Raw genomic sequence first — 57671 nt, forward strand, 5'->3', positions numbered from 1 at the left:
CGCCGCCCCCGTTGCCCCCACCTTCCCGGCCGGCGGCGTCTACGACACCCAGCCGGACGCCACCAGCGCCACGGCCACCACGCCTGCCCCGGAGATCGGCTGGCGGGACTTCTTTACCGATGCGCGCCTGCAGCGCCTGCTGGAACTCGCACTCAAGAACAACCGCGACCTGCGTGTGTCGGTACTGAACATGGAGGCAGCGCGCGCGCAGTACCAGATCAGCCGGGCCGGCCTGTTCCCGGCCGTCAACGCGGTGGCCTCGCAGAGCCGCTCGCGTACGCCGGAGAACCTGTCCTTCGCTGGCAAGACCATCTCCGGCGAGTATTCAGTTGGGCTCAGCGCGTCGTGGGAAATCGACTTCTTCGGCCGCATCCGCAGCCTGAACGACCAGGCCCTCGCGCAGTTCCTGTCGCTGGCGGAAAGCCGCAGGGCGGCGGAACTGGCCTTGCTGTCGTCGGTGGCGAACCAGTACCTCACCATGCTCGGCTTCGACGACGCGCAGGCCGTCACGCGCGCAACGCTGGTGACGGCCGAGGAGTCCTTGCGCATCACCAGCCTGCAGTTTGAAGTCGGCACGGGCTCGGAGCTGGCCCTGCGCCAGGCCGAAGGCGTGGTCGAGCAGGCGCGCGCCAACCTGGAAACGGAAAGCCGGTTGCGCGCGCAGTCCGAAAATGCGCTGGTGCTGCTGGTGGGCGAGCCGCTGCCGGATAACCTGCCGCCTGGCCTGCCGCTCAACAGCCAGGCCTTGCTGGCCGACATCCCGGCGGGCCTGCCGTCCGACCTGCTGACCCGGCGCCCGGACATCGCCGCCGCGGAGCAATCGCTGCGGGCAGCCAATGCCAACATCGGCGCGGCGCGCGCGGCGTTTTTCCCGCGGGTGACGCTCACCGGCAGCGCGGGCACGCTGTCGCCCACGCTGGGCGGCTTGTTCAAGCCGGGCTCCGCCGCCTGGTCGTTCGCGCCGCAGATCACCTTGCCGATCTTCCAGGGCGGCCAGAATATCGCCGCGCTGGACCTGGCGCAGGTACAGAAGCGCATCGAGATCGCCACCTACGAGAAGGCCATCCAGACCGCCTTTCGGGAGGTGTCCGATGGCCTGGCGGCGCGCGGCACCTTCGACAACCAGATCAGGGCGCTTGAGCGCTTCACCGGCTCGCAAGAACGGCGGCTGGTGCTGTCGGACCTGCGCTTTCGCAACGGGGTGGACAGCTACCTGAGCGTGCTGACCGCGCAGAACGACCTCTACAGCGCGCAACTGCTGCTGATCAACGCCCGGCTGCAACGGCTGACCAACCTGGTCGATCTCTACCAGTTCCTCGGCGGCGGCTGGATCGAGCGCGCGGGCGACACGCCCCGGCCCTCGGACGCGCCGCTCGACTACAGCGCGAACGCGCCGGGCCCGGCGGCCGCGCCGTAGCGTGCCCGCCGTGTGCCCGCCGTGTGCCCGCTGCGGGTCCGTCAGGCCAGCCGCTGGCAGCTATACGCCTCGGTCCGGTAGGGAAACGCCACGCTGGCCTTGCCGGCCAGCGCCGGGCTGCCGTCGATCACGGCCAGCAGCCGGGCGCGCACCGCGTCCTGCTCCGCGGCCGGCAGCGAGGCAATGAAGCTGACCGACATCACGCGGTCCACGATCACCTGCTGCGCGGGACCAACGTGCTCGTAAGGCAGGCTGGCCAGCCCCAGCTCGCCGAAGCCGCTGGCCGGGAACACCTTCTTCCAGTCACCCTTGTAGAAGCGCGGCGCGTCGCCCTCGAGCGGGGTCATGATGGCGGTCAGCTGCGCCACCCAGTCGACCGACTCATCGCGCACGTTCCACACCAGGCCGAGCTTGCCGCCCGGGCGCAGCACACGGCCGATCTCGGCCATGGCCGCGGCGTTGGCAAACCAGTGGAACGCCTGCGCGCAGACCACCGCGTCGACGCTGGCGTCGGGCAGCGGGATGGCCTCGGCCGTGCCCGCCAGCGCCTGCACTGCGGGCAAGGCGGCGCTTAGCTGGGCGCGCATCGCCGCCACGGGTTCCACCGCGATCACGCTGGCGCCGGTGGCCAGCAGCAGGCGGCTGAACTTGCCGGTGCCGGCGCCCAGGTCCAGCACCGTCTTGCCGGGCTGCAGGCCGAGCTCCGTCGTCAGCCAGGCGCCAAGCGCGCTCGGATAGTCAGGGCGCCCGCGGGCGTAGGTATCGGCCTGGCTGGAAAAGCCCTGGGCAGCGGCGTGGTGGATGTCGGTCATGGGTGCGTCTCTCTCTCGTGCGTTGGGCAGGCACTCCGGAGCCGGCCCCTTGCCGCAGCGGCCCTGGAAGTGGAGGAAGTGGAACTAGAACGAAGGCACCGGGTTCTCGCCCTGGCTTACCTGGTACTTGCCGTCCTGGAAGCGATAGCGCACCACTGCATCCAGCGATTTGCGCCGCGGCTTGGCCGCGCCTCCCGGTACTTTGACCTCCTGGCCCCGGAACGTCACGGTCAGGTCACCCGGCGTGTCCGCGCCAAGGGCAAATGCCGGTTTGCCCTCTACCGCATAGCAGACCTGCTCGCCGGCGTCCTGACTATCCGTGCCGCGTTGCGCGAGCACATCGGACTTGCCTGACAGCGCCTCCTCACATGGCTCAAGCGCGCCGGAATTCTCCGCGCCCATGGCCTCGCCGCTCAGCAGGGTGGAGATCTGCCCCGGCGCCAGGCGATAGAACGACGCCCAGCTGCCGCAATAGCCTTGCCAGCAACCGCCCCAGGTCAGGGTGAGCGCAAAGTCCGTGGCCGATATCTTCGCGATCGACGACTCGCCAAGCGAGCCTGGCCCGCCTGAGAAGTCGTAGCCGTCGACACGCCGGCTGAGCTGCCAGCCGCCAGGGCTTTCGCCACTGGCCGTGGCATCGCGCGTAAAGAAGTACGCGCCCAGCCAGGCACCCGCCGCGCGGCTATTGTTGCGCGTGCCCCCTTCCTCCACCACCATGCCCTCGGTCAGCATCACCGCATGGGTGTCGTCCAGCCGGATCACCTGGATTGGCTTGACATCGATGGTGCCCTCCACCAGCGGCGGCTCGCCCGTGCCCTTGTAGTCCGGGTCCGGCAACGCGGCGCGCACCACGCGGCCTTTGTCGTCGTCGCGCCAGGCGGGAAAGGCCAGCAGGATCAACGCCTCGCGCTTGAGGGTGTCAGCCTGCGCCACCGCGGCGGAGGCCGGCGCGGCCGGCGCGGACGAAGCGCCAGCCGCTGCAGGCGGGGCCTCATGCCGCGAGCAGGCGGACAAGCCGAGGCAAAGCGCCAGGGCCGGCGCCAGCATCCGCCTGGCTGTACGTCGGAAATCCGCAGAGGTGGCACGAAGCGAGCAAAAAATCATGTTGACGGCAGGCGCAAGGGCCGCGGCTGCGCGGCCAGGGATAGGGATAGGGATAGGGATAGGGAGGCAAGCGAGATTCACGCACCGCGGGAACCGCGGGAACCGCAGGAACCGTGGAAAACGGCCACGCGGATGCCGCGCACCGCACTATCCGCGAGCCGGTCCGTGCCGTCAAGGCGGGCCGGCTGCCATCCTGGCCCTCAAGCCGGAGCGTTGGGTGTGGAGGCGGAGCCCATGGCGGCCTCCAGCGCGGGCAGGTTGCCCTCGCCGAAGCCATGGTAGTTGTCGCGCTGGACGATTTCGAAGAAGAACTCGCCGGCCTCGCGGCGGGCAAAGGCTTGCAGGAAGGCCTCGCGCGTGCCGTCGGCGCGCAGCGCGCCGTCGACCAGGATGCCGTAGCGCCGCAAGGCCGCCAGATCCAGTCCGTGGCCCGGCACGCGTGCGTCGACAGTGTCGTAGTAGGCCGCGGGCGGCTCGACAAAGCGCACGCCGTTGCGCGCCAGGGCGCCGGCGCTGGCCACCAGGTCGTCGGTCGCCAGCGCAATGTGCTGGATGCCCTCGCCGTGATGCCCCGACAGGTAGTGCTCCATCTGGTCGTGGCGCTGCGTGCCTTTCTCGTAGATCGGGATGCGGATCAGGCCGCAGGGCGAGAGCAGCACGCGGGAATCGCTCGCGACATGCCAGCCGGCATTGACCTCATGGATCTCGCGAAAGCCCAGCACCTTGCGATAGAAATCGAGCCACTCCTCCAGATGCCCGGGGTCGACCGCCTGCGTCACGTGATCCACGCGGACCAGGCCGGCGCCAGCGGTAGTGGCGGCAGTATCCGTGGCGGCATGCGCCAGCGCGCGGAAATCCACGTCGTAGATGGAGATGTCGCCCACGTCGCCGGGCCGCCCCTCCTTGCCGCGCCAGCGGTCGATAAAGTAGATGATGGAGCGGCCAATGCCCTGGATGGCCGGGATATTCAGCTCCATCGGGCCAACCGTGCCGGCCTCGAACGGCCATGCACCCGCATCGACCGCGCGCGCGAATGCCGTGGCGGCATCGTTCACGCGGATGCCGACCGCGCAGATCGAGAGGCCATATTCGGAGGCATAGCGGGTGGCGAAGGAATCCGGCTCCGCGTCGACGATGAAATTCATCTCGCCCTGGCGGAACAGCTTCACGTTCTTGTGCCGGTGCTGGGCAATGGCATGAAAGCCGAAACGCTCGAAGGTACGCCCAAGCGCCGCGGGATCGGGGGACGCAAATTCGACGAACTCATAGCCCATGATACCCAGCGGGTTCTCCCAAGGCTGGAAATCGTCGGCGCGCGGCGAAAAAACGTCTGCCGGTCGGCTCATGTCTGCTCCTTTTTATGTGGTCCGTGGTGGCTGCGGGTGTTAGCCATCATAGCAAGGGCCGTGGCTTCGCTCTAGCCCGGGCGCCGTGCCCCCTTGGCGCCGTGCCGGGGGACGGCCGGCGGCAGCCGAAGCGTAGCCGGCGCCCCGCGCGCCAACAATGGGAGCGCCCCGGGCTGTCGCGCTATTCGTGCGCCAGCGCGCGATGAACGCACAAATCAAGGGTAAACCCCTATTTTGAATACCATCCCCGTAAAATGGTCTCATCCACCGGGGCAAACCCGAATTTCGCCCCATAAGCGCGCACATACGTCCGTCTATCGCGCATAGTGCGCATTAAATCTCTTGGTTCGCCTCATTTCACCCCTTAAGCTTGCGCTATCCACCTCGCTTCCCCCTTGCGGAACAGACGGCAATTGGCAACAGGCAACTGGCAACACGGACACCACCATGATCGACGGCAAGACCATCCTCATCGCGCACATCGGCTACCCCACCGAGTCCTTCAAGGCGCCGATGATCTACAACCCCTGGTTCGCGCAGCGCGGCATCAATGCCGTCGTGGTACCCATGGGCCTGAAAGCCGAGCACTTCGCCGACGGCTTGCGCACGCTGTTCCGGCTGACCAACCTGCGCGGCGCGCTCATCACCATGCCGCACAAGGTTTCCACCATGGCGCTGGTGGACGCGCTCACCCCGACGGCCCGCATCGCCGGCGCCTGCAACGCGGTACTGCTGCGCGACGATGGCACCTTGCTCGGCGATCAGTTCGATGGCGCGGGCTTCGTGCGCGGCATCCAGCGCAAAGGCTGCCAGTTGCAAGGCGCCAGCGTGCTGGTGTCCGGCTGCGGCGGCGTGGGTTCGGCCATTGCCGCGTCGCTGGCCGGCGCCGGGGTGGCGCGGCTAAGCCTGTTCGATGCGCGCGACGCCTCGGCGCAGGCACTGGCCGCGCGGCTGCAGGCGCACTACCCGCAATTGCAGGTCGACACGGGCTCGAACGATCCTGCCGGCTACCAGCTGGTGGTCAACGCCACGCCGCTGGGCATGAACGAGGCCGACCCCCTGCCCTTCGACGTCAGCCGCATCGACCCGCAAGCCTGGGTGGGCGAGGTCGTGATGAAGACGGAGTACACGCCTTTGCTGCGCGCGGCGCTGGAGCGCGGCTGCCAGGTCCAGGTGGGCACCGACATGTTGTTCGAGATGATTCCCGCCTATCTTGAATTCTTTGGCTTTGGCACGGCGACAGCCGAGGAACTGCGTGCCGTTGCCAGGATCGCCTATTGAGTGTTTGCCATCCGCGCGGTTTTCACTGCGAGTTCAACGGCTTAACTGGGCGGCCTCAAATCTGAAGTGCAACACCTTGCTTCGGGTAAGGTGTTCAGATGCAAAGCAGAACTTCGTACCAACAACTTCAGCCAGAGGAGCGCATGACGATTGCGAGCATGAGCCGAGCGCCGTCAGCCGTGAACTGAGGCGAAACAGTTGTGCGCTGCGTGGCTACGCGAGCCTGTCGGCGCAGGCCATGAGGCAGGCGCGGCGGGTTCAGGCGCGCCCGGTAGCGAAGCTCGATCCGCAACACGCTCGGTGGGGCGCGGTGCTGACTTTGCTGGATTGGAAGTGGTCGCCGCAACAGATCGCCGGTATCCTGAAGCGAGTGTGGCCCGAGGACCCCAGCATGCATGTATCTCACGAGACGATCTACACGGCCATTTACGCGCAGCCCAGGGGCGAGTTGCGCCGCCAGCTCATCGCCTGACTGCGCCATGGCCACAGCACACGCATGCCACGCAAGCGCGGGGTTGATCGACGCGGGCAGATTCCTGAGATGGTCAGCATCCATGTGCGCCCGCCCGAGGTCGAGGACCGCGTCATGCCGGGCCACTGGGAGGGTGACTTCATCAAGGGCGCGGGCAACAAGTCTTCGGTGGGCGTGCTGGTCGAACGCAGCAGTCGTCTGGTGCTGTTGGCCAAGATGGATGACGCTACTGCGGCCTCGGCGCTGGCCGGCTTTTCTGCCAAGCTCAATTCGATTGCTGAGCCGCTGCGCCAGAGCCTGACGTACGACCAGGCAAAGGAGATGACGCGCCACAGTGAGCTTAGCGCCCGTTTGAAAATTCGCCGCGGATGTGTTCTAACGTTCGGATGTGGAAAAAAGAACATCGAGAGCGGCAGGCAAGCATGGCGGCCAAGACAAAGCGATATCCGAGCGATCTGACGGACATGGAGTGGGCAGCGATGGAGGGACTGCTGCCGAAGCCCGCACAGCGGGGGCGGCGCAGGAAGGCTGATCTGCGGGAGGTCATCAACGCCTTGCGATACCTGGTGCGCTCGGGGTGTGGCTAGCGCATGCTACCCAAGGACTTTCCGGCCTGGCAAACGGTGTACTGGTGGTTTCGCCGACTGATGCGTCGGTTCCTGTTCCAGACGCTTCATGACGTAGTGCTAATGCTCGATAGGGAGTTGGAAGGCACGCAGCCTTGCCCAAGCGCGGGCGTGGTGGATAGCCAGTCGGTAAAGGCGCCAGCGGCCAAGGAACGCGGCTACGACGCGGGAAAGAAGATCGTCGGGCGCAAGCGGCATATTGCCGTGGATACAAACGGCTGGTTGCTGATGGTGAACTTGACGCCAGCGGACATCGCCGACAGTACCGGGGCGTTGGCGGTTCTGGAGGCCCTAAAGAAGCGTTGGCCGGGACTGAAGCATCTGTTTGCAGATGGCGCATACGATCGTCGCACGTTGATGGATAAAGCCGCGACGCTCGACTTCGTCGTGCAGGTGGTGCGCCGTCACGAGGATCAGGTTGGCTTCGCGGTGCTACCCCGGCGTCGGGTGGTGGAACGTACCTTCGGTTGGATGATTCGCTGGCGTCGCCTTGTCAGGGACTACGAGCGGCGTCCTGACGTGTCCGAGGCCATGGTCTATATCGCAATGGGCGGGCTGCTGCTACGCAGAATCGCCCATCCTTGAATTATCAAACGGGCTCTTAGCGCCAACACTGGCGTCAAGGTCTACTTCTGCGATCCGCACAGCCCCTGGCAGCGTGGCACTTGTGAGAACACCAACGGGCCGCCGCGCCAGTACCTGCCCAAGGGCACCGACTTGTCCGTGCACACACATGAAGAACTCGACGCAATTGCCGACAGCTTGAACAAACGACCTCGTGCTACGCACTGATACGACTCTTGGCAATGACGACATGGATGATATAGAGAGATACATGGAGCACCTTGAATATTGGAAACCTTAATGTTAGCCTTTTCGATAGATATAAAGAACAACAGCTAATTAATGACATAAATTTCGTGAATCTCGCGAGTCGTAATTGTAGAAAAAAATCTACAAAAAATCAAATTAATGGAAATATTTATCCAATAGACTTTAATACGTAATTACATTTACTGCTATCAGTAATTGATACAAAAAAATATACTCTTCTAACGAAGAAAAACTCTGGTTCGGTAAAGTAAGAAAACATAAAAAATTGGAGAATTTACTACACATTAACTTCCCAGAGAATTTTTCAACGTTTCTATAAGTTTGCGTCGGCGGTGGCGTAGTCTGGTCAGAAAATATGTGAAATTGAAAAAACAAGGCAATCCTATCCAGGAGAGGCATCGTCAATTACAGCACTAACTACTGTAGAACTGATCATGACCTACCCATGGATTTAGCTATCACATTTCTAAAAGACAATGAAGCCCATACAGGCTTCGACAAAAATAACAATCCTATCGTTAGAATGGAGCAACCTGGCGCAGGAAGAGGATACAAGCCTGGTAAACGTGACCCTCAAAATCCAATACTCAATGAAAACATGAACAAAGCAGAGGTGAAATTTTACAAAGTGAATACAGACCGCCTATTCACTGCATTCCAGACAGACTAAAAATATCAGCTCACTCTTAAATAAATCCAATTAAAATCCTGGAGTCATCAATATGTTAAAAGCCCCCTTCACTGAACTGCCTTACACTCCAACTGTTGCATCTATCTTGGCTGGACTTGATGTGGAATATAAAGATGAAGCATTCAAGACCGAACTTATAAAACTAGATCCAAGCAAAAAAGAGGACAGACAAAAAATAATAAACGATTACATAATAGCAGATCAGAGCTACTTACCTTATCGACATAGATTTGTTTTAATAAAAACACTCGAAGAGGCTTTGTCTGATAACAATTACGACTTCGACTCTTTATTTGAATACGACTACGACAGCAACAATCCCACATCCTCCCCGTGGGAGACCAGTAAAATAAAAACACCACGCAGTTTCTTTGAGGACATATTTCGAACCGCCAATGAAATCTGGAAAGATGATCTCCTGAAGGCCGCTTCTGAAGACCAATCCACATGGTGAAGTTAGACCGTATGCGACCAACCGCTACATCTTGATCAGAAAGTTAAATTTCCGCACTCAGAAGATCTTAAATTTTTGCCTACAACAACTGGAAATTTTTAAGACTCCTAAATCATTCATTTTTATTAAGTTACAGAGAGGCGTTGTTGCACAAATCTGCCCGGCGCACGGCGAGTTGACGTTTACGCGCAACGGTCTGAGAAGATAGCGCTGTAAACAATCGGGCCGGGTGCGTAGATTCTCGTCTTTTGCCGGGAAGATGCGCAGGGACATACAGAAGCAAGCCGAGCCCAAGGGCACCTATCGCGTCAAGAACTGGGCGCAATACAACGCCGGTCTGATTGCAAGGGGAGACGTCACGATGTGGATAGACCAAAGCGTGTTGGCGTCGCCCGGCGTGGGTGTATCCAAGCGCGGCCGCCCGTGCGTCTATTCGGATGCTGTCATTCAGATGCTGCTTGGCCTCAAGCAAGTGTTCCGCCCGCCGTTGCGCGCGCTGCAAGGCTTTGCCATTTGTGGGTAATCCCAAGCACTTGTGGGAGAGGGGCCGGGGGAGAGGGAGATACAGCCGTCGTCATGGCGTATGGCTTTGGCCTGTTCGACGCCTTCGGCTTGTGCATTGGATTTGTCAGGCCGGCGTGCCCGCCAGTTTCGCGGCGATGAACTGCAACGCCAGCCCGTACCCCTGGGTGCCAAACCCCGCCATCACCGCCTCTGCGATATCCGACAGGTAGGAGTGATGGCGGAACGCCTCGCGCTTGTGGACATTCGAGATATGTACCTCGACGAAAGGAATGGCGACCCCGGCAAACGCGTCGCGGATCGCCACGCTGGTGTGGGTGAAGGCGCCCGGATTGATCAGGATAAAGTTGACCCCTTCGGTGCGCGCTGCGTGGATGCGATCGACGATGGCACCCTCATGGTTGCTCTGGAAGCAGGCCAGGGACAAACCCAGCTGGCCGGCCTGCTGGCGCAGGCTGGCCTCGACATCGGCGAGCGTGGCGGCGCCATAGATCTGCGGCTCGCGCGTGCCCAGCAGGTTCAGGTTGGGCCCGTTCAGGACGAGTACGGATTTCATGGTGGTTCCTCTGGTTTTCTCGGATGGGTCTGGTTGATTGCCGCCGGCATGAAAGCCGCCTGGCTCAAGCGTCCACCGTCTGTACGATGCGCCCGCTGCGCGCGGCTTCGGCGATGGCTTCGGTCACGCGCAGATTCTGCAGCCCGTCATGCACGGTGACAAGCGGCGCGGCAGCGCCGCGGATCACGTCGCAGAAATGCGCGAGCTGGCGTGCGAGCGGGTCCTCGCGCGTGAGCTCGACCACGCTGGCCTGGAAGGGCTTGAACCACGAGCGGTCCTGGTCTTGCGCATAGGTCTTGAGCCGCATGGTCGGCACCGCGAGCGAGCCGCGCGTGCCGGCGATCACATAGCAATCCTCGTCCGGATAGCTGGCATAGTCCGCGTTCTCCCGCGAAGTCTGCTCCCAGCTGCGCGCCGAAGCCGCGCTATCGGACAGCATGAACGTGCCGAGCGCGCCGTTGGCAAAGCGCAGGCTGATCGCCACCGTGTCCTCGACCGGAAACTGCCGCGCGGCGTTCGACGCCATCGCCTGCACCGCCACGATCTCGCCGCACAAGGCCCGCAGGTTGCCGATCTCGTGAATCATGTTGATCAGGATCGGGCCACCGCCGCTCTGGCGGCGCCACGGCGCCGCAGCGAAGTAGTCATCGGGCTTACAGAACATCGCCGAGCCAACCACAGCCACGGGCGTGCCCAGCACGCCCTCGCGCACGATCTCGCGCGCGCGGGCCAGCAGCGGGCTGTGCGCGCGGTGATGTCCTACCAGCAGCTTTGCATTGGCCGCCTCGGCTGCCTGGCGCAGGCGCATGCCCTCCTCCAGGGTGTGCGCCACGGGCTTTTCAATCAGCGCCGGAACGCCCGCGCGCAAGCAGGCCAGCGCGTCTGCCACGTGCAGATTGTTTGGCGTGGCGAGGATCACGCCATCGAGCCGTTGCGCTGCAAGGAGTGCATCTAGCGAAGCGTACAAGGGCACGCCCGTCGCGCGCGCCACCTCGGCCGCGGCCGATGCGGGGTCGGCAATGGCGGCCAGCTCGCAGGCCGGGCTGGCCTGCACCAGTTCCATATGGCGGCGGCCAATCAGGCCGGCGCCGGCAATGCCGATTCTGAGCTTTGTCATTTGCCGTGCTGGTAAGGGATGAGCGTGGGGCGAGCCCCCGGGTGAGCCCCCGGGTGAGCCCCATATCCGGCCGCCTGGACAGGGGCCATCAGCACAGCGTACTGTTATACGTCGACACGATAATCAGGTGCCATGGAAACTCACAATGTCCCATCAGCGAACAATGATCCCTTCCTCCGGGATCTACGCCTGTTCTGCACCGTGGCCCGGCGCGCCAGCTTTATCGCCGGCGCCAACGAGATGGGCCTGTCCGCCGCGCATGTGAGCAAGCGCATCGCCTCCCTCGAGGCCATGCTCGGCGTCAAATTGTTCCACCGCACCACGCGCCGTGTCAGCGTGAGCGCCGACGGTGAAGCGGCCTTCCTGTGGGCGCAGAAGATCCTGGATGACGTCGAGAGCATGCTGGAAGCGGTTGGCGGCGCAAGCGCGGAGCCACGGGGCCTGCTGCGCATCAGCACCAGCTTGCGGCTCGGGCGCGACCACCTCTGCCCGGCGCTGTCCCTGCTGCGCCAGCGCCATCCCGCGCTCGAAGTCTGGCTGGAACTGCTAGACCGCCGCGTCGACCTGATCGCCGAGAACTTCGACCTCGACATCCGCGTGGGCGAGGTCCTGGAACCTCATCTGATTGCCCACAAGATCGCCCCGGGCAGCCGCATCCTGTGCGCCGCGCCTTCCTACCTGGCCCGGCACGGCCCGCCGCGGACCCTGGCGGAACTGGCGCAGCACGACTGCCTGCCCTTTCGGGACCGCGACCAACGCTTCGGGGTGTGGCGCATGGCCGGGCCCAACGGCATGGAGACGGTCAAGATCACCGGGCCCATGGCCTCCAACCACAGCGATATCGTGCGCCAATGGGCGCACGAAGGCTACGGCATCATCATGGCCTCGATATGGGACGTGGCCAGCAGCATCCGCAGCGGCGCACTGGTGCGCGTGCTGCCCGCGTACCACCAGCCGGCCGACGTATGGGCGGTGACCACCGCGCGCGCATCAAGCTCGGCCAAGATGCGGGCCTGCATCGATTTCCTCAAAGCGCAGCTGACGCAAGGACCACACGCGCTGGCAACCACCCTGGAAGCCGATGCAGAGTAGCGTGCCGCGCGTCGGAAAAGGGAGCGAACTGAAATCAACTGGTGCCATAGGACTCAAAAATCACTTTTCTAGTAGAAAGGACAACCTCGGTGAGGCTGCCACGCCCTTGGGACGGACGTGGGATCCGACCTTTCTCCGCAACGGATTGGGGTGCTATCCCGCTGGTAGAAACCCGACTTTTGCGCGCATATCGCGCCGTCTGCGCGAATAGCGCGCAAATTGCGAGAATTCGCCTTGTCGACGATCAAGGGATCGCTTAATTTCCAGCCAACAATGATTGGAGACGAAATTGGCTACTACCCTCAATGACCGTGACCTGCACGGCAAGCGCCAAACCAAGAAGGCGACCGCAAGCGGCTGGATCGGCTCGGCACTCGAGTACTACGATTTCTTCATCTACGCGACGGCGGCGTCGCTGATCTTCCCCCAGATCTTCTTCCCCTCGGGCAACCCCAAGGTCGCCATCGTTGCTTCGCTGGCAACCTACGGTGTCGGCTATATCGCCCGGCCCATCGGCGCCCTCTTCCTGGGCCACTGGGGCGACACCCACGGGCGCAAGAACGTGCTGGTGCTGTGCATGTTCCTGATGGGCTTCTCGACCGTGGCAGTCGGCCTGCTGCCGACCTACAGCCAGGTTGGCATGCTCGCCCCGGTGCTCCTGGTTATCCTTCGCCTGATCCAGGGCTTCGCGGTCGCCGGTGAAATCTCCGGCGCCAGCTCGATGATCCTGGAGCACGCGCCGTTCGGGCGCCGCGGCTACTACGCCAGCTTCACGCTCCAGGGGGTGCAGGCCGGCCAGATCCTGGCCGCCGCAGTCTTCCTGCCCCTTGCCTACTACATGCCGTCGGACGCGTTCAATGCCTGGGGCTGGCGCATTCCCTTCCTGCTGAGCGCCGGCGTGCTGGTGGCCGGCTTCATCATCCGCCGTGAAGTCTCCGAGACGCCGGCGTTTGCCAAGGAAGCCAAGGCTGGCGAAGTGGTGCGTTCGCCCATCATCGAAGCCTTCAAGTTCAGCTGGCGCGACATGATCCGCGTGGTGTGCATGTCCCTGATGAACGTGATCCCGGTGGTAGCCACGATCTTCGGCGCGGCTTATGCGGTGCAGCCGGCATACGGCATCGGCTTCGACAAGAGCCTTTACCTGTGGATTCCGGTGGCAGGCAATATTCTCGCGGTGCTGGTCATTCCGATTGTCGGCAACCTGTCCGACAAGATCGGCCGCAAGCCGCCGATCGTCATTGGCGCGCTTAGCTCCGGGTTGCTTTCCTTCCTCTATCTCTACGCCATCAGCATCCATAACGTGCCGCTTGCCATCGTGGCATCGCTGTTGATGTGGGGCATCGTCTATCAGGGCTACAACGCGATTTTCCCGAGCTTCTTCCCCGAGTTGTTCCCGACACGCTCGCGCGTGTCGGCCATGGCCATCGCGCAGAATATCGGCACCGCCGTCACCGCCTTGCTTCCCGCGCTGTTCGCCACCGTGGCGCCTCCGGGATCGGCCAATATCCCGCTGACGATCGGCGCGATTACCTTCGCCGTGACGATCGTTGCGGCCCTGGCAGCCCTGAGTGCCCGGGAAACCCACCGCATCCGCATGAGCGAGCTCGGCGAGCCCAGCGCCGCTCCCATGGACAAGCAGGACTACGACCGGCTGCGCGCCGAGGCCATGGGCGAGACAAAGGTGGCCCGGGCAGCCGCCTGATCGCACCACAGGCTAGGGAGCACAGAGCAGCCGGTCCGCCGCGGACCAGCGCTCTCTGAAGCCAGGTTCTGCCTCCGTCGCCCTCTACCGATATGCACTAGTTGGCGATATCGGCGATATCGCCGATATCACGGCCCTGTCACGCTCCTTTCACCTGATGTCGGTGCGATCGCACGCACCGAAAGGGGGCCCGTTTCTCCGAAAGCGCTGATACACAAAAGCGCAATCGAATGAAATTGAATTGAATCGAATCAAATCGAATTACCAATCCCACGTTTTTAAAAAAATCAATATCAATATTGATATCCATATGAAAAGTATCTGGAGGAGTATCGACATGAACAAGAAAGCCGCCGCCCTGCTCGTTCTGGGGAGCGCCGCCCTGCCCGCATTCGCCCAGCAATCCAGCGTCACCCTGTATGGCCTCGTCGACACCACCATCCGCTACTCCACCCACGCGAACGCCGCCGGCAACAGCAAGTGGGAAATGACCGATGGCGAACTCACCGGCAGCCGCTGGGGCCTGCGCGGCACCGAAGATCTCGGCAACAACCTGAAGGCCTTTTACATCCTCGAATCGGGTTTCAGCCCGGATACCGGCAGCAGCCAGCAAGGCGGCCGCCTGTTCGGGCGCACCGCGGTGATCGGCCTGGACGGCGATTTCGGCAAGCTTGCGCTGGGCCGGCAATACACGCTCGCCCACGAAATCCTGTCCTCCTACGAGGCCATGGCCTTCGCCAACAACTCCATCGTCGGCTACCAGGGCGGCAACTACACCGGCCTGCGCTACGACAACACCATCAAGTACATCAAATCGTTCGGCGGACTGCAGGCGGCGGCGGCCTATACCTTTGGCGAGGTCGCGGGCAGCATCAAGGCCAGCAACGCCAGTGCCGGCTCGCTGGTCTACAGCACCGGGCCAATCGAGGTTGGTGCCGTCTACCAGGTCACGCACGATGTCTCCTCGGCCTTCTTCGGCGCCGTGCCGGCCGCGCAGGCCAGCAAGCAAACCGTGTGGGGCCTGGGGGGAACCTGGAAGACGTCGCGCGCGCAGTATTACCTGGGCTATACCAACAACCGCCTGGATGTGGCCGACTACCGCAACAACGTGGGCTATATCGGCACGCGCGTGAATATCACCGAAGCCCTCAGCTTGATCGGCACCTTCCAGTACGACTGGCTCAAGCATGCCGGCGAGAGCGGCAAGCGCATGACCACCGCGGGCATGCTGGACTACAACTTCAGCAAGCGCACGGACGTCTATGTGGCAGTGGATTACACCCACCTGAGCGGCGCCTGGATCCCGCTGAACAGCTCGCCAAACTTCAACAACAGCGGCAATATGTTCGGCAACACGACCCGGCTGGGCTTCATGGCCGGCCTTCGCCATAAATTCTGAGGCGCGTAGCCGGACCTGGACAGGCAAGCAGACAGGCCGACAAATACCGACAAGAATACCGACAAGACTCGCATGCTCAATATCCTGGCGATCATCGCGCCGATCTACATCCTCATCCTGATCGGATTCGCGACGACCCGCGCCGGGCTGTTTGCCAAGGCCGACATGCGCGTGTTCGGGAAGTTCGTGATCAACCTGGCATTGCCGGCGCTGCTATTGCGCGCGCTGTCGCAACGCCAGGTTGGCGAGATTCTCAACGTCAGCTACCTGCTTGCCTATTGCATCGGATCGTGGGCGGTGATCGGCCTGGGCTATGCCTGGTGCCGGCGCGTCAGCCGGCTGAATCCTGCCACCAGCGCGTTCTATGCGATGGGCATGTCGTGTTCGAACAGCGGGTTCATCGGCTATCCCATCCTCCTGTTGACGCTGGCGCCGGTAGCCGGCGTTTCGCTCGCGCTCAACATGGTGGTGGAAAACCTGCTGGTGATTCCTTTCCTGCTCTTCATGGCGGAGCGCAAACCGGGCAGCGCGGGCCGGTGGCAAACGTTAGGCAAAGCGCTGGCCCGGCTGATCTGCAACCCGCTGATCCTTGGCTTGCTCGCGGGGCTGGCGGTGTCGGTGCTTGGCTTGACATTGCCTGCGCCGGTCACGCGCACCGTCGATACGCTGGCAACCGCCTGCAGTGCGCTCTCCCTGTTTGTCATCGGCGGCACGCTGGTCGGACTGCCCACCGGCGGGCTCGGCTCGCGGATTGTGCCCATTGTGGTGGGCAAGCTGGTGCTGCATCCGTTGTGCGTATTGCTGGCGATCACGATGCTGCCGATGCTCGGGCTGCCCGAGATCGACCGCTCGCTTAGCGCAGCGGCCGTGTTGATGGCGGCCATGCCCATGATGGGCATCTACGCCACCCTGGGCCAGGCCTACGGGCAGGAAGATTTCAGCGCTGTGACCTTGCTGATCACAACCATCGCTTCCTTCTTCACGCTGAGCGCGTTGCTCTTTTTGCTCGGCGCATTTCACGCGCTCCCCTGACAGGCTTGCCGGGCGCGGCGAGTCTCACAACACCCGCATGATCGAAATCGCCGTATCCTGCAGCACCCGCAGCACCCGCTCAAGCGCCTGCTCCGCGCTCTCGTCCCCGATCTGCATATTCACGCTGAGCGCGGCGATCACCTTCCCATGGCGATCCCGCAGCGGCACCGCCACCCCCCGCACGCCGATCTGCAACTGCTGCTCGACCAAGGCATAACCTTGAGCGCCGGCACGGCGGATTTCCGCCATCAGGCGATCCTGCTGCATGATCGTGTACGGCGTGTAAGGCGTCAGCACGCAGCCTTCCAGCCAGGCCTTGACCTTCTCCTCCGGCTCGGACGCCAGCATCATCACGCCGGACGACGCCAGCGGCGCCGGCACGCGCGCGCCTAGCACGAAGCCTGTGTTCATCACCCGGCTGGTGCCGGTGCGGCAGATAAACACCAGTTCCCAGTCGTCCAGCACGCTCAGGTAAGCCGGCTCGCCAACGGCGGCGGTGATCTGCTGCAGGAACGGCTGCACGGTGCGTGGCAGGCGCGCGGAGTCGAAGTACGACCAGCCGACCTTGAGCACGCGCGGGGTGAGGCTGAACAAGGTGCCATCGCTGGTGGTGTAGCCCAGATGCTCCAGCGTGAGCAGGTAGCGCCGCGCCGCGGTGCGCGTGAGGCCGGTGAGCTGGGCCGCCTGCGTGGGTGTCAGGCGCGGGTGGTCGTTATCGAATGCCTCCAGGATGGCCAGGCCTTTCTCCAGCCCGGCAATCCAGTCCCGACGGCTCAACGGTTCTTTATCCATAGCGGAAACCCTAATCTCGAGCGCCAGTCGCTCGCATACGCGCGATTGTCGCACGCCTGCGCGCGAATTGCGCTTGTTGCCACCTACGATCAGTCCTAATCTTGCCCTACACGAAGCACGCAGGATCTGACATGGACACCACAATCTGGCGCCACCCGAAATCGATCGCCACCGTATCGCTCTCCGGAACGCTCCCTGAAAAACTCGAGGCCGCCGCCGCGGCCGGCTTCGATGGGGTCGAGATCTTCGAGAACGACCTGCTGAACTTCGACGGCTCGCCGGCCGACGTGCGCCGCATCGCGGCCGACCTCGGCCTGGCCATCATGCTGTACCAGCCCTTCCGCGATTTCGAGGCCATGCCGGATGCGATCCGCGAGCGCAACATGGCACGGGCCGAGCGCAAGTTCGACGTGATGGAAGAGCTCGGCGCGCGCATGGTGCTGGTCTGCAGCAATGTGCAGGAGATCGCCATCGACGATCCCGCGCGCGCGGCGGCCGACCTGCGCGCCATGGCCGAGGCCGCGGCCAAACGCGGGATGTCGGTCGCCTACGAGGCGCTGGCCTGGGGCCGCCACACCCGGCGCTGGCGCCAGGCGTGGGAGATCGTGCGGCAGGCCGACCACCCCGCGCTGGGCCTGGTGCTGGATAGCTTTCACACGCTCGCGCTTGGCGACACGCTCGAAGGCATCGGCGAGGTGCCAGCGCAAAAGCTCTTCTTCATGCAACTGGCCGACGCGCCGCGGATGAGCATGGACGTGCTGTCGTGGAGCCGGCATTACCGCAATTTCCCCGGGCAGGGCGATCTGGCCGTCACCGAGTTTGCGCGCGCGGCAATGGACGCGGGCTATCGCGGGCCGCTCTCGCTGGAGATCTTCAACGACGAATTCCGCGCGGCGCCCGCGCGCCTGACCGCGCTCGATGGGCTGCGCTCGCTGATCTGGCTCGAGTCCGAGGCGGGCGGCCCGCCCCTGCCGGCGCCGCCGCGTTTCGCCGGCGTGGACTTCCTGGAATTCGCGGTGGACTACGTGACCGGGCGCGAGCTGGGCGCGCGCCTGCGTTCGCTGGGTTTTGGCCATGCGGGCCGCCACCGCTCCAAGGCGGTGGAGCTGTACCGGCAGGGCGGCGTCAACATCATCCTCAATGCCGAGCAGGACAGCGCCGCGGCCGAGCACTTCCAGCTGCACGGCCCCTCCGTGTGCGCGCTGGGCCTGAAGGTGGACGATGCGCAACGCGCCGTCACGCGTGCCCGGGCCCTGCTGTGCAAGGAGTGGCGCGAGCGCGTCGGCCCGCACGAGCGCCGCATTCCGGCATTGCGCGCCCCCGACGGCATGCTGTTCTACCTGATCGACGAACAGGGCTTGGACCGCAGCATCTACGAAAGCGACTTCGTGCTGGAACCTGGCGGCGCCGACAGCGCGGGCGCGGGGCTGATGGCCATCGACCATATCGCCCAGGCGCTGCCGCCGCACAGGCTCGACAGCTTCGTACTGTTCTACAAGACGGTGTTCGGCCTGCAGGCGCAGGCGCTGCACGAAATCGCCGATCCCTATGGACTGGTCAAGAGCCGCGCCATGGTCAGCGCGGAGCAGAGCCTGCGGATTCCGCTCAATGTCTCGGAGAGCAGCCGCACCGCGACCGGCAGGTTCATCACCGCCTACGCGGGCTCGGGCATCCACCACATCGCATTCCGTACGGCGGATCTGTGCGCGACGCTGGCGCAGGTCGTGCCCGCCGAGGCCGCCATGCTCCACGTGCCGGACAACTACTACGACGATGTCGGCGCCCGGCTCGGGCTGGACGATGCGGCACTGGAACGCCTGAGGCAACACCAGTTGCTATACGACAGGGATGCCGGCGGTGAATTCCTGCACGCGTACACCGAGCCCTTCCACGACCGCTTCTTCTTCGAGCTGGTGCAGCGCGATGGCTACCTCGGCTTCGGCGCGGCCAACGCCTCGCTGCGCATGGCCGCGCAAGCCCTGGCCAGCCGCAGCCGCCAGGCCCGTCCGGCCTGAAAAGCCGGCAGCGCCATCCCTTATTGGAGCGTCACATTGGAGCCTCGCATGCAAGACCCCTGCATCATCTCAGTCGCCATCACGGGCTCGGTGCCCCGCAAGAAAGACAATCCCGCCATTCCGATCTCGGTGGCCGAGCAGATCGAGAGCACGCAGCAGAGCTTCGAGGCAGGCGCCACGCTGGTGCATCTGCACGTGCGCGACGATGCCGGGAATTCCAGCTCGGACCCGACGCGCTTCGCCGAGCTGCAGGAAGGCATCCGCAAGCATTGCCCGGGCATGATCGTGCAGTTCTCCACCGGCGGGCGCGGGCGCGCCATGGAGCAGCGCGGCGCCATGCTCGACCTGCGCCCGGACATGGCCTCGCTGGCCACGGGCTCGGTCAACTTCCCTACCACCGTCTACGAGAACCCGCCCGACTTCGTGCGGGCGCTGGCCAAGGCCATGCGCGATTACCACATCAAGCCCGAGATCGAGATCTTTGACCTGGCGATGCTCTACAACACGGCGGACCTGGTCAAGGAGGGCTTGCTGCCGGCGCCGGTGCACGTGCAATTTGTATTCGGCATCAAGAATGCCCTGCCGGCACGCAAGGACATCCTCGAATTCCAGGTGGCGCAACTGGGCAAGGTACTGCCCGGCGCGACCTGGACCGCGGCGGGCATCGGCCGGCACCAGCTGGAGGTCAATCACTGGACGCTCCAGCTCGGCGGCCACTGCCGCACCGGCCTGGAAGACAATGTGCGCTGGGACAAGGACACGCTGGCCGCCAGCAACGCGCAGCTGGTGAGCCGGGTGGCGGGGCTGTGCGCGCAGTACGGCCGCGTCGTGGCCACGCCGCAAGAGGCCCGCCAGCTGCTCGGCCTGGCATGAGCTTCTTGCCCATACGTTTTGCTCGCCACGCATCTCGTGCTACCGTAGAGAAGACCGGATCCGGAGCCGAAAACGGCTCAACGCAAACTTGGATTTCGATAACCTCTTCTTCGTGGGCTTCATGGGCGCCGGCAAGAGCACCATCGGCAGGACGGTGGCGCGCCGGCTCGGGCTGCCTTTTTTCGATTCCGACCACGAAATCGAGGCGCGTTGCGGCGTGCGGATACCCACGATCTTCGAGCTGGAAGGCGAGGAAGGCTTTCGCGAGCGCGAAAGCCGGGTGCTGGATGAGCTCAGCCAGCGCAACGGCATCGTGATGGCCACCGGCGGCGGCGCCGTGCTGCGCCCGGAAAACCGCGAGATGCTGCGTTCGCGCGGCTGCGTGATCTACCTGTGCGCCTCGCCCGCCGAGCTGTGGCACCGCACGCGGCGCAACCGCAACCGCCCGTTGCTGCAGGTCGCCAACCCGCGCGCCACGCTCGAAGCGCTGTTCCAGGTACGCGACCCGCTGTATCGCGAGACCGCGCACCTGATCATGCCCCCGCATGGCGACAGCGTGGCGAATGCCGCCGGCCGCGTGCTGGAGCGCCTGGGCTTGAGCGAGCGCGTTCTGCCGCCTCCGGTCGATCCCTGAAGCCGCCCCCGGCGCCGCGTGCCGGCTACAGCACTATTCCCGTCGCCACCAGGCTCAGTGCTGCATGCCCCAGCGGCGCACGGTCACGCGCTCCAGCGTCCTGAACACCAGGTTCTCCACCAGCAGCCCGATCAGGATCACCATGGCCAGGCCGGCGAAGACGCGATCGGTGTACAGCTCATTGCGGTTCTGGAAGATGTACCAGCCCAGCCCGCCCTTGCCCGACGAGGCGCCAAACACCAGCTCCGCCGCGATCAGCGTGCGCCAGGCAAAGGCCCAGCCGATCTTCAGGCCCGAGAGAATGGCCGGCAGCGCGGCGGGCACCAGGATCAGCAGCACATAGCGCAGCCCGCGCAGGCCATAGTTGCGCCCGGCCATGCGCAAGGTGGCCGGCACCCCGCGAAAGCCCGCATAGGTATTGAGCGCCAGCGGCCACAGCACCGAATGGATCAGCACGAACACCAGGCTCTTGCTGCCCAGGCCAAACCACAGCAGTGCCAGCGGCAGCAGCGCGATGGCCGGCAGCGGGTTGAACATGGAGGTGAGCGTGTCCAGCACGTCGCGCCCCAGCTCGGTCGAGACCGCCAGCGTGGTCAGCACGAAGGCCAGCACGATGCCGCCGGCATAGCCTTGCAGCAGCACCGACATGGAGATGCCGGCCTTGGTCAGCAGCTCGCCATTGCCGATGCCTTCGGCAAAAGCGCCTGCGGTGGCGAGAAAGCTCGGCAACAGCAGGTCGTTGTCCTGCACGCGCGCGATGATTTCCCACAGGCAGGCCAGCACCACCAGGATCAGCGCCTTGCGCAGCCAGCCCTGCTGCCACAGGCGTTGCGGCCAGGGCAAGGCGCGCGCCACCGGCAGCGCGGTGAAGGGTTCCAGTACGCGCTCGTACTCCGCGCGGACCACCGTGGTGGCGGCAAGAGAGGGGGTGCTCGTGTATGTACTCGTCATGGTCAATCCTGGCGGGCGTTCAGCGCGCCTGCGCGGTGCGCGCCGGCGACGGCGCCGGGTGCGGCGTCTCGTCGAACAGCAGATGGTGGATGCGTTGCGCGGTAGCCTGGAACTCCGCCCCGCCCTGGCTGGCCAGGTCGAACTGGTGGCTGTTGAGCTCGGCGCGCACGCGCCCTGGGTGCGGCGACAGCAGCAGGATGCGGCTGCCCACCACCAGCGCCTCTTCGATCGAATGCGTGACAAACAGCAGCGTAAAGGCGGCGTCGTGCCACAGCGCCAGCAACTCCTCCTGCATGCGCCGGCGCGTGAGCGCATCCAGCGCGGCAAAGGGCTCGTCCATCAGCAGCACCTTGGGGCGCATCGCCAGCGCGCGGGCAATCGCCACGCGCTGCTTCATGCCGCCCGACAGGGTATGCGGATAGGCATCGGCAAAGTTGGCCAGCCCCACCTTGTCGAGGAAATGCAGCGCGCATTCGGACGCCTCGCGGCGCGACATGGCGCGCGACTGCATGAGCGGGAACATCACGTTCTGCCGCACCGTCTTCCAGGGCGGCAACTGGTCGAACTCCTGGAACACCACGATGCGGTCGGGGCCGGGCGCGCTGACGGGCGCACCCTCGATCCGGATCTCGCCCTCGCACGGCGCAACGAAGCCCGCCACGGCCTTGAGCAAGGTCGACTTGCCGCAGCCCGACGGGCCGAGCAGCACAAAGCGATCGGCCGCATGGACATCGAAGCTGACCTGATGGGTGGCGCGCACCACGCGCTCGGGGGTGCGGTATTCCAGCGAGACGCCGTCGACCTGCAACAGCGGCGCGGGGGCAGCGCGCGCGGAAACCACGCGTAGCGGGGAAGGTTGCGCGGTCATGTCAGCTGCCCTGCGCGGTGACCGGATCCTGGAAGAAATAATCCTGCCAGGATTTCGGCTGGTTGCGGATGGCGCCCACCCGGTGCATGAACTCCGCCAGCGCAAAGGTGTTCTGCGGCGCGACCTTGAACTGCACCTGCGGGTTCTTCAGGATCTTGACCAGCAGCGCGCGATCGATCTTGGCCTTGTTGACGCGGATATACAGGTCGGCGGCGGCTTCCGGGTTGGCGGTGGCAAACCTGGCCGCCTCGGCCAGCGCATCGACAAAGGCGCGGTAGGTCTTGGGGTTGTCGTTGCGGAATTTCTCGGTGGCATAAAGCACCGTGGCCGAGCTGGGGCCGCCCAGCACGTCATACGAGTTCAGCACGATGCGCGCATTGGGATTGCCGGCCAGTTCCTGCTCCTGGAACGGCGGGTTGCCGAAATGGCCGCTGATCTCGGTACCACCGGCGATGATGGCTGCGGCTGCATCGGGATGCGGCACCGCCACCGTCCACTTGTCCAGCCGGTTGAATTCCTTGTCGCCCCATTGCTTGGCCGCAGCCAGTTGCAGCACGCGCGACTGCACCGATACCGATACCGCGGGCAACGCGATGCGGTCCTTGTCGGTGAAGTCGGCGATGGTCTTGACCTTGGGATTGTTGCTGACCAGGTAGTAAGGGAAATTGCCCAGCGATGCCACGCCCTTCACGTTCTGCTTGCCGTGCGTGCGGTCCCATACTGTCAGCAAGGGGCCCACGCCCGCGCCGGCGATATCGATGGCGCCGGACAGCAGCGCATCGTTGACGGCGGCGCCGCCGGAGAGCTGGGTCCACTCCACCTTGACGTCCACGCCCTGCTGCTTGCCTTGCTTCTCGATCAGTTGCTGGTCGCGCGCCACGTTGAGCAGCAGGTAGACCACGCCGAACTGCTCGGCGATGCGGATCTTCCCCTCCGCGTGGGCCGCGCCCGTGGCCGCCATGCCGGCGGCGAGCGTCAGCGCGACGACGCCACGCGGCCAGCGGGCGGAGAAAAGACGGGAACGTAGCAAGGACATGCGGGACTCCGGTGGGTATTGCGGATACTGTGGATACGATGGATACGATGGAAGCTGTGTATTCGGCAGCGCGCAGTAGACGGGCCAGGCCCGCCCTGCCGCGTGCGATGCGTGCCGCTCAGACGGGCAGATCGCCTTCGATGGTGGTGCGGTACATCACGCGGCGCATGGCCTGCGGGCAGCCTGCTGCCAGATGCAGCAGCGAGCGGTTGTCCCAGAACACCAGGTCATGCTCCTGCCAGACGTGGCGGTAGATATGCTCGGGCTTGACGCTATGCGCGAACAGCTGCGCCAGCAGGTCGCGGCTTTCGTCTTCGGGCAGCCCCTTGATGCGCGTGGTGAAATGCTCGCTGACGAACAGTGCGCGCCGTCCGGTCTCCGGATGCGTGCGCACCACCGGCTGCAGCACGGGGGCCACTTGCGCGATCTGCTCGGGCGTCAGGTCGGGACGCCACGGGCTACGCTGTTGCAGCTCGGCGTATTTGGCCAGGTAGGTGTGCTCGGCTTTGAGCCCGTCCACCTTCGCCTTGAGAGGCGCGGGCAGCGTTTCCCAGGCCAGGTGCATGTTGGCGAACAAGGTGTCGCCGCCTTCGGCCGGCAATTCCTGGGCGTGCAGCAGCGAGCCCAGGCTGGGCTTTTCCTTGTACGAGAGATCGGAATGCCAGAAATGCCCGGCATCGCCCAGCCCGATCGGCTTGCCGTCCTTGAGCACGTTGGAGACGATCAGGATCTCGGGGTGGTTGGCAAGCTGGAACTGATGCAGCACATGGATCTGCAGCCGGCCAAAGCGGCGGCTGAACGCGATCTGCTGCGCGGGCGTAATGCGCTGATCACGGAAGACCACCACGTGGTAATCGAGATGCGCGCGATGGATGCGGGCGAAATCTTCCGCGGACAGCGGCTCGGCGAGGTCCAGGCCAACGATCTCGGCGCCCAGCGGCGCATCGAAGGGGCGGATCTCGAACCGGGCGCTGCCGGCGAAGGCGGCGGGCGCGATAGCACGGGAAGTTGAGGCCGGGTGGGTTCCAATCGTCATGACAAGCTCTTAAGCGGGGGACCGAAAGTGCGTAGCGGAACGCGCGCGGCACCGCGCCTGGCTGCTCAAGGCAACAGGCAGGCCTGCACCGCTTGTTCTTAAGCTTTGCACTGTAGTGATCCCGGACTGAAGCGGTCAACGAATGTAATCGCTACCGCTTATTCGCTTATCGCATATGGGCGCCTCACGTGATTTCAGCGTAGTCTCAACGTGCCGGTGCGCCACAGCCGCGGCGGCAAGGCACATTCGCCGTATCGGGCCGCGCGTCCGCGACGAAGCCATCGCGATTCGGCATGCGCACCTGCGGCAACGTGCGTGCATCCAGCACGGCATCCGCCGGCACGATGCCGTTCAAGTGCAGCAGATACGCGGTGACGGCATAGACCTCATCCGCCTTGAGGCTCTGCGGCGCGTTGTATGGCATGGCCCGGTTGATGAAGTCGAACACTGTCGTCGCATACGGCCAGAAGCTGCCGATGGTTTTCAACGGCGGCTTGCCATTCACACCGGCGCCTTTCAGGCTGCCGTGCCCGCCGACCAGCGCATCGGCCGGCTTGCCTTCTCCTTTCAAGCCGTGGCACGCGGCGCACTGGTTGTCGTAGACCTGCTTGCCAAGCGTCACGCTGCCGCTGCCTGGCGGCAGCCCGGCGCCATCTGGCGTGACATCGATGTTCCAGGCAGCGAGATCGCGCTCGCTGGCCTGCAAGCCAATGCCGTAGGTTTGCGCCTGTGCCTGCGCGCAAACCGCGGCCATCGCCAGTACGGCGGCGGCAAGGTGGGTACGGTGGGATTCAAGCGCGCGCATTGGCAATGCTCCCGTCGGCGCTGACGCGCCAGGCTTGTATGGCGTTGTAGTGGTAGGTGGACTCATAGCCGCGCGCGGCCACCAGCTGGTCCGGCAAGGGCTGCACATTGCCCGCCTCGTCGATGGCACGGCTTTGCAGCACGGCCGGGCCGCCCTCCCAGCGCCATGGCAGGCGAAAGCGCGTGAGCGCGCGGTCCAGCACGGGATCCTGCAACTGCGCCTCACGCCAGTTGCGCCCGCCGTCCACCGACACGTCCACGCGCCGGATGCGGCCGTAGCCGGACCAGGCGAGGCCGGAGATTTCGTAAAAGCCCTTGTCGCGCAGCCGGTGGTCCGGCGCGGGAAAGGTGATCACGGACTTCACGTCCATCATGAAGGTGAACTGGCGCGCGCTGCCGTCCGGCAATGAGTCCGTGTACTTGGACGTCTCTTCGCGCGTCATGAAGGGCGCGCGGCCGAGCTTGAGCCGGCGCAGCCATTTGATGCTCATATTGCCCTCGAAGCCCGGCAGGAACAGCCGCAGCGGATAGCCGTGCTCGGGCCGCAGCATCTCGCCGTTCTGCGCGTAGACCAGCAGCGCGTCTTCCATCGCCTTGGCCATCGGCACGCTGCGCGTCATGGTGGCGGAGTCAGCGCCCTCGGCCAGCAGCCAGGCGGCTTCGGGGTACACGCCCACCTCCTCCAGCACGACGGAGAGCGGCACGCCCGTCCATTCGCAGCACGACAGCAAGCCGTGGCTGATCTGCACGGAAGTGGCGCTGGGCGCGCGCCATTCGCGCCCGGTATTGCCGGAGCACTCCAGGAAGTGGATGCGCGAGACCGATGGCAGGCGCACCAGGTCGTCCATGGTAAAGATGCGCGGGCGCTCCACCAGGCCATGCACAGCGAGGCGGTGCTGCGCCGGATCGATCTGCGGGATGCCCGCGTGGTGGCGCTCGAACACCAGGCCCGTGGGCGTGATGATGCCGCGCAGGTCCTGCAGCGGCGTCATGGAGGAGTTCGCGCCCGGCATCGGCGCGGGGCCGCGGTTGCGCCGGATCACGTTCTTCTCGAACGCGGAGGGCTGGCCGTAGGCGTGCCACAGCACCGGCTCGCCGGGCGTGCGGGTCCAGGGCGGCACCGTCAGTACTTCGGCCCGCACGGGGGCGGGCGCACCGGCGGCGAGCGCCACGCCACCCAGGCCCGCGCCCTGGCGCAGGAAGCGGCGCCGGCCGGGCTGCGGCCGCCCGTTCTTGTTGTTGCTGGTCATTGGCTCAGCCCTTGTGCGTTCGGCACATAGCGAAAATGGCGCACTCTATGCCACCGCGCCGCCCCACGGAACGAAGGAAAGCGCATGCCCATATGCGTTGCCGCGTCACCATCGCCATCCGTGGTGCATATGCGCGCAGGCCATATCCAAAAGCAGAAACATTCGTTCTGCCGTGCCGATGGCGCCGCGTATCTTGAGAGCCGTTGGTGGAATTCTTCCCCACGAGCACAAGACACAGGACCACATCCAAGATGGCAATCACGCGACGAACCCTCCTCAAACGCCTTGCCGTATCCGGCCTGGGTGCCGCCGCATCCACCAGCCCGCTGAGCGCGTTCAGCGCCAGCGGCGGCGCCAGGCCCGACGTGATCCGCATTGGCGTGGCGCAGCCGGCCACCGGCACGCCGCCCACTTTCGCGGGCAGCTCCATGGCCATCGCCCATGCGCGCGGCTGGCTGGAAGAGGCGTTCAAGCCGTCAGGCACGCGCATCGAATGGCTGTTCTTCAAGGGCGCGGGGCCGGCCGTGAACGAAGCCATCAGCACCAACCAGCTCGATTTTGCGATGCAGGGCGACCTGCCCGCCATCGTGGCGCGCGCCGCCGGCCTCAAGACGCGGCTGGTGCTGGCCACGGGCGTGCGCACCAACATCTATATCGGCGTGCCGCCCGACTCCCCACTCAAGACGGTGGCGGACCTGCGCGGCAAGCGCGTGTCGCTGTTCAAGGGCACCAATATGCATCTGCCCGCATTGCGCCTGCTTGAGGCCAACGGCCTGGCCGAGAAGGACCTGCGCTTGCTGAACCTGGACACCGCTGGTTACCTGGCCGCGCTCACCACACGGGATATCGACGGCGCCATCGGCGCCATGGATATCCTGCGCCTGCGCGACAAGGGCGCGGTGCGCATCCTGTACTCCAGCAAGAACCAGTCGCCGATCTACACGCGCCAGAGCCATGTGCTGGTGACCGACGCGTTCGCCAGCAAGTACCCCGAGGCCACCCAGCAACTGGTCAAGACCGCGGTGCAGGCCGCGCGCTGGGCCTCCGACGAAAAGAACCGCGAAGACGTGCTGCGCACCTGGGCGCGCGCCGGCACGCCCTATGAGCATTGGAAAGAAGACTACGAAGGCGAACCGCTGCGCGTGCGGCTGAACCCGAACTTCGACCCCTTCCTGGTGAGCCGCTACAAGGACGCCACCGAGCAGGCGTACCGCCTGCGGCTCTCACGCGCGAAGTTCGACGTGGACCAGTGGATCGACCCGAGCTTCCTGAAGGCCGCGCTGAACGACCTGAGCCTGCAGAGCTACTGGCCGGTCTACCAGCCCAACGGCAAGATCCTCGGAGCCTGACGCGATGGCAGCCAACGATACCCTGGCGCTGCCGGCCGCGGCAGGCAGCGCCCCCGCGCAACGCGGCAAGCGGCTGCACGCCTGGCGGCCCACCCGGCAGCATGCCGCGTGGCTGCTGGCCTGGCCGGTGCCGCTGACGCTGCTGCTGGTCTGGTACGTGGCGGCGCGTTTGGCGTGGATTCCGCCGCAGGTGCTGCCCGCCCCCGACACCGTCTGGCACACGCTCACGGAGCTGTACCAGAGCGGCGAGCTGCAGGCCAACCTGGCCGTCAGCGCATTGCGCGTGGCGGGCGGCTTTGCGCTGGGCCTGGCCGGCGGGCTGGCGCTGGGCGTGGCGATGGGCCTGTCGCCCAGCTTCCGCGATTACGTCTATCCCACCTTCAAGGCCTTCAGCCAGGTGCCCGTGCTGGGCTGGCTGCCGCTGCTGATGCTGCTGGTCGGCATTGACGAAGCGCTCAAGATCATCCTGATTGCCAAGGCCTCGCTGGTACCGATCGCGCTCAATACCTACAAGGGCATCCAGAACGTGCCCACGCGCTATATCGAGGTGGCGCGGGTGCTGCGCTTTACCCGCTGGCAACTGCTGTCGCGGGTGGTGTTTCCCGCCGCCGCCGCGCCGATCTGGAGCGGCATCCGCTACGGCTTGACGCACGCGTGGCTGGCGCTGGTGGTGGTGGAGCTGCTGGCCTCCTCCGAGGGGCTGGGCTACATGATCGTGTACGGCCGGCAGCTGTTCCAGCTCGACATGGTGATTGCCGCGGTGATCGTGGTAGGCGCGGTGGGCTTCGCGCTGGACAAGGTGCTGGCGCTGGCCGAGCGCGCGGTATTGCGCTGGCGCAAGCCGGGGCTCTGAGTTGCGGCGCAAACCAACAGCAAAGGAAAACAACATGGCCGATGCCTCCACGACGCTGGCAACGAAATCCGGCAGCCCGCACTCACTGCGCATCCCGCGCGCGTTGCGCGGCTGGGTCCTTCCTATTGGCCTGATCATCCTGTGGTGGGCCGCGGTACGTTTTGGCTGGAGCACGTCGCCGCTGCTGGTGCCGGTGTCCAAGGTCTGGGCCACGGCGGTGGAGCAGGTGCGCAGCGGCGCGCTGTTTGTCGCGCTGTCGGCCAGCCTGTGGCGCGACGTTGCCGGCTTCGCGCTGGGTGCCAGCGCGGGCCTGTTGTTTGGCACCGCGCTGGGGCTGTCGCGGCTGTTCGAGCAACTGGTGGGGCCAACGTTCCACACCATCAAGCAGATCTCGCTGTTCGCCTGGATCCCGCTGATCTCGGTCTGGTTCGGGCTGGGCGACACCGCCAAGGTGGTGTTCCTGTCGCTCGCGGCCTTCTTCCCCGTGGTGCTCAACACCTTCGAGGGGATCCGCGCCGTGCCCGCCGATCTGCTGGAAGTGGCCAACGTACTGAAGTACTCGCGCCGGCAGGTGCTGCTGCGCGTGGTGCTGCCGTCGGCCTCGCCATCGATCTTCGCCGGCATCCACCTGGCGCTGATCTACGCCTGGCTAGCCACGCTGGGCGCCGAGTACATGCTGGTGTCCGGCAAAGGCATCGGCAACACCCTGACCGATGGCCGCGAGAATTTCTGGATGGACCTGGTGATCTTCGGCGTGATCGTGGTCGGGCTGGTCGGCTTTACGCTGAACTGGATCGCCAGCCGCATCGAGAGCCGCCTGCTGGCGTGGCGCGGGCGCTCGGTCGCCGCCTTCTGATCCTGAACCCATTGCTTCTGAACCCATCCCGGAGACCTGTCATGGCCCGAGCCGGCACGCTCGATATCGCGCACCTGCGCAAGCAATACGAAGTCAAGGGCGAGCCCCTGCCCGTCCTCGAAGACATCACGCTGTCCATCGCGCCCGGCGAGTTCGTCAGCATCGTCGGCGCCAGCGGCTGCGGCAAATCGACCTTGCTGCGGCTGGTGGTGGGGCTGGAGGAGGACTACAAGGGCGAGATCCTGCTCGACGGCAAGCGCGTGGTGGGCACCAGCCTGGACCGCGGCATCGTGTTCCAGGAGCACCGGCTGTTCCCGTGGCTGACGGTGGAGCAGAACATCCGCACGGCGCTGCTCAACGCCAACCTGACCGAGACCGAGAAGCGCCGCACGGTGCGCGAGCATATCGCGCTGGTGGGGCTGGCCGGCTTCGAGACCGCGTTCCCCCACCAGCTATCGGGCGGCATGTCCCAGCGCGTGGCCATTGCCCGCGCGCTGGTCACGCGCCCGGAGATCCTGCTGCTCGACGAGCCCTTCGGCGCGCTCGACGCCCTGACCCGCACTTACCTGCAGCAGGAGCTGCACCGCATCTGGCAGGCCGAGGGCATCACCATGATCCTGGTCACGCACGATGTCGAAGAAGCCATCTACCTGGGCGATCGCGTGGTGGTGATGGAGCCGCGCCCCGGGCGCATCCGGCGCATCCTGCCGGTGCCGCTGGCCCATCCGCGCGACCGCGCCGCGCTGGGCTTTGCGCGCGTCAAGGACGATGTGCTGCAGGAATTCACCGGGCGCCCGGCCGATCTGGCGGAGGCACCCATCAAGCGCGAACCCGATCCGGAAACCACCGACCGGCTGCCACCCAATATCCAGTTCGCGATCTGAATCGCGCCCCTCGCCCACAGGAGAATCCCAGATGACCCAGCAGCAAGCCACAACACAAGTCACGCTAGACATCCATCCGGTCGCCGGGCGCATCGGCGCCGAGATCCGCGGACTAAAGCTGGCGCCGGACCTCGATGCCGCCACCTTCGGCGCCGTGCGCGCCGCGCTGCTGCGCCACAAGGTGCTGTTCTTGCGCGACCAGGACCACCTGGACGACAAAGCCCAGGAGGGCTTTGCCAGCCTGTTCGGCACGCCCGTGCCCCACCCCACCGTGCCCTCGCGCGACGGCACGCGATTCCTGCTCGAACTCGATTCCGAGCACGGCGGCCGCGCCAACTCCTGGCATACCGATGTGACCTTCGACCTGGCCTACCCGCAGGTGTCCGTGCTGCGCGGCGTGGTCATTCCCGCCGCCGGCGGCGACACCGTATGGGCCAATACGGCGGCGGCCTACCAGGATCTGCCCGAGGCGCTGCGCGAACTGGCCGACCGCCTGTGGGCGCTGCACACCAACGACTACGATTACGCCGCCACCCGCAACACGGTCAGCACCGAAGCCATCAAGCGCTACCGCGAGGTCTTCACCGCCGCTATCTACGAGACCGAGCATCCGGTGGTGCGCGTGCACCCGGAAACCGGCGAGCGCACGCTGGTGCTGGGGCATTTCGTGAAAAAGCTGCTTGGCTACTCGTCCTCCGACTCGCAGCATCTGGTCTCCGTACTGCAAGACCACGTCCATCGCCTTGAGAACACGGTGCGCTGGCGCTGGCGCGCCAACGACGTGGCGATCTGGGACAACCGCGCCACCCAGCACTACGCCATCAACGACTACGGCGACGCGAAACGCGTGGTACGCCGGGTGACCATCGCGGGCGATGTGCCGGTCAGCGTGGACGGACGCCGCAGCGTATCGGTGAAGTCTGCGGCGCCCAAGCAAGCCGAGCCGGCCAACCACGCGGCGCCGGCGCGCGCCGCCGCGTAAGGGAGCCACGGATGAGCCAACCCGCACATCAGCGCCAGCTCAAGCTCGGCGCCTTCCTGCAAGCCACCGGCCACCATGTGGCGGGCTGGCGCCACCCCGGCGCGCAGGCCGACGCCGGGCAGAATCTTGCGCACTATGTGCGGCTGGCGCAAAGCGCCGAGGCCGCGCAGTTCGATACGATCTTTCTCGCCGACGGCGTCGCAATCCGCGCGCTTGACGATGCCACCCTGCCCCGCACGGCGCGCGCCGCCAGCTTCGAGCCGTTGACGCTGCTCTCGGCGCTGGCCGCGGTAACCGAGCGCATCGGCCTGGTGGCCACCGTCTCCACCACCTACAACGAGCCCTTTCACGTCGCGCGCAAGTTCGCCTCGCTCGATCACCTGAGCGGCGGGCGCGCCGGCTGGAATGTGGTCACATCGTGGTCCGACGCCGAGGCGCGCAACTTCAACCTGGACAAGCACCCCGAGCACGCCGACCGCTACGCGCGCGCCGAGGAATTCGTGGATGTAGTGACAGGGCTTTGGGACACCTGGGAAGACGACGCCCTCCTCTACGACAAGGCAAGCGGCCTGCATTTCGCGGCTGACAAGCTGCACGCACTGGATCACCACGGCAAGCATTTCCAGGTACGCGGACCGCTCAACGTGTCGCGCCCGCCGCAGGGCCATCCGGTCATCGTGCAGGCGGGCTCGTCCAAGGCCGGACAGGAGCTGGCGGCGCGCACGGCGGAGGTCATCTTTACCGCGCAGCAGTCGCTGGAGGACGCCCGGGCCTTTTACCAGGGCCTGAAGGGCCGGCTGGCGCGCTATGGCCGCACGCCCGACCAGCTCAAGATCATGCCGGGCGTGTTCCCTGTGATCGGGCGCAGCGAAGCCGAAGCGAAGGAGAAATTCGAAGCACTGCAAAGCCTGATCCATCCGGCCGTGGGGCTGGCCCTGCTGTCGCAGAACCTCGGCGGCGTGGACCTCTCCGGCTACCCGCTCGACGGGCCGCTGCCCGACGACCTGCCCGAGCCCAACGGCGCCAAGAGCCGTTTCCAGCTGGTGACCGGGCTAGCCCGGCGCGAGGGACTGACCATTCGCCAGCTCTACCTGCGCGTGGCTACCGCGCGCGGGCACTGGTCCATTCATGGCACCGCCGAGAGCATCGCCGATCAGCTGCAGGCGTGGTTCGAAGGCGGCGCCGCCGACGGCTTCAACATCATGCCGCCGTGGCTGCCGGGCGGGCTCGACGACTTCATCGAACTGGTGCTGCCGGAGCTGCGCCGGCGCGGGCTGTTTCGCGAGCGCTACGAGGGCAACACCTTGCGCGAGCACCTGGGCCTGGCGCGGCCGGCGCATCCGCGCGCGTTCGGCGACGCGCGGCAGGTGGCGTGACGGGCCTGGCATTGCCTTGCGAAGAAGCAAGGCTTGCCAGTTGGCCCGCCCGAGGCGACAGGGCTGCGCAAGCCCGGCCATGCTTGCACGGTCAGAACACGTGTTTCATCCCGACCATGGCACCAAGCTGGCTACCGCCGGGTGCGGGATTGGTGCCCGTTCCCGCATTGCTGACGGACAGCGCCAGGTTGCCGCCGTTGTTGATGAAGCCGGCCGTGCCATAGACGGAGGTGCGCTTGGTGAAGGCATAGACGCCGCGCGCCGCGAACAGCCATGCCTTGTCGGCGCTGTTGTGATAGCGCAGGTTGAACACCTCGCCGTCGACGCTGAAGGCCGGCGTCACCTGATACGTCACGCCGCCGTAGAACATGTCGCTCACCGGAGCCGGGCTGGCCCGGTTATCCCGGCGCAGCCAGCCCAGGCCGATCTTGGTGTCCCGGTTGACCAGCACATAGCCGTTGATGGACAGGCGGTCATCCGTCAGGCTGCTGCGGTTCAGCCCGGCGAAGGCGCCCGGGCCGCCGCGCAGCGAATCGTAGGCGGCTGCCACGCTCCAGGTCGCAGTGTCGTACTTGAGCATCGCGGACCACTCGCGGCAAGCGCGCTGGTCCGCCGGATTCTCTCCGGCGCAGTTGGTGCCCGAGGGGCTCGGGCCCGCGTTGACCGTATCGCGGCCGAAGCTGTAGGTGGCGCCGGCGGTCAGGCCGCCGAAGGTACCCTTGTACGAGATGGCATTGTCCGCGCGTGTATTGGGCAGGTAGCTATCCAGCGAGCCCGACCCGAAGGCGTTCGGCCCCAGGATGTCGGGATCGGCCATGGCCCAGAACAGCATGGTGTACTGCCGTCCCAGCGCGACCTGCCCCCAGTTCCCCGAGAGGCCCACCAGCGCCTGGCGGCCGAACAGGCGTCCACCCTGGTTGTTGGCGCCACTATCGGGCCCGAACCCGGACTCCAGCCAGAAGATCGCCTTCATGCCGCCGCCCAGGTCCTCGGTGCCGCGCAAGCCCCAGCGCGACGGCACCGTGCCGGTCAGGTTCGGCATGCGTAGGACATTGTCCTTTGCCGCGCCGATATGGGAGATGTATTCCACGCCCGTATCCACCACCCCATAAGCCGTCACGTTTTGCGCCGCGGCAACCACCGGGATCGCTGCCGCAATGGCTGCGACCGTATGCCCAAGTTTCATTGTCATCCTCCCGTTTCTTCTAGAATTTGGGGCAAGCCGGGGGCCTGCCGCCCAATGTCGGCACGCTATTGCGTGTTCTATGTGGTACCGCTCAGTGCGCGGCGATACGTACCGCTTGTCCGTCGGCCGCCGGGGACCGGCCAAGCAAGCCGACGCTGGCGATGGCTACCAGCAGCGGCAGGGCGAAGACGTAGTACAGGTTTGCGGTGGGCCAGCCCGCGTCGACCAGCGCGCCGGCGACCAGCGGGGCCAGCACCGCGCCGAAGCGGCCCATGCCGATCGACCAGCCCATGCCCGTGGTGCGGTTTTGCGCCGGATAGAGAATGGGCGCGTAGGCGTACAAGCCGACCATGCAGCCGAAGATGCCGCCACCGATGAACAGGGCCAGCAGGAACGCCACCGACAAGGTATTGGCGTACATGCCGAATGCCACCAGCAACAAGGCGGTCAGGACAAAGCAGCTCCACAGCAGCGGCTTGAGCCCGATGCGCGCGGCAAGGAAACCGAACAACGTGCCGCCCACGATGCCGCCCACGTTGAGCAGCACGCCGCCGGTAATCCCCTGCTGCGCCGACATGCCGGCCGCCACCAGCAGCTTCGGCGTCCAGCTCAGGACAAAGTAAAAGCTGAACATCACCAGGAAGAACGAAGTCCAGATCATCAGCGTCTGCATGGCGAGGCGACCGCCAAACAAGCTGCGAACCCCGCCCTGGGCCGGCACCTGCGCGGCGGCGCGCGCCGGCATTTCGGTAATGCGTTCGCGCCCCATGCCGGCGAGAAGCTTGTTGAGCTTGTCGACTGCGCCGGCCGGACGCCTGGCGATCAGGAAGTCCAGCGATTCAGGCAAGCGCGCCAGCACGACCGGGATCATGGCCAGCGTGACCAGCCCGCCGAAAACGAAGACGCTGCGCCAGCCGTAGTGCAGCAACAGCACGCCGGCGATGGCGCCGCCAATCGTCGCGCCCACCGGATAACCGGTGGCCTGCAGCACGATCGCGGTGCTGCGCCACTTGTCGGAGGCGTATTCGCCGGTAATGACGTTGATGCTGGCCAGCATGCCGCCGATGCCCAGCCCGGTGATCGCCCGCATGGCCGCCAGTTGGGTCACGCTCTGCGCGAACGCGGAACAGAGCATGCCCGCCGAGATCGTCACCAGGCAGAGCAGGATGACGGGGCGGCGCCCGAGCCGGTCGGCCCAGGGCGCCAGGAACAGCGATCCCGCCGCCATGCCGAACAGCCCGGCACTGAGCAGCACGCCAATCTCCTTGCCGCTCAGGTGCCAGTCGGCCGAGATATGCGAGGCGGTGAACGCCATCGCCAGTACGTCAAAGCCATCGAGCATATTGAGCACGATGCAGATCGCTACCGCCATGATCTGGAACCGGCTCATCTCGCCCTGGTTGATGGTTTCCCTGATGTCGAGCTTCATTGTCTACCTCCATGGTTTTATTTTGATTTACCCGGCCGATCCGATCGATCCGATCGATCTGGATTGACGGCAACTACAAATCCAGCACCAGCAAACCCGTCCGGGCGCGCGAGCAGCACGGCAGGAACTGATCGTTGGCTGCGCGTTCCTCGTCAGTCAGATAGGCATCGCGATGGTCCGGCTCGCCCGCCAGCACGCGCGTCAGGCAGGTTCCGCACACGCCCTGCTCGCAGGAGGTCTGGATCTCCACGCCATTGGCCGACAGCGCCTGCACCACCGTCTGTTCCGGCTCGACATCGATCACCAGCCCGCTGCTCTGGACCTTCACCTGGAAGGCGCCGGCGATGGCGCAAGGCACCTCGGGCGCGGCAAAATACTCCCGGTGGAGATTCGCCTCCGGCCAGCCGGCCTCTTTCGCCTGGCGCAGCACCGCATCCATGAAGCCGGCGGGGCCGCACACATAGAGATGCGTCTGCGCGCCGTGGCCGGCGAGCAAGCGCGGCAGGTCCGCACGATGGCCCTGCGGCTCATCGACATAGAAATGCGTGCGGTCCCGCAGGTCGTCGTGCGCAAGCCGCTCGCGGAACGCCGTGTGCGCCGCCGAGCGGGTGCAGTAGTGCAACTCGAACGATGCGCCGGTCCGCGCCAGGCGTTGCGCCATGGCGAGGATGGGCGTGACACCGATGCCACCGGCAAGCAGGATCGAATGCGCGGCGCCGGTAGCCAGCGCGAAGTGGTTCTTCGGCTCGCTGATCTCCAGCGTGGCGCCCACTGCCAGCGCGTGCATGGCCACCGATCCGCCCCGGGAGGCGGGGTCGCGCAGCACGCCGATCTGGTAGCGGTGGGTCTCGGCGGGGTCGTTGCACAGGGAGTACTGGCGCACCAGTCCCGGCCCGATCCGTACATCGATATGCGCGCCCGCGGTGAATGCCGGCAGTGTGCCGCCGTGCGGCGCGACCAGTTCGAACACGGCGATGCCCGGCGCCGCGTCGGCCTTGCTTGCGATCCTGACCTGCATCACGCGCCCTCCGCCTGCCCGGCATGACCGGCACGCTCTTGCTGCATCAGGCGATCGAGAATCCGCCGCGCCTGGACGCCGCCGGCATCGATGTTCAGCTTGAGCAGCTTGCGCTCGGGATTGGCCAGGATATTGCGCTGCTGCGCCTCCAGCATTTCCAGGTCTTCGGCGAAGATCTTGCCCTGCCCTTCGCGGATGGTTTCGGTCAGCTGCGCGTCGTCTGCCTTGAAGTTGCGCGCCATGCCCCAGAAGTACCAGATCGATGTCTCGGTTTCCGGCGTGATGAAATCCACCACGATGCTCGACGCCTTGTGCTGCGGCTCGGCGTGATACCCGCCCTTGCCCGCGTGCGCCACGCCCACCTCGATCATGACGTGGCTTGGCGGCGTGAAGCGGCAGATCTGCCAGCGGTCGCAAGGCACATCGTGCGCAAGGCCATTGCCGCGCAATGCCGCGGCCCAGAACGGCGGCGGCATGATGCCCTCCATATGCCGGCCGGTCACGACCGTGTCGCCCTCCACCTGGGTGGCGGGTGCCGCCTCTTCGATCTCGGCCTGCCCGATGCTGGAGGCATGGACGTATGTCTCGTGGGTCAGGTCCATGAGGTTGTCGATCATCAGCCGGTAGTCGCAATGGATGTGATACAGGCCACCACCGTGCGCCCAGTCCGCGCTCACCGCCCACTCCAGGTGCGGGATCGCTGCCGCGTCGGCCAGCGCGGCGTCGCCCGGCCAGACCCAGACAAAGCCATAACGCTCGACCGCCGGATAGCTGCGGATCGAAGGGAACCCGCCGACGCGCTGCCCGGCCATCCTGGCACATTTGCCGTCGCGGCCCATGGTCAGGCCGTGGTAGCCGCAGACCAGTTGCCCGTCGCGGACAAAGCCCAGCGAAAGCGGCGCGCCACGGTGCGGGCAGAAGTCCTCCAGCGCGGCGACGCTGCCGTCCTCGCCCCGGAACAGCACCATTTTTTCATTGCAGATCGTGCGGCCAAGCGGCTTTCCCGCGAGTTCGTCCGGCGTGCAGGCCACGTACCAGGTGTTTTTCAGAAACATAGCGATCCCCTCCCTGGCGCCCGATCGCGCCAAGGTTCAGTGACTTACGAAAGTGGATTAGGTCAGGCCGGGCGGCCTGCCCGGCGAATCAGGCTGCCGCCGAGCACCTGCGACATCGCCTGCTGGTTCTGCATGGCGATCTTGAGGTTGCGGTTGGCGATGCGGCTGTGTTCGCGCATCAGCGCTTCGGCGCGGGCGCCCTCGCGCAGCTCGATCGCCTCGACCACCGAGCGGTGCTGCGCCTGCGCAAGCAGCAGCATTTCGCGCGCGCTTTCATCGATGGACTGGACCATCACGAACGCGCTCGCGGAGGCGAACGGGATATTCATCACTTTCTCGATCTGCCGTGCAACCAGGGGGCTGCCGGCCGCTTCGGCCAGCAACTGGTGGAAGCGCGCGTTGAGATCGACATACGTGGAGAATTTGACCGCGGTCAGCTCGCCGGTGAGTGCCGTGTCGATTTGCGTGATGCAGTCGCGCAGGCCGCTCAGGATGGTCTGGCCGACACCGCGCTCCGCGGCAAGCCGCGCCGCCATGCCTTCCATGGTGCCTCGCAGTTCGATCGCATCGCTGATTTCACTTTCGGCGAAGGAACGGACCGCAAAGCCGCCGGACGGGATGGGCTCGACCAGGCCTTCTTCCTGCAGGCGGATCAACGCGGCCCGGATCGGGGTGCGGGAGACACCGAGGCGCTCAACCACCCACAGTTCGGAGATGCGGGCGCCCGGCGCGAGATCGCCGCCGAGAATCAGCTCCCGCAATCCGAGCAGGGCCCGAACCGCCTGGGAAGCGCTGGCGCCGGCTTTGCTGTCGCTGAGGTTGTCGTTGCCGTTGTCGTTGTCGTTGTCGGTCTGCATGATGCGTTGCCTCTACTTGTGGGGGCGAGCGTGTCCGGTGAAGCAAGATGGCCGCTCTTGAATACAGAGTGTATCCAGCGAAAAAGAACCAGGCAATACGAAAGCCGAAAACCGAGGGTAAACGTCGATAAAACGCCGAAAAACCGGACAAGACAAAGAAGTCAGCAGCCGATTTCACGAAGAAATTCGACCATCCAGCACACGTTGTATACAACTAAGAATCAAGGCCTGGCGCGGCAAATCCCGCCACCCGCGAAGCCAGAAACCAGCCTCCCGCAGCCGCACAAACAAAAACGACCCGGGCGCTCACGCGATCGGGTCGTTTTTTTACGTTACTTGCGTGGCGCGGTTCGCTAGAAAGCCGAACCAAGCCTCGTCACGCGTAACGCTCAATGCACCATCATATTGGCGTTCATGTTGTGCATGATCCACAGCGAGCCCGCCACCACGATCAGCAGGATCAGCGCGGTGAAGGCCAGGGCCATCACGTTCCAGCGCTGCTCCGACGAGCTGTCCAGGTGCAGGAAGTAGATCAGGTGCACGACGATCTGCACGACCGCCAGGCCCAGGATCACGGCCAGCGTGGTCGAGGCTTCCAGCGTGCCGCCCATCACCAGCTTGAACGGGATGACGGTCAGGATCACCGCCAGCACGAAGCCGATCACATACGACTTGACGCTGCCATGGCTGGCGCCCGCGGACGTGGTGCCGTGCGCGTCGTGAGCGCCGGCGGCAGAGACGTTGCTATGTTCCATTACATCGCTCCCATCAGGTAGACCACGGTGAACACGCCGATCCAGACGATGTCCAGAAAGTGCCAGAACAAGGCGAAGCAGGCCAGGCGCTTGGTCATGGTCGGGGTCAGGCCCTTGCGGGAGATCTGCCACATCAGCACGGCCATCCACAGCAGGCCGCTCGCCACGTGCAGGCCGTGGGTGCCGACCAGCGTGAAGAACGACGACAGAAAGGCGCTGCGCTCGGGGCCGGCGCCCTCGGCGATCATGTGATGGAACTCGTTGATTTCCATGCCGATGAACGCCACGCCCAGCAAGAACGTGATGCCGAGCCAGAACTGCAGGCGGGCACGCTGGCCGTTATGCAGGCAGATCATTGCCATGCCCGAGGTCAAGCTGCTGAACAACAGCAGGAAGGTCTCGACCAGGACGTAGTTCAGCTCGAACAACTCCTTGCCCGACGGGCCGCCTGCCACTTCGCCGCGCAGCACCGCGAACGCGGCGAACAACCCGGCGAAGATGATGCAGTCGCTCATCAGGTACACCCAGAAACCAAACACCGTGTTGGCGCTGGTGTCGTGATGGGCGTGATCGTGCGAATGATCGTGCGAGTGGGCATGCGCCTGGGCGGCGCCGTGCGCGGGATAACGCTGTAGGACTTCAGTCGTCATGGTTCAGGCCTGTGACGCAATGCGCTGGAAATGGCTCGTTTCGACCGCCTGGACTTCGTGCGCGGGCACGTAGTAGTCGATGTGGTCGTCGTTGCTGCGGAAGATAAAGCTGACGATCATGCCAACCAGGCCTACCGCCGCCAGCCACCAGATATGCCAGGTCAGGGCAAAGCCCAGCGCCAGGCTGAAGGCACCGATGTAGAATCCGGCGCCGGTGTTCTTCGGCATGTGGATCTGCTCGTAGTGCGCTTGTTGCTGCGGCACTTCGCCACGCGCTTTCATGTCGGCGAACGCGTCCAGGTCACGCACCACCGGGGTGTGCGCGAAGTTGTAGAACGGCGGCGGCGACGAAGTTGCCCATTCCAGCGTACGGCCACCCCAGGGGTCGCCGGTCACGTCGAGGAGTTCCTTGCGGCGGCGCACGCTGACCACGATCTGCAGGATCTGGAACAGGATGCCCAGGCCGACAAACGCGGCGCCGAGCACGGCCACGTACAGGTACGGGTTCCACGCCGGATTGTCGGTGTGGTTCAGGCGACGGGTCATGCCCATGAAGCCCAGTGCGTACAGCGGCATGAACGCCAGGTAGAAACCGATGATCCAGCACCAGAACGCGCACTTGCCCAGGCGCTCGTCGAGCTTGAAGCCGAAGGCCTTCGGGAACCAGTAGGTAATGCCGGCGATGTAGCCAAACAGCACGCCACCGATGATCACGTTGTGGAAGTGGGCGATCAGGAACAGGCTGTTGTGCAGCACGAAGTCAGCCGCCGGCACTGCCATCAGCACGCCGGTCATGCCGCCGATCACGAAGGTGACCATGAAGCCCAGCGTCCACAGCACGGGCGTGGTCATCTGCACACGGCCGCGGTACATGGTGAACAGCCAGTTGAAGATCTTCACCCCGGTCGGGATGGAGATGATCATCGTGGTGATGCCGAAGAACGCGTTCACGTTGGCGCCGGAGCCCATCGTGAAGAAGTGGTGCAGCCAGACCAGGAACGACAGCACCATGATGGCGCAGGTGGCGTAGACCATGCCCTTGTAGCCGAACAGCTTCTTGCCGGAGAACGTCGAGATGATTTCCGAGAAGATGCCGAATGCCGGCAGGATCAGGATGTACACCTCGGGGTGGCCCCAGATCCAGATCAGGTTCACGTACATCATGGCGTTGCCGCCCATTTCGTTCGTGAAGAAATGCATGCCCAGGTAGCGGTCAAGGCCCAGCAGGCCCAGCGTGACGGTCAGCACCGGGAAAGCGGCGATGATCAGCACGTTGGTGCACAGCGCGGTCCAGGTAAACACCGGCATGCGCATCAGGGTCATGCCCGGGGCGCGCATCTTGAGGATGGTCACCAGGAAGTTGACGCCGGTCAGCAAGGTGCCCAGGCCCGAGATCTGCAAGCTCCAGAGGTAGTAGTCCACCCCCACGCCAGGGCTGTACGCAATGCCGGACAGCGGCGGATAGGCCAGCCAGCCGGTGCGCGCGAACTCGCCGACGCCCAGCGAGACGTTGACCAGCATCGCGCCGGCAACAAACAGCCAGAAGCTCAGCGTGTTGAGGAACGGGAAGGCCACGTCGCGCGCGCCGATCTGCAGCGGCACGACCAGGTTCATCAGGCCCGTCATCAGCGGCATCGCGACGAAGAAGATCATGATCACGCCGTGGGCGGTGAAGATCTGGTCGTAGTGCTCAGGCGGCAGGATGCCCGGCGAGCCGTTGGTGGACAACGCCAGCTGGGTACGCATCATGATGGCGTCGGCAAAGCCGCGCAGCAGCATGATCAGCGCAACCACGGTATACATGATGCCGATCTTCTTGTGGTCGACCGAGGTGAACCAGTCGTTCCACAGCCATTTCCACTTGCCGAAATAGGTGATCAGCGCGCATAGCGCCACGCCACCCAGCGCTACCATCGTCAACGTGCCCATGATGATGGGCTCGTGGAACGGGATGGCATCCAAACTCAATTTGCCAAACATCTCTACTCCTAGGAATTCGAGCCCGGCGCCGGCGTAGCGGGCGCGGCCATGGACACCTGGCTCACGCCAAGGGTGTTGCGCGAGGTGCAGACGGGACCAAACGAGGTGCCGTTGCCGGCGATAGCGCCACCGGCGCCGTCCATGTACTTGTGCAGGATGCCGTGGTACAGCTGCGGATCGACCTTGGCGTACAGCGCCACGGGATTCGCCTCGCTGGGCTTGGCCAGCGCGCTGTAGTCAGCCAGGGTCAGCTGGTTCGACGAGGCGCGGACCTGCTTGACCCACGCCTCGAAGTCGAAGTTCGACACCGACTTGGCCTTGAACTTCATGCCCGAGAAGCCACCGCCGCTGTAGTTGGCCGACATGCCGTCGAACGCGCCGGTCTCGCTGGCGATCAGGTGCAGCTTGGTCTCCATGCCCGCCATGGCGTACACCTGGCTGCCCAGTTGCGGGATGAAGAAGGAATTCATGATCGAATCCGACGTGATCTTGAAGTTCACGGGGGTGTTCACCGGGAACGCGATCTCGTTGACCGTGGCGATGCCCAGGTCCGGATAGATGAACAGCCATTTCCAGTTCAGCGCAACCGCCTCGATGGTGATCGGCTTGACGTTGGATTCGATGGGCTTGTAGGGGTCCAGGTCGTGCGAGGACTTCCACGTGATGATGCCCAGCACCAGGATGATCAGGCAGGGAATCAGCCAGACCACGACTTCGATCCCGGTCGAGTGGGACCAGTCCGGCTCGTAGCGGGCCGACTTGTTGCTGGCGCGGTACTTCCAGGCGAAGGTGAAGACCAGCACGATCACCGGCACCACCACGAGCAACATCAGCCAGGTCGCGATCAGGATGATGTTTTTGACGTCGGCGCCAATCTGGCCCTTCGGATCTAGCACGGCCATGTTGCATCCGGCCAGCAAGAGCAGGGCGGCGCAAGGCATTAGCCGCGTCCAACGCGGAAGTTTGGGTATCTTCATGTCACGACTGGTTGAGTTGGCCACGGCAGCGACGGCGCGGCGTGATTTTGCTGCCAGATGCGGGAGCAAGAGGCAGGCTTAAGGCTTGGGGGAAACTGGGTCAGATCCGGGTCAAGCGACCGGTGTGCCGGGGGACGCGCCGATCAGCGGCAGCCTGGCTTGGTCCTTGTGGGACGGATCAAAGTGGGACTGCGGTGGTCCACACAGGAGGACGTCGGCGTGGCGCAGCCCGGCGAGCTTGCCTGGTGGGCAAGCAGGGTGTTCGGGTGAGGTTCGCGGTACGTCAGACATCGTGGCCGCGAATCTACCGCATCGCAGCATTGAGGGTAAACCCGTGATCTAGAACACACTGTTCAGAAAACCGGACAATGCAGCTTCCTCTGCCATCTCGACGGCAACACCCAATTAAGCCGAGACATTTTTGACTGCGGCAAGGTGTCGCAGGGGTGTGCGCCCTTGAAAGCAGCTGCACAAACCGCAACGCGCGTGCGGCGGGCGAAGCGGTGAGCAATACGGTGAGCAATGCGGTGGGAAAACAGGATGCCATGGGCCGCCGAAACACGCTTGCCACCGCGCGGCGCCCGCCGCGGTTCTATGCAAATGCAATAACCTTCGTTCCCCTCCTCGCGCGATTTCGCAACCATAGGGCCGCACCCCAACCTCAGACCCTTGCTACCGCATCGTCGACTTCGGAGAACATCGCAATGCATCCTTTCCGCCAATGGCTACCCGTTGTCGGCCGCGCCCTGGCCATCGCCGCGCTGTCCTGGTCCGCCGCCGGCCATGCCGCCGACGCGTCGGTCCGCGTGGGCTACCAGAAGGCCGGCCTGCTGGCCGTGCTCAAAGCGCAGGGCTCGCTGGAGAAAAAGCTCGCCCCGCTCGGCTTCAAGGTGGAGTGGAAGGAATTCCCCGCCGGCCCGCAGTTGCTGGAGGCGCTCAATGCCGGCGGCATCGACTTTGGCTACACCGGCGCGCCGCCGGCAGTGTTCGCCCAGGCGGCGCGCGCCAACTTTGTCTACGTGGGCGCAGAGCCCGGCGGCAAGACCAACGAGGCGCTGTTCGTGCTGGAGAAGTCGCCGATCCGCTCGGTGGCCGACCTGCGCGGCAAGCGCATCGCCTTGCAAAAAGGCTCCAGCTCCAACTACCTGCTGGTGCAGCTCCTGAACAAGCATGGGCTGGCCCTGCAGGATATCCAGCCGATCTACCTGCCGCCCGCCGATGCACGCGCCGCCTTCGAAAGCGGCAACGTGGACGCCTGGGTGGTCTGGGACCCGTACTACGCGCTGGCGCAGAAGGCGCTGAAGGTGCGCACCATCGCCGACTACGAAGGCGTGCCCTCCCCCTTCAACTTCTATGAAGCCGCCAACGGCTTCGTCAAGGCGCAGCCGCAAGTGGTCAATGCCATCCTGGAGCAACTGCGCGCGACCGGCCTGTGGGTGGTGAAAAACCCCGGCGAGACTGCCGCCCTGCTCGCGCCTGCCGTGGGCCTGGACACGCAGGTCGTGGAGACCTGGCTCAAGCGCGTGCCGTACGGCGCCACCCCGGTGACGCCCGAGGTGATCGCCGCCCAGCAGCGGGTGGCCGACCTGTTCCATGAGCAGAAACTGATTCCCGCCGCCGTCAAGGTCAAGGACAACGTCTGGCAGGCGAGCTTCCCCCTGGCCAGCCAGTAAGGGGGCAAGGCCCGAATCCAGGGCGGGCCCGCGCGGTCCGCCCCGGATGGCACACGCGAACCACGGCTGCTACCATGCCCGTTCCTGAGCGTATTCATTCCAACAAGAAGACAACGACATCATGAAAATCGAGACAATTGCCGTTCACGGCGGCTACTCCCCGGACCCCACCACGCGTGCCGTGGCCGTGCCGATCTACCAGACCGTTGCGTATGCGTTCGACAACGCGCAGCACGGCGCCGACCTGTTCGACCTCAAGGTGCCCGGCAATATCTACAGCCGCATCATGAACCCCACCAACGACGTGCTGGAGCAGCGGCTGGCCGCGCTCGAGGGCGGCGTGGGCGCGCTGGCGCTGGCGTCCGGCATGGCGGCCATCACCTATGCCATCCAGACCATCGCCGAGGCCGGCGACAACATCATCTCGGCCAGCCAGCTCTACGGCGGCACTTACAACCTGTTCGCGCACACGCTGCCGCTGTCCGGCATCGAGACCCGCTTTGCCGATGGCCGCAACCCGGCCGCCTTCGGCGACCTGGTGGATGCGCGCACCAAGGCGATCTTCGTGGAGTCGGTAGGCAACCCGCTGGGCAACATCGTCGATATCGAAGCCATCGCCAAGGTGGCGCACAGCCACGGCATCCCGCTGATCGTGGACAACACCGTGCCCTCGCCGTACCTGTGCCGTCCGTTCGAGCATGGCGCGGACATCGTCGTGCACTCGCTCACCAAATACCTGGGCGGCCACGGCAACAGCGTGGGCGGCGCCATCGTCGATAGCGGCAAGTTCCCGTGGGCCGAGCACAAGGCGCGCTTCAAGCGCCTGAACGAGCCGGATGTGTCGTACCACGGCGTGGTCTACACCGAAGCGCTCGGCGCCGCCGCCTATATCGGCCGCGCCCGCGTGGTGCCGCTGCGCAATACCGGCGCGGCGCTGTCGCCGTTCAATGCCTTCCTGATCCTGCAAGGCATCGAGACCCTGGCGCTGCGCCTGGACCGCATCACCGAGAACGCGCTGGCTGTCGCGCGCCACCTGAAGGCCAGCCCCAAGGTGGAGTGGGTCAACTTTGCCGGCCTGCCGGAGCACCCGGACCACGCGCTGGTGCAGCGCTACCTGGGCGGGCGCGGCCCCGGCATCCTGTCGTTCGGCCTGAAGAGCGGCGGCCGCGAAGCCGGCGCGCGCTTCCTGGACGCGCTGCAACTGTTCACCCGCCTGGTCAACATCGGCGACGCCAAGTCGCTGGCGACCCATCCGGCCTCCACCACGCACCGCCAGCTCGACGCCGCCGAGCTGAAGGCCGCCGGTGTCAGCGAAGACATGGTGCGCCTGTCGATCGGCATCGAGCACATCGACGACCTGCTGGAAGACCTGGAGCGCGCGCTGGCCGCAGCCTGACGGGTCGGTGGTAGCGCAATAGCTGGCGTTGCAACTCGGCGCTCGCAACAAGAAGGGCCGGTGGCACATGGATGCCACCGGCCCTTCTTGTCTTGCTCCGCCCTGGCGCCCGCTTAAGCCCGCCGCATAAGCCCGCCGCTTAGGCTCGATTGGGAAGCACAAATAAAAACGCCCACCAATGAGGCGGGCGCGAATCCAATTCCTTGGTGGGATTGGAGGAGACAGTTCAATCATAACCGCAATACGGGTTATCCCGCAACTACTACCCGATTGCGTATGCATATTCCGCAGCGCAACAGCCGTTGGCGTCACACGAACGCCTGCAAACCCGCATACAGGCATATGCAAGTGCGTTATAAGACTATGCATTTTTACTCGTTCCTTGAACGTATGCACTTCCCTACAATGGGCATCCTTGCTTGCCGCCATCCCGGTAAGCCACGATGCACACAAACAATACGGGGGAGCTTTAGATGAAACTGGGTTTCGGAATTCGACTGATTGCCGCGGTGCTCGCGCTCGGCGTGATCCAGACGGCCGGCGCGGCTGATCCGGACAAGAAGGAAATCCGCTTCGGCGCCACCGCTGGCCCTTACTCCGACCAGATCCGCTACGGCATCAAACCGCTGCTGGAAAAAAAGGGCTACAAGGTCACTATCATTGAGTTCAGCGACTACGTGCAGCCCAACCTGGCGCTGGCCGATGGCGCCATCGATGCCAATGCTTTCCAGCACGTGGCCTACCTGAAGAAGTTCTCCGGCGACCGCAAGCTGCAATTGTCTGAAGTCATCCAGGTCCCCACGGCCCCGATCGGCATCTACAGCCGCAAGCACAAGTCGCTGACGGAAGTGAAGCCGGGCGCATCGGTGTCGCTGCCTAACGATCCGTCCAACCTGGCACGCGCCATTGCCATGCTCCAGCAGATCGGCTGGATCACGCTCAAGGCCGGCACCGACCCGATCCGCGCCAGCGAGCGCGACATCGAAGGCAACCCGAACAAGCTCAAGCTGATCCAGCTCGAAGCCGCGCAACTGCCGCGCTCGCTCGACGACGTGGACTTCGCCTTCGTCAACGGCAACTTCGCGCTGTCCTCCGGCCTGAAGCTGACCGAAGCACTGAGCCTGGAGAAGATCCCCGACTACTACATGAACCTGGTTGCCGTGCGCACCGCCGACACCGGCAAGCCGTTCGTCAAGGACATCCGCGAGGCTTACCAGTCGCCGGAATTCAAGGCGACCACGCAGCAACGCTTTGCCGGGTTCCTGCCGCCGGCCTACCAGCGCTAAGCCAGGCCGCGCACCGATGGCGCGGCGCTGTCAGGGAGCCCCAATGCGGGGCTCCTTTTTTTCTTTGACGCGCTATCGTGCGCATCGGCACGCGCGGGCGCCAAAGCACACACTGCGCATCGGCTTCCAGAAATCGTCCACGCTGATGATCCTGCTGAAATCGCGCGAGACGCTGGAGAAGGCGCTCGCGCCGCTGGGCGCGACGGTGCAATGGTATGAATTCACCTCGCCGCCACGCCGTACGCGCAGAACACGACCTCACACAGACGAGAGGCCTCCACTTCGGAGGCCTCTCTTTTTTTTGCGCGAGGCAGACTCCGCTCATGCCAACAGACGCACCACTTCGGTGCCAAACACCCGCAAAAACCAGGGCATCCGGATATCCGAACAGCCAGATCGCGATTTATCCGGATATCCGAATGGCGCTCTTTGCACTTTGAAAATAGGCTGCCGGGCGGTCCTAAATTCGCCCGCAACAATGCCGTAAGAGCGAGCCAGGACCCTTCGCCCCCACCGCTCCAAAGGCTATCCGCCCGATGAGCCAAACATAAAAGATCCAATTATGCTGTCCTCCCTCCGCGCGCGCATCGTGGCCCTATCCGTGGCCATCGTCGTGGTGGCGCTCATCGCCAATGCCGTTATCAATCACGTGGTGGCAAGTTCGTACAACGACGACGCCATCGACAGCAACCTGGCCGCCGTGCAGAACGGCCACGTCGGCGCCATCGCCGACTGGGTGGCGAGCCACATGCAGATGATCGACTCGCTGCAGGACGCGGCAACGCAGCCCGACACCAACGCCGCCATCGCCGCGCTCAAGCAGGTCGCCAGCGCCGGCGGCTTCGTCATGACCTACATCGGTTTTCCCGACAAGTCCCACCGGTTTTCCGATACCGAAGGCCTGCGGCCCAACTACGATCCCACGTCCCGCCCCTGGTACAAGCAGGCCGTGGCCGCGGGCAAGCCGGTGGTCACGCCCCCCTACGTGGCCGCCAGCAGCGGCAAGCTGGTCGTGACCTTCGCCGTGCCCATCCTGCGCGACGGCGTGCTCAAGGGCGTGGTGGCCGGCGACGTGTCCATGGACAGCGTCATCGCCACCATCAAGGCCATCCACCCCACACCCGCCAGCTTCGGCGTGCTGACAACAAAGGACGGCAAGATCGTCGCCCACCAGGACGATAAGCTCACGCTCAAGCCCCTGACGGATCTGATGCCCGCGCTTGCTCTCGACAAGCTCGTAGCGCTCGAAGGCGCCGAGGCGCCGTTGCAGGTCGATGTGGACAATGCGCCCAAGCTGCTGCGGGCGCGCGGCGTGCCCGGCACGGACTGGATCGCTGTGATCGCGCTGGACAAAGGTGAGGCTACGGCAGGCATGCGCTCCATGCTGATGGCATCGGTATTCGTGCTGATCGTGATCGCTTGCGTGGCGGCCGCCATCGTCGCCGGGGTGACAGCGGTTTCGTTCCGAAGGCTGTCGGTGATTCGCGACGCCATGCGCGATATCGGTAGCGGGGATGGCGACCTGACGCGCCGCCTGCCAGCCAATGGCTCCGATGAGGTGGCGCAGATTGCGCAGGCGTTCAACGCGTTCGCCGAGAAGCTGGTCAGCGTGATGCGCCAGATTCGGGATGCCAGCGCATCTGTCCATGCTGCCGCTAACGAGATCGCGGCCGGAAACATCGACCTTTCGCGGCGGACTGAATCGGCTGCGGCGAGCCTGGAAGAGACGGCGGCCTCGATGGAGCAGATCACCGCGACCGTGAGCCAGTCTGCCATGTCGGCCAAGCAGGCTGATGCGTCTGCGATCGCGGCCTCCCAGGTCGCTGGCAATGGTGGCGCCGCCATTGGCGAGGCCATTCAGACCATGAGCGAAATCGAGCAGGCTTCGGTCAAGGTGTCCGACATCATCGGCGTGATCGAAGGCATTGCATTCCAGACCAACATCCTTGCACTGAATGCTGCGGTGGAAGCGGCGCGCGCCGGCGAGCAGGGCCGTGGATTTGCCGTGGTAGCCGGTGAGGTGCGCGGGCTGGCGCAGCGCAGTTCGCAGGCTGCGAAGGAGATCAAGACGCTGATCGAGACCACCGTCGACAGCGTGGTGTCCGGCTCCGGGCAGGTACGCCGCGCCGGAGACACGATGAATGCGATCGTCGGGAACGTGGACAAGGTGACCAGCATCATTTCCGAGATCACGAATGCGGCGCAGGAGCAGACCCGGGGCATCCAGGAGGTGAACCGGGCGGTCAGCCAGCTGGATCAGATGGTGCAGCAGAACGCGGCGCTGGTGGAGGAATCCACCGCGGCGGCCGAGGCGTTGCAGGGGCAGGCCGGCGCGTTGGCGGGGGTCGTGGGGCAGTTCAGGCTGGGCTGAAGTCCTGGGAGCCCATTGCGGGCTCCCGCATCCCGGTGTTCTCCCCGCTGCCTGAATGGTGCTATCACACGCGCAGCATGAATTCCACAAAGGCCTCCGAGCCAAGCGGGCGGCTGACTAGATAGCCCTGAATGGCATCGCATCCGGCATCCTTCAACTCCGCCGCCTGGCGTTGGCACTCGACGCCTTCCGCGATTGTTTTCATTCCCAGCGAACGAGCGAGACCGACAATGCTTCGGATGATCGCAGACGCCTTCTCCGAATCGGCCAGCGCTCGAACAAACGACTTGTCGATCTTCAGGGTGTCGATGGGCAGCCGGACCAGATAGCCGAGACTGGAGTATCCAGAGCCGAAGTCGTCCAGCGATGTGGATATGCCGGCTAGCTTCAGCGCGGCAAGAACGGACGTTGCCTTTTCGATATCGCTCACCAGACTGTCCTCCGTGACTTCGATGTCAAGCATTGCGGGGGAGACGTCGTATGCCCTCGCGATACGGAGAATCATATCTGTAAGTTCCACACAGAGAAGTTGCCGAGCCGACAGATTGAGGCTGATCCGCGGTATGGATACACCCAGCCGTCGCCATGCAACGATATGCCGGCAAACTGCATTGAGCAGCCATTCGACGAGGGCGCCTTCATATGGGGACTCAAGTACCACATCCAGGAATGCGTGCGGCATCAGCAATCCTCGTTCAGGATGACGCCAGCGAAGAAGCGCCTCAGCACCGATTGGGGAAGCATCCGCGAGTGCTATCTGAGGCTGGAAATGAAGCTCGAACTGGTTCGCGGCAAACGCCTCACGAAGATCCATGCGCAAGGCAAGGCGGTCACGCACGCCCCGCTCGAGTGCGCCATCGTACGCGCACACCTGAATTCGGCCAGATGACTTCGCTGCGTACATGGCCGTGTCGGCACGACTGAGCAATGCCTCGGCCGATTCCGGTGCTTCTCTCGCTTCTCTCAGTAGCGCGATGCCAATGCTAGCCGACAGGCAGACGGATCTTCCGCATGCCTCGAATGGCACTGCGAGCTCACTGAGTACCGCATGCGCGAACGCTTCTGCCGCGCTTTTGGTCGTATTGCGTAACAGCAGGACAAACTCGTCGCCCCCTACGCGCGCGGCGAAAAAATCAGGTTCGGGAATTGCGACCAGCCTTTTCGCAAAGCCGCGCAGCAGATCATCGCCGACAGCATGACCGAACGCATCGTTGACTTCCTTGAATTGGTCCAGGTCAATAAACAGCACAGCCAGGGAAGCACCATGCTTAAAGCCTGGTGAAGCGGCCTCGGCGACCGCGCCTGATAGCGCTTCCATGCACTTGCGCCGGTTGGGCAAACCAGTCAGATAGTCGTGACTAGCTTCAAACTCCAACAGCGCCGCGTGCTCGTGTTCGCGCGTGACGTCGCGAAAGAGTACCGTAATGCCATCGTCGTGGGCAAATGAGCGAGCCTCAAACCAGGTGTCGAGCGGTGCGTAATAGTCAGTATGCCGACCGGGGAGTCCGGTTGCCGCCGTCTGCTGATAGACGCGGTAGTAGCCGGAGTCCACCAAGTCCGGGTAACACTGCCAGATGTCGCGTCCCAGCAGGTTTTGCCGCTCCTGCTGCAAGTATCGTTCGGCTGTATGGTTGAGATAGGTGAAGCGCCACGATCTGTCTATCGACATGAATCCGTCGCTCAGGCTATCAAGCATGTCACCAAGGTGAGGCGGTGCGGGCTGTCGGGCACCGGCATCTTTCGGGCGGGGAGGACAAAAGTCAGGCTGTCGTTCCATTTTGTTTGGGGCCATCTGTTCGCGTCGGACCCAAAGGCATCGCACGTGCGCAAACCGCGGGGTCATTGCATTCTAGCCGCGTTTGCCACCGCCACGAACATTGGGATGCGCTCGCCCCCCCTGCGCGGCTGGATCTCTACGCTCCATTGTCGCCAAGCCGCCCTGCCGTCTCCGGAACGATGAACGCACCCACCAGGTAGATGATGGTGACAACCGCCAGGAAGATGCCCAGCACCATGGGCAGTTCGGCAGGGGTGCTGGCGCACAGCGAAGCGAACGTCGGCATCATGCCACCGACGGCAAATCCGATATTCCATGACAGGCCGGTCCCCGTGGCACGGATGCTGGTGGGGAACCGTTCGTTCAGGAAAATGAGGATCGGGGCGAAGCCGCTGCAGCCCAGCATGGCCAGCACCACGGCATACAGGCCGAGCGTGGTGGTGTCCGGCGCCGCCGGCATCCACTGGTAGAGCAACGGCAGCACCACCACGTTCAGCGCGCCGATCAACAGGAAGGCTCGCTTGCGGCCGATCATCGTACTGAGGTGGCCGGCAAGAATCGATGCCACGATCACACCCAAACTGCTGGCCATCAGGATGGCGGCAGACTCGCCAGCCGATGCCTTCACCACCACCTTGAGGAAAGTCGGCAGATAGCCGGAGGTCAGGTAGTAGGCGCTGCCACCGCCCACGGTGAGCAGGATGTTGACGAAGAGGACGCCACGGTACTGGCGGGAGAAGATCACGCGCAGCGGGTTCTCAACCGGCGCGGCATGCCCCTTGGCCGCCTGCAACTGCTTCCACAGCGGAGACTCCTCCAGCGAGTTGAAGATGAACAGGCCGAGCACCGAGCTGATGATGCCGGAGAAGAACATGCAGCGCCAACCCCAGGCATCGAACGCTTCCCCCGGAAACAGCGCGGTCATCGCCATGTAAACAATGGAAGCCAGCAGCGCCCCGAGACCCGCGCCACCGCCACCGACCAGCCCGGAAACGGCGCCGCGCCAGGACGGGGGCACCGATTCGGTACCGATGGTGTGGGTGGATGCCACCACGCCACCCACGAAGATGCCCTGCACCAGCCGCAGCAGGATAAACAAGGCTGGCGCAAGCAGCCCCACCTGACCCACCGTAGGCAGCAGGCCGAACGCCGCCGTGGACAAGCCAACGCCAGTGACGGCAACTACCATCGCCCCCTTGCGGCCGTGGCGGTCGGCATAAGTGCCGAAGATCGCCGAGCCGAGCGGGCGCATCAGCAGCGTCACGGCAAACGACGCATACACCGCCGCCAGCGACAGCATCGCGTGCTCCGACGGGAAAAACAGCCTGCCGATCACGGGCGCCACGAACAGCAGGATGAACAGGTCGAACAGGTCCAGCGCCCATCCCATGCACGACGCCGCCACGGCACCAAACACCTGGCGATTGCTCGCCGCTGGCAGCGCCTCGCTGATCGTCTCTGTACGCTTCTTTGCTACGGCTTCCATTGTTGTCTCCTTTGATTTGGATCTCTGCTTGGATCATTACGGCAGCGGGTGGCGCGCGGGCGGTGCCTTGCCGCCAGGCAAGCGCTCCCCCCGCGATGCTTGCCCCGTGGCAGCGGGCATCGTTATCCGGTTAGTTCGTCCGGGATGCGAGCGGCCTTGCCGGCGCGCCCGCGATTTCCATCAGCTGCCGCGGAACGCCGGCTTGCGCTTGCCGTGGAAGGCTTCCACGCCTTCGCGGAAATCGTCCGAGCTGCGCAGGCGGCTATAGCAATGCCCTTCCAGCTCGATGGCAATCGACAGCGGCGCGTCCTCGGTGTCGTTGAGCAGCTTCTTGGCGGTGCGCTGCGCCAGCGGCGAGAAGCCGCGCAGTTCGTCGACCAGCGCATCGGTGGCGGCTTCCAGCTCGGCGTCTGCCACGCATTCCACGGCGATGCCCCACTCATAGGCCTGCTTGCCCGAGATGCGGCGCGAGCGCATCACGATGTCCTTGGTACGGCCGATGCCCACCATCTTCTGCAGGCGCGCCGAGCCGCCCGAGCCGGGGATCTGGCCGAGCTTCTGCTCCGGCAGCGCGTACTGCGTGGTCTCGGTGGCGATGCGGAAGTCGCACGCCAGCGACAGCTCGAAGCCCACGCCAAAGCAGTAGCCGCGGTTGGCGGCAATCACCGGCTTGCTGCAGCGCGCCGGCGCCGCCACATTCCAGGCCAGTTGCGAAACATGCTCGGGCGATGCCTCCAGGAAGCCCTTGATATCGCCGCCGCTGGAAAAATGCTCGCCTTGCGAACGCAGCACGATCACGCGCACGCGATCGTCGGCATCCAGCGCTTCAATGACGGCACGCAACTGGTCGCGCGCCGCCATGGCGATCACGTTGTAGGGTGGGCGGTGCAGGATGATGTCCGCACGCTCGCGCCCGGCATCGATCTCCACGGAGAAGCCGTCGAGTTGCTGGAGCCGCTGCTGGTCGGGATGGATCATCTCGGTTGCCTGGGTCATGTCTTACTCCTTGATGGTATCGACAGGCGCGGCGTCCGCAGCCTGGTTGGGGTTGGGGTTGGGATTAGGGTCGGGGCTCATGGAATGCGGTGCCAGCGCGTATTCGCCGGCGGACAACTTGCGGCGCAGGATCTTGCCAACCGGCGACTTGGGAATCTCCTCCACGAAGACGTAGTCGCGCGGGCGCTTGAAATTGACCAGGTCGGAGCCGCGGCAGTAGGTATCCAGGGCTTGCGCGTCGATGTTGCCGCGCGGCTTGACGAAAGCCACCACCTTCTGGCCCCAGCGCGGATCCGGCACGCCGGCCACCGCCACCTCATCTACCGCCGGATGCAGCGACAGCACCGATTCGATATCGACCGGGGAGATGTTCTCGCCGCCGCTGATGATCATGTCGTCCACCCGGCCGCTGACGAAGAGGTCGCCCTCGGCATCGAAGTAGCCGGTGTCGCCAGTGAAGTACCAGCCATCGCGCAGCGATTTGGCGTTGGCGTCGTCGCGGTTCCAGTAGCCCTCGAAGGCCTCGTCGCCGCGCAGGTCGGCGATGATCTGGCCTTCCTCGCCGGTAGCCGCCAGATCGTCGGGTGAGCGGGCATCCAGGCGCACCACGCGCAGGCGCGTGTTGATGCCGGCGCGCCCGGCGCTGCCGGGCTTGCGGGTGGCGCGCTGGTCCACGCTGAAGGTGTACACCTCCGACGAGCCGTAGTGGTTCACGAACAGCTCCGGCTCGAAGGCCAGCGCAAGGCGGCGCAGCAGGCCGTCGCTCATCGAGGCGCCGGCAAAGCCGAGCTTGGTCACACTGCGCACGATGCAAGCATCGAACCCGGGATCGGCCAGCAGGTCGTGATACAGCGTCGGCACCAGGTACAGGCAGCTGATTCGGTGGGTGGCGATCTCCTTGAGCGCCTGTCCGGCGTTCCAGCGCCGCACGCAGACGAACAGGCCATCCACCAGCGCCATTGCCAGCAGCGAGCGCACGCCCATGGTGTGGTAGAGCGGCATCACCCCAAGGGTGCGCTCACCATGGCGATACAGGTTCTGCGCCACGTGCGCCAGCGCCGCGGCGCGCTCGTGCTGGTGGCGGCGCGGCACGCCCTTGGGCTTGCCGGTGGTGCCCGAGGTGTAGAGCATCAGCGAGACATCGCCCGCTTCTGCCACCGGGCCGCCATGCAGCGCGGCGCTGTCCAGCAGCGAAGCGAAGGACATCGAGCCGCCAGCCGCGCAGTCCAGCGCAATGCAGGGCACGGCCTGCGCCGCGGGGCTGCCCAGCACCGCATCGGCGCTGACCGGCTCGAACACCAGCGCCTTGACGCCGGCATCCTGCACACAGTAATCGAGCTCCTCCGGCTTGGCGCGCCAGTTCAGCGGCACCATCACGATGCCGGCGAACTGGCAGGCCCAGTGCAGCGTGGCCATTTCCCAGCGGTTTTGCAACACGACCAGCAGGCGATCGCCCGGCGCCAGGCCGATCTCGCGCAGGCCGGACGCCACGCACCGGATGCGCTCGTACCATTGCGCATAGGTGAGCATCAGGTCGCCGTCGACAATGGCGGGCGTGTGCGGGCTGCGCTCCACGCTTTGCAGGAAGGTGCGGCCTAGATCAAGCATCGCAGGCCTCCTGGCTGGCTACGCCGATGGCGGCAGCGCGCGCGCGGGCACGGCCGGCCGCTACGTCGAGCACGGCCGCCACGATTGGCGTATAGCCCGTACAGCGGCACAGGTGGCCGGACAGCATGTCGCGCACCTGCGCCTCGCTGGGTTCCGGCACGCGCTCCAGGTAGTCCGCGCACGACATCAGGATGCCTGCGGTGCAGAAGCCGCACTGCAGCGCGTGGTGGCGGCGGAAGGCTTCTTGCAGGTCGCCCAGTCCCTCGGCCGGCGCCAGCCCTTCGACGGTATCGATGGCCCGGTGCTCGGCCTGTACCGCCAGCATCAGGCACGAGCGCGCGGCAACGCCGTCAACGCGTACCGTGCATGCGCCGCAGACGCCGTGCTCGCAACCCACATGGGTGCCGGTGGCGCCGAGCTCGTGGCGCAGGAAATCCGACAGCAGCTCGCGCGGCTCGCAATGGCCGCTGCGCTCGCGGCCGTTCAGGGTCAGGGTGATGCGGCGTTGCTCCTGGCGCTGCATTACCTCGGCGGGCTTGCCGGAAACGGCGCCCTTGTTGGTTTTGCTCATTTTGCCTCCTCGATCACACGCATGCTCAGTTGCCGCACCAGGTGCCGGCGGTACTGCGCGCTGATATGGGCGTCGTCCTGCGCGCCCAGTTTCCAACTGAAATCGTTGATGGCCTGCTCCAGGTCCTTGCCCTGCAGGCGCGGCCAGGTTTCCAGCACCGGCCTGTCCGCCACGCCGCCAACCGCCAGCGCGATGGCGTCATCGGTCACGGTGGCCGCGCAGGCCACCAGCGCAAAATCGCCGTGGCGCGCGGAGAATTCGGCAAAGCCGTAGCGCGCCCCGGGGCGCCGCAGCGGAAAGCGCACCGCCTCCACCAGCTCATCGGGCTCGCGCGCCGTCATCAACATGCCCTGGAAGAAGCTGGCCGCAGGCAGCACGTGGCGGCGGCGGGCTGAACGCAGCACCACCTCGCCGCCCAGCGCGGTCAGCACCAGGGGCAATTCCGCGCTCGGGTCGGCATGGGCGACCGAGCCGCACACGGTGCCGCGATTCCGGATCTGGAAATGCGAGATATGCGGAAAGGCCATGGCCAGCAGCGGCACCTCGTCGGCCAGCGAGCGGCGCCATTCGACGCTGCCCTGCGTGGCCGCGGCACCCACCACCAGGTGAGCGTCTTCCACCCGCACCGTGTCCAGCTCGGCGGTGCGCGAGATATCGATCAGCAGTTGCGGCTGCGCCAGGCGCATATTGAGCACCGCCATCAGCGACTGGCCGCCGGCCAGCACGCGCGCGCCCTCGCCGCCACGGGCCAGCGCCTCGAGCGCGTGCTGCGTGGTCTCGGCGCGCAGGTAATCGAAAGCAGACGGTTTCATCGGCGTACTCCCAAGCGGGCCAGCAGTCGGGCAAGCCAGCCTTGCGGCCGTACCGGCTTGCCGGCGGCCTGGCGGCCGAGCGATTCAAACAACTGGCGCAGCACCACCTTGGCGGCGCCCTCCAGCATGCGGCCGCCCACGGCAGCGACCTTGCCGGATACCTCGGCCTCGTAGTCGTAACTCAGGCGCGTGCCGCTGCCATGCGGGACCAACTCCACCAGCCCGGCGCCGCGCGCACTGCCCAGCGAGGACATGCCTGCGCCTGCCAGCCGCAGCCGGCGCGGGGGATCGAGGTCCGACAGTGCGATCTCCGCCTCGAAGCGGGCCTTGATCATGCCAACCCCCACCGTCACATCGGCGCGGTAGTGGTTCTCGGCGGTGCGCTCCAGCGCGTGGCAGCCTGGCACTACCTTGGCCAGCGCCTGCGGGTCCACCAGCACGGCGAAGATGGCTTCGGGCGTGGCATCCAGATCCACCGAGCCGCGCGCGGTGAGCGCCTTGCCGCTGCCCTTGCGGGCCGCGGGCACGGCGGCCTCGCGCATCGCTTCGAGCAGCTCGGGGCGCGACGGCGGCGGATCGTCGAAGCCCACCATGGCCATCACCTTGGCCGGGGTCAGCGGCAAGCGGATGTCCTGCTCGCCGAGCGCGTCGGCCACCGCGTTGGCGATGCAGGGAGGCGTGCTCATGTTGTTGCCCTCGCCCAGGCCCTTGGCGCCGAGCGGCGTGAAGGGGCTGGGCGTCTCCAGGTGCACGATCACCGGGTCCGGCACCT

At 65.1% G+C, this 57671-nt stretch carries 49 protein-coding genes and 5 pseudogenes (1 of these 54 running past the window's edge); 26 read left to right on the forward strand and 28 right to left on the reverse strand.

What is annotated here, in order from left to right; genetic code table 11:
• A partial coding sequence (locus A9975_RS04440) for an efflux transporter outer membrane subunit (RefSeq protein WP_183031557.1) occupies positions 1-1417 on the forward strand: 1417 nt, incomplete at its 5' end.
• A 41-nt stretch (positions 1418-1458) separates the two neighbouring features.
• Here the strand turns inward: A9975_RS04440 and A9975_RS04445 are convergent.
• The 3 genes from A9975_RS04445 to A9975_RS04455 all read right to left on the reverse strand — a co-directional run bounded on the left by A9975_RS04445 (position 1459) and on the right by A9975_RS04455 (position 4679).
• Positions 1459-2229, reverse strand: coding sequence for a class I SAM-dependent methyltransferase (locus A9975_RS04445; RefSeq protein WP_150987238.1), 771 nt, complete (start codon positions 2227-2229; stop codon positions 1459-1461).
• Positions 2230-2313: 84 nt separating this feature from the next.
• Positions 2314-3276, reverse strand: a complete 963-nt coding sequence (locus A9975_RS04450; protein WP_183031558.1) for a hypothetical protein — start codon at positions 3274-3276, stop codon at positions 2314-2316.
• Between the two features lie 257 nt (positions 3277-3533).
• Positions 3534-4679, reverse strand: coding sequence for a 4-hydroxyphenylpyruvate dioxygenase family protein (locus A9975_RS04455; RefSeq protein WP_183031559.1), 1146 nt, complete (start codon positions 4677-4679; stop codon positions 3534-3536).
• Positions 4680-5126: 447 nt separating this feature from the next.
• On the opposite strand from A9975_RS04455, the gene A9975_RS04460 reads away from it, so the two are divergent.
• The 7 genes and pseudogenes from A9975_RS04460 to A9975_RS04490 all read left to right on the forward strand — a co-directional run.
• Positions 5127-5960: a shikimate dehydrogenase gene (locus A9975_RS04460; protein ID WP_183031560.1), complete on the forward strand. Its 834-nt coding sequence runs from the start codon at positions 5127-5129 to the stop codon at positions 5958-5960.
• A 98-nt stretch (positions 5961-6058) separates the two neighbouring features.
• Positions 6059-6795, forward strand: a pseudogene (locus tag A9975_RS04465) (IS30 family transposase); the annotation flags it as partial.
• A gap of 23 nt (positions 6796-6818) precedes the next feature.
• A pseudogene (locus A9975_RS04470) lies at positions 6819-7643 on the forward strand (IS5 family transposase).
• 15 nt (positions 7644-7658) lie between these two features.
• Positions 7659-7850: pseudogene (locus tag A9975_RS04475) on the forward strand (IS30 family transposase); the annotation flags it as partial.
• A gap of 487 nt (positions 7851-8337) precedes the next feature.
• Positions 8338-8562: a hypothetical protein gene (locus A9975_RS04480; RefSeq protein WP_183031561.1), complete on the forward strand. Its 225-nt coding sequence runs from the start codon at positions 8338-8340 to the stop codon at positions 8560-8562.
• 52 nt (positions 8563-8614) lie between these two features.
• The gene (locus tag A9975_RS04485; protein WP_183031562.1) at positions 8615-9037 is read left to right on the forward strand and encodes a hypothetical protein; all 423 of its coding nucleotides are present in this window, start codon (positions 8615-8617) and stop codon (positions 9035-9037) included.
• A 259-nt stretch (positions 9038-9296) separates the two neighbouring features.
• Positions 9297-9548 (forward strand): annotated as a pseudogene (locus tag A9975_RS04490) (transposase); the annotation flags it as partial.
• Positions 9549-9665: 117 nt separating this feature from the next.
• Here A9975_RS04490 and aroQ read toward each other — a convergent pair.
• Together aroQ and A9975_RS04500 are read right to left on the reverse strand one after the other, a co-directional pair.
• A complete protein-coding gene (gene aroQ / locus A9975_RS04495) occupies positions 9666-10115 on the reverse strand; it encodes a type II 3-dehydroquinate dehydratase (RefSeq protein WP_183031563.1) in 450 nt (149 codons plus the stop codon).
• Positions 10116-10179: 64 nt separating this feature from the next.
• Positions 10180-11232: a Gfo/Idh/MocA family protein gene (locus A9975_RS04500; RefSeq protein ID WP_183031564.1), complete on the reverse strand. Its 1053-nt coding sequence runs from the start codon at positions 11230-11232 to the stop codon at positions 10180-10182.
• 132 nt (positions 11233-11364) lie between these two features.
• Here A9975_RS04500 and A9975_RS04505 point away from each other — a divergent pair, with 132 nt between their 5' ends.
• The 4 genes from A9975_RS04505 (at position 11365) to A9975_RS04520 (ending at position 16457) form a co-directional block, all read left to right on the forward strand.
• Complete coding sequence (locus tag A9975_RS04505) at positions 11365-12324, forward strand: LysR family transcriptional regulator (RefSeq protein ID WP_183031565.1); 960 nt, start codon at positions 11365-11367, stop codon at positions 12322-12324.
• 289 nt (positions 12325-12613) lie between these two features.
• Positions 12614-14026: an MFS transporter gene (locus A9975_RS04510; RefSeq protein ID WP_183031566.1), complete on the forward strand. Its 1413-nt coding sequence runs from the start codon at positions 12614-12616 to the stop codon at positions 14024-14026.
• Positions 14027-14363: 337 nt separating this feature from the next.
• Positions 14364-15425 carry a porin gene (locus A9975_RS04515; protein WP_183031567.1) on the forward strand — a complete coding sequence of 354 codons (1062 nt, stop codon included), beginning with the start codon at positions 14364-14366 and terminating at the stop codon, positions 15423-15425.
• Between the two features lie 72 nt (positions 15426-15497).
• Positions 15498-16457 (forward strand): AEC family transporter, encoded by a 960-nt coding sequence (locus A9975_RS04520; RefSeq protein WP_183031568.1) that lies wholly within the window; start codon positions 15498-15500, stop codon positions 16455-16457.
• Between the two features lie 24 nt (positions 16458-16481).
• Here A9975_RS04520 and A9975_RS04525 read toward each other — a convergent pair whose 3' ends face one another.
• Complete coding sequence (locus A9975_RS04525) at positions 16482-17249, reverse strand: IclR family transcriptional regulator C-terminal domain-containing protein (protein ID WP_183031569.1); 768 nt, start codon at positions 17247-17249, stop codon at positions 16482-16484.
• Positions 17250-17380: 131 nt separating this feature from the next.
• Between A9975_RS04525 and A9975_RS04530 the strand changes: the two genes are divergently transcribed.
• The 3 genes from A9975_RS04530 to A9975_RS04540 all read left to right on the forward strand — a co-directional run bounded on the left by A9975_RS04530 (position 17381) and on the right by A9975_RS04540 (position 20771).
• Entirely contained in the window at positions 17381-19264 is a 1884-nt protein-coding gene (locus A9975_RS04530) for a bifunctional sugar phosphate isomerase/epimerase/4-hydroxyphenylpyruvate dioxygenase family protein (protein WP_183031570.1), read from the forward strand.
• 48 nt (positions 19265-19312) lie between these two features.
• Positions 19313-20137: a 3-keto-5-aminohexanoate cleavage protein gene (locus A9975_RS04535; protein WP_183031571.1), complete on the forward strand. Its 825-nt coding sequence runs from the start codon at positions 19313-19315 to the stop codon at positions 20135-20137.
• A gap of 88 nt (positions 20138-20225) precedes the next feature.
• A complete protein-coding gene (locus A9975_RS04540) occupies positions 20226-20771 on the forward strand; it encodes a shikimate kinase (RefSeq protein ID WP_183031572.1) in 546 nt (181 codons plus the stop codon).
• A gap of 54 nt (positions 20772-20825) precedes the next feature.
• Here A9975_RS04540 and A9975_RS04545 read toward each other — a convergent pair whose 3' ends face one another.
• The 6 genes from A9975_RS04545 to soxC all read right to left on the reverse strand — a co-directional run bounded on the left by A9975_RS04545 (position 20826) and on the right by soxC (position 26716).
• Positions 20826-21722, reverse strand: coding sequence for an ABC transporter permease (locus A9975_RS04545; protein ID WP_183031573.1), 897 nt, complete (start codon positions 21720-21722; stop codon positions 20826-20828).
• A 19-nt stretch (positions 21723-21741) separates the two neighbouring features.
• A complete protein-coding gene (locus A9975_RS04550; protein ID WP_183031574.1) occupies positions 21742-22590 on the reverse strand; it encodes an ABC transporter ATP-binding protein in 849 nt (282 codons plus the stop codon).
• A 1-nt stretch (position 22591) separates the two neighbouring features.
• A complete protein-coding gene (locus A9975_RS04555) occupies positions 22592-23626 on the reverse strand; it encodes an ABC transporter substrate-binding protein (protein WP_370563885.1) in 1035 nt (344 codons plus the stop codon).
• Between the two features lie 118 nt (positions 23627-23744).
• Complete coding sequence (locus A9975_RS04560; protein WP_183031575.1) at positions 23745-24662, reverse strand: TauD/TfdA family dioxygenase; 918 nt, start codon at positions 24660-24662, stop codon at positions 23745-23747.
• A gap of 205 nt (positions 24663-24867) precedes the next feature.
• Positions 24868-25467 (reverse strand): c-type cytochrome, encoded by a 600-nt coding sequence (locus A9975_RS04565; protein ID WP_183031576.1) that lies wholly within the window; start codon positions 25465-25467, stop codon positions 24868-24870.
• Complete coding sequence (gene soxC / locus A9975_RS04570) at positions 25454-26716, reverse strand: sulfite dehydrogenase (RefSeq protein WP_183031577.1); 1263 nt, start codon at positions 26714-26716, stop codon at positions 25454-25456. The genes A9975_RS04565 and soxC overlap by 14 nt, the downstream gene beginning before the upstream one ends.
• 251 nt (positions 26717-26967) lie before the next feature.
• Between soxC and A9975_RS04575 the strand changes: the two genes are divergently transcribed.
• The 6 genes from A9975_RS04575 to A9975_RS04600 are packed head-to-tail and all read left to right on the forward strand — an operon-like array spanning position 26968 to position 33016.
• Complete coding sequence (locus tag A9975_RS04575) at positions 26968-28065, forward strand: ABC transporter substrate-binding protein (RefSeq protein ID WP_174424019.1); 1098 nt, start codon at positions 26968-26970, stop codon at positions 28063-28065.
• A 4-nt stretch (positions 28066-28069) separates the two neighbouring features.
• Positions 28070-28918: an ABC transporter permease gene (locus A9975_RS04580; protein WP_183031578.1), complete on the forward strand. Its 849-nt coding sequence runs from the start codon at positions 28070-28072 to the stop codon at positions 28916-28918.
• A 34-nt stretch (positions 28919-28952) separates the two neighbouring features.
• Positions 28953-29774, forward strand: a complete 822-nt coding sequence (locus tag A9975_RS04585) for an ABC transporter permease (RefSeq protein WP_183031579.1) — start codon at positions 28953-28955, stop codon at positions 29772-29774.
• Between the two features lie 41 nt (positions 29775-29815).
• Positions 29816-30658, forward strand: a complete 843-nt coding sequence (locus A9975_RS04590; RefSeq protein WP_183031580.1) for an ABC transporter ATP-binding protein — start codon at positions 29816-29818, stop codon at positions 30656-30658.
• A 31-nt stretch (positions 30659-30689) separates the two neighbouring features.
• A complete protein-coding gene (locus tag A9975_RS04595; protein ID WP_183031581.1) occupies positions 30690-31640 on the forward strand; it encodes a TauD/TfdA family dioxygenase in 951 nt (316 codons plus the stop codon).
• An 11-nt stretch (positions 31641-31651) separates the two neighbouring features.
• Positions 31652-33016, forward strand: a complete 1365-nt coding sequence (locus A9975_RS04600) for an LLM class flavin-dependent oxidoreductase (RefSeq protein WP_183031582.1) — start codon at positions 31652-31654, stop codon at positions 33014-33016.
• Positions 33017-33107: 91 nt separating this feature from the next.
• Here A9975_RS04600 and A9975_RS04605 read toward each other — a convergent pair whose 3' ends face one another.
• From A9975_RS04605 to cyoA, 9 genes are all read right to left on the reverse strand, one after another.
• Entirely contained in the window at positions 33108-34202 is a 1095-nt protein-coding gene (locus A9975_RS04605; protein ID WP_183031625.1) for a porin, read from the reverse strand.
• A gap of 91 nt (positions 34203-34293) precedes the next feature.
• Positions 34294-35631, reverse strand: a complete 1338-nt coding sequence (locus A9975_RS04610) for an MFS transporter (RefSeq protein ID WP_183031583.1) — start codon at positions 35629-35631, stop codon at positions 34294-34296.
• Between the two features lie 73 nt (positions 35632-35704).
• On the reverse strand, positions 35705-36649 hold the full coding sequence (locus A9975_RS04615) for a PDR/VanB family oxidoreductase (RefSeq protein ID WP_183031584.1): 945 nt from the start codon (positions 36647-36649) through the stop codon (positions 35705-35707).
• On the reverse strand, positions 36649-37704 hold the full coding sequence (locus A9975_RS04620; RefSeq protein WP_183031585.1) for an aromatic ring-hydroxylating dioxygenase subunit alpha: 1056 nt from the start codon (positions 37702-37704) through the stop codon (positions 36649-36651). Before A9975_RS04620 ends, A9975_RS04615 begins: the two co-directional genes overlap by 1 nt.
• A gap of 62 nt (positions 37705-37766) precedes the next feature.
• Positions 37767-38561: a GntR family transcriptional regulator gene (locus tag A9975_RS04625; protein WP_183031586.1), complete on the reverse strand. Its 795-nt coding sequence runs from the start codon at positions 38559-38561 to the stop codon at positions 37767-37769.
• A gap of 389 nt (positions 38562-38950) precedes the next feature.
• Positions 38951-39316, reverse strand: a complete 366-nt coding sequence (locus A9975_RS04630) for a cytochrome o ubiquinol oxidase subunit IV (protein ID WP_183031587.1) — start codon at positions 39314-39316, stop codon at positions 38951-38953.
• Positions 39316-39966: a cytochrome o ubiquinol oxidase subunit III gene (cyoC, locus tag A9975_RS04635; RefSeq protein WP_183031588.1), complete on the reverse strand. Its 651-nt coding sequence runs from the start codon at positions 39964-39966 to the stop codon at positions 39316-39318. Before cyoC ends, A9975_RS04630 begins: the two co-directional genes overlap by 1 nt.
• Before the next feature lie 3 nt (positions 39967-39969).
• Positions 39970-41946, reverse strand: coding sequence for a cytochrome o ubiquinol oxidase subunit I (cyoB, locus tag A9975_RS04640; RefSeq protein ID WP_183031589.1), 1977 nt, complete (start codon positions 41944-41946; stop codon positions 39970-39972).
• Between the two features lie 8 nt (positions 41947-41954).
• Entirely contained in the window at positions 41955-42923 is a 969-nt protein-coding gene (gene cyoA / locus A9975_RS04645; protein ID WP_183031590.1) for a ubiquinol oxidase subunit II, read from the reverse strand.
• Between the two features lie 704 nt (positions 42924-43627).
• Here cyoA and A9975_RS04650 point away from each other — a divergent pair.
• The 5 genes and pseudogenes from A9975_RS04650 (at position 43628) to A9975_RS04665 (ending at position 49649) form a co-directional block, all read left to right on the forward strand.
• Complete coding sequence (locus A9975_RS04650; RefSeq protein WP_183031591.1) at positions 43628-44596, forward strand: aliphatic sulfonate ABC transporter substrate-binding protein; 969 nt, start codon at positions 43628-43630, stop codon at positions 44594-44596.
• Positions 44597-44717: 121 nt separating this feature from the next.
• On the forward strand, positions 44718-45992 hold the full coding sequence (locus tag A9975_RS04655; RefSeq protein WP_043356075.1) for an O-acetylhomoserine aminocarboxypropyltransferase/cysteine synthase family protein: 1275 nt from the start codon (positions 44718-44720) through the stop codon (positions 45990-45992).
• Between the two features lie 473 nt (positions 45993-46465).
• A complete protein-coding gene (locus tag A9975_RS04660) occupies positions 46466-47278 on the forward strand; it encodes a MetQ/NlpA family ABC transporter substrate-binding protein (RefSeq protein ID WP_183031592.1) in 813 nt (270 codons plus the stop codon).
• Positions 47279-47321: 43 nt separating this feature from the next.
• Positions 47322-47507, forward strand: a pseudogene (locus A9975_RS37945) (aliphatic sulfonate ABC transporter substrate-binding protein); the annotation flags it as partial.
• 333 nt (positions 47508-47840) lie between these two features.
• Positions 47841-49649 carry a methyl-accepting chemotaxis protein gene (locus tag A9975_RS04665; protein ID WP_183031593.1) on the forward strand — a complete coding sequence of 603 codons (1809 nt, stop codon included), beginning with the start codon at positions 47841-47843 and terminating at the stop codon, positions 49647-49649.
• Positions 49650-49713: 64 nt separating this feature from the next.
• Here the strand turns inward: A9975_RS04665 and A9975_RS04670 are convergent, their stop codons facing one another.
• The 7 genes from A9975_RS04670 to A9975_RS04700 form a co-directional block, all read right to left on the reverse strand.
• Positions 49714-51345, reverse strand: coding sequence for an EAL domain-containing protein (locus tag A9975_RS04670; protein ID WP_183031594.1), 1632 nt, complete (start codon positions 51343-51345; stop codon positions 49714-49716).
• 217 nt (positions 51346-51562) lie between these two features.
• Positions 51563-52912, reverse strand: coding sequence for an MFS transporter (locus A9975_RS04675; protein WP_183031595.1), 1350 nt, complete (start codon positions 52910-52912; stop codon positions 51563-51565).
• Positions 52913-53092: 180 nt separating this feature from the next.
• On the reverse strand, positions 53093-53908 hold the full coding sequence (locus tag A9975_RS04680; protein WP_150987159.1) for an enoyl-CoA hydratase/isomerase family protein: 816 nt from the start codon (positions 53906-53908) through the stop codon (positions 53093-53095).
• A gap of 3 nt (positions 53909-53911) precedes the next feature.
• Positions 53912-55516 (reverse strand): AMP-binding protein, encoded by a 1605-nt coding sequence (locus tag A9975_RS04685; protein ID WP_183031596.1) that lies wholly within the window; start codon positions 55514-55516, stop codon positions 53912-53914.
• Positions 55509-56087, reverse strand: a complete 579-nt coding sequence (locus A9975_RS04690; RefSeq protein WP_183031597.1) for a (2Fe-2S)-binding protein — start codon at positions 56085-56087, stop codon at positions 55509-55511. Before A9975_RS04690 ends, A9975_RS04685 begins: the two co-directional genes overlap by 8 nt.
• The gene (locus A9975_RS04695) at positions 56084-56899 is read right to left on the reverse strand and encodes a xanthine dehydrogenase family protein subunit M (protein ID WP_183031598.1); all 816 of its coding nucleotides are present in this window, start codon (positions 56897-56899) and stop codon (positions 56084-56086) included. The genes A9975_RS04690 and A9975_RS04695 overlap by 4 nt, the downstream gene beginning before the upstream one ends.
• A protein-coding gene (locus tag A9975_RS04700) for a molybdopterin cofactor-binding domain-containing protein (RefSeq protein WP_255503056.1) crosses the window boundary here: on the reverse strand, positions 56896-57671 show its 3' end. Its footprint extends 2272 nt past the window's final position; 776 of the gene's 3048 nt are visible here — the last part of the coding sequence; its start codon lies off the right edge, out of view; its stop codon occupies positions 56896-56898. The genes A9975_RS04695 and A9975_RS04700 overlap by 4 nt, the downstream gene beginning before the upstream one ends.

The organism is Cupriavidus sp. UME77 (assembly GCF_014170355.1).
Lineage (GTDB): Bacteria > Pseudomonadota > Gammaproteobacteria > Burkholderiales > Burkholderiaceae > Cupriavidus > Cupriavidus basilensis.

Excerpts from the sequence above, each read along its gene's own strand:
- A9975_RS04445 (WP_150987238.1), bottom strand. The coding sequence starts at position 2,229 with ATGACCGACATCCACCACGCCGCTGCCCAGGGCTTTTCCAGCCAGGCC.
- A9975_RS04450 (WP_183031558.1), bottom strand. The coding sequence starts at position 3,276 with ATGCTGGCGCCGGCCCTGGCGCTTTGCCTCGGCTTGTCCGCCTGCTCG.
- A9975_RS04455 (WP_183031559.1), bottom strand. The coding sequence starts at position 4,679 with ATGAGCCGACCGGCAGACGTTTTTTCGCCGCGCGCCGACGATTTCCAG.
- A9975_RS04460 (WP_183031560.1), top strand. The coding sequence starts at position 5,127 with ATGATCGACGGCAAGACCATCCTCATCGCGCACATCGGCTACCCCACC.
- A9975_RS04480 (WP_183031561.1), top strand. The coding sequence starts at position 8,338 with ATGGATTTAGCTATCACATTTCTAAAAGACAATGAAGCCCATACAGGC.
- A9975_RS04485 (WP_183031562.1), top strand. The coding sequence starts at position 8,615 with ATGTTAAAAGCCCCCTTCACTGAACTGCCTTACACTCCAACTGTTGCA.
- aroQ (WP_183031563.1), bottom strand. The coding sequence starts at position 10,115 with ATGAAATCCGTACTCGTCCTGAACGGGCCCAACCTGAACCTGCTGGGC.
- A9975_RS04500 (WP_183031564.1), bottom strand. The coding sequence starts at position 11,232 with ATGACAAAGCTCAGAATCGGCATTGCCGGCGCCGGCCTGATTGGCCGC.
- A9975_RS04505 (WP_183031565.1), top strand. The coding sequence starts at position 11,365 with ATGGAAACTCACAATGTCCCATCAGCGAACAATGATCCCTTCCTCCGG.
- A9975_RS04515 (WP_183031567.1), top strand. The coding sequence starts at position 14,364 with ATGAACAAGAAAGCCGCCGCCCTGCTCGTTCTGGGGAGCGCCGCCCTG.
- A9975_RS04520 (WP_183031568.1), top strand. The coding sequence starts at position 15,498 with ATGCTCAATATCCTGGCGATCATCGCGCCGATCTACATCCTCATCCTG.
- A9975_RS04525 (WP_183031569.1), bottom strand. The coding sequence starts at position 17,249 with ATGGATAAAGAACCGTTGAGCCGTCGGGACTGGATTGCCGGGCTGGAG.
- A9975_RS04530 (WP_183031570.1), top strand. The coding sequence starts at position 17,381 with ATGGACACCACAATCTGGCGCCACCCGAAATCGATCGCCACCGTATCG.
- A9975_RS04535 (WP_183031571.1), top strand. The coding sequence starts at position 19,313 with ATGCAAGACCCCTGCATCATCTCAGTCGCCATCACGGGCTCGGTGCCC.
- A9975_RS04545 (WP_183031573.1), bottom strand. The coding sequence starts at position 21,722 with ATGACGAGTACATACACGAGCACCCCCTCTCTTGCCGCCACCACGGTG.
- A9975_RS04550 (WP_183031574.1), bottom strand. The coding sequence starts at position 22,590 with ATGACCGCGCAACCTTCCCCGCTACGCGTGGTTTCCGCGCGCGCTGCC.
- A9975_RS04555 (WP_370563885.1), bottom strand. The coding sequence starts at position 23,626 with ATGTCCTTGCTACGTTCCCGTCTTTTCTCCGCCCGCTGGCCGCGTGGC.
- A9975_RS04560 (WP_183031575.1), bottom strand. The coding sequence starts at position 24,662 with ATGACGATTGGAACCCACCCGGCCTCAACTTCCCGTGCTATCGCGCCC.
- A9975_RS04565 (WP_183031576.1), bottom strand. The coding sequence starts at position 25,467 with ATGCGCGCGCTTGAATCCCACCGTACCCACCTTGCCGCCGCCGTACTG.
- soxC (WP_183031577.1), bottom strand. The coding sequence starts at position 26,716 with ATGACCAGCAACAACAAGAACGGGCGGCCGCAGCCCGGCCGGCGCCGC.
- A9975_RS04575 (WP_174424019.1), top strand. The coding sequence starts at position 26,968 with ATGGCAATCACGCGACGAACCCTCCTCAAACGCCTTGCCGTATCCGGC.
- A9975_RS04580 (WP_183031578.1), top strand. The coding sequence starts at position 28,070 with ATGGCAGCCAACGATACCCTGGCGCTGCCGGCCGCGGCAGGCAGCGCC.
- A9975_RS04585 (WP_183031579.1), top strand. The coding sequence starts at position 28,953 with ATGGCCGATGCCTCCACGACGCTGGCAACGAAATCCGGCAGCCCGCAC.
- A9975_RS04590 (WP_183031580.1), top strand. The coding sequence starts at position 29,816 with ATGGCCCGAGCCGGCACGCTCGATATCGCGCACCTGCGCAAGCAATAC.
- A9975_RS04595 (WP_183031581.1), top strand. The coding sequence starts at position 30,690 with ATGACCCAGCAGCAAGCCACAACACAAGTCACGCTAGACATCCATCCG.
- A9975_RS04600 (WP_183031582.1), top strand. The coding sequence starts at position 31,652 with ATGAGCCAACCCGCACATCAGCGCCAGCTCAAGCTCGGCGCCTTCCTG.
- A9975_RS04605 (WP_183031625.1), bottom strand. The coding sequence starts at position 34,202 with ATGAAACTTGGGCATACGGTCGCAGCCATTGCGGCAGCGATCCCGGTG.
- A9975_RS04610 (WP_183031583.1), bottom strand. The coding sequence starts at position 35,631 with ATGAAGCTCGACATCAGGGAAACCATCAACCAGGGCGAGATGAGCCGG.
- A9975_RS04615 (WP_183031584.1), bottom strand. The coding sequence starts at position 36,649 with ATGCAGGTCAGGATCGCAAGCAAGGCCGACGCGGCGCCGGGCATCGCC.
- A9975_RS04620 (WP_183031585.1), bottom strand. The coding sequence starts at position 37,704 with ATGTTTCTGAAAAACACCTGGTACGTGGCCTGCACGCCGGACGAACTC.
- A9975_RS04625 (WP_183031586.1), bottom strand. The coding sequence starts at position 38,561 with ATGCAGACCGACAACGACAACGACAACGGCAACGACAACCTCAGCGAC.
- A9975_RS04630 (WP_183031587.1), bottom strand. The coding sequence starts at position 39,316 with ATGGAACATAGCAACGTCTCTGCCGCCGGCGCTCACGACGCGCACGGC.
- cyoC (WP_183031588.1), bottom strand. The coding sequence starts at position 39,966 with ATGACGACTGAAGTCCTACAGCGTTATCCCGCGCACGGCGCCGCCCAG.
- cyoB (WP_183031589.1), bottom strand. The coding sequence starts at position 41,946 with ATGTTTGGCAAATTGAGTTTGGATGCCATCCCGTTCCACGAGCCCATC.
- cyoA (WP_183031590.1), bottom strand. The coding sequence starts at position 42,923 with ATGAAGATACCCAAACTTCCGCGTTGGACGCGGCTAATGCCTTGCGCC.
- A9975_RS04650 (WP_183031591.1), top strand. The coding sequence starts at position 43,628 with ATGCATCCTTTCCGCCAATGGCTACCCGTTGTCGGCCGCGCCCTGGCC.
- A9975_RS04655 (WP_043356075.1), top strand. The coding sequence starts at position 44,718 with ATGAAAATCGAGACAATTGCCGTTCACGGCGGCTACTCCCCGGACCCC.
- A9975_RS04660 (WP_183031592.1), top strand. The coding sequence starts at position 46,466 with ATGAAACTGGGTTTCGGAATTCGACTGATTGCCGCGGTGCTCGCGCTC.
- A9975_RS04665 (WP_183031593.1), top strand. The coding sequence starts at position 47,841 with ATGCTGTCCTCCCTCCGCGCGCGCATCGTGGCCCTATCCGTGGCCATC.
- A9975_RS04670 (WP_183031594.1), bottom strand. The coding sequence starts at position 51,345 with ATGCTTGATAGCCTGAGCGACGGATTCATGTCGATAGACAGATCGTGG.
- A9975_RS04675 (WP_183031595.1), bottom strand. The coding sequence starts at position 52,912 with ATGGAAGCCGTAGCAAAGAAGCGTACAGAGACGATCAGCGAGGCGCTG.
- A9975_RS04680 (WP_150987159.1), bottom strand. The coding sequence starts at position 53,908 with ATGACCCAGGCAACCGAGATGATCCATCCCGACCAGCAGCGGCTCCAG.
- A9975_RS04685 (WP_183031596.1), bottom strand. The coding sequence starts at position 55,516 with ATGCTTGATCTAGGCCGCACCTTCCTGCAAAGCGTGGAGCGCAGCCCG.
- A9975_RS04690 (WP_183031597.1), bottom strand. The coding sequence starts at position 56,087 with ATGAGCAAAACCAACAAGGGCGCCGTTTCCGGCAAGCCCGCCGAGGTA.
- A9975_RS04695 (WP_183031598.1), bottom strand. The coding sequence starts at position 56,899 with ATGAAACCGTCTGCTTTCGATTACCTGCGCGCCGAGACCACGCAGCAC.